We start from the raw sequence: 55,785 nt of genomic DNA, 5'->3' as shown, positions 1-55,785 counted from the left end.
ATGGCGATCTTGGCATTGCCGAAAGCTCGCGCCACCGCGTGGCCCTTGTCATTCTCTACCACGACCGCGCCGGCTTCTTCGGTGATCAGCGCCTGGTCTTCATAAAAGCCGCAGGCGGTCTGCGTAATGGGATCCAGCGGCCGGCCCAGCGCGGCCCAGGCCATGCCGTGCGTGGTATGCGCATGGCACGACGCCACCACGTGAGGGTTCGCGCCATGAATGGCGGAATGCAGCACAAAGCCGGCGCGATTGACGGCCCACCGCCCTTCAAGCACGGTACCCGCATGGTCGACCAGCAACATGTCGCTGGCGCGTACACGGCCGAAGTCCATGGCAAAGGGGTTCGTCCAGTACAGATTCGAATGCTCGGGGTCGCGCACGGTGACGTGTCCGGCGAAGCCGTATTCGTAGCCGAATTTGGCAAACACGCGGCAGACGGCGGCCAGGCGCTGGCGGCGGTGCCAGCGTTCAGCCTCGACCGATTCAAACTTGGGATATTTGGGGAAGTACAGGTTTTCCTGGCTGGGACGGTAAACCGTATCCGGCGTCTGGGACATGGGCGCTCCTGGTTATAGGTCAACGGTACGGCTGCGCGCCGGCCCATGCAAAGCGCGGACGCAGCCTGTATATCGTGCGGCGATTCTAGGCACTGGACTAACATGGCAGCCAATCACATAAACACTGCCGGCCATAAGACCGGTTTATGGAGTGCCCTTTCCCGCCATGCTCGCCCGCATCCAACTGCGCCACCTCGAGGCTTTCCATGCCGTCATGGTGTCCGGCTCGATCACCGGCGCCGCCAATCTGCTGCACGTGACCCAGCCCGCCGTCAGCGCCACCATCAAACACTTCGAGCAGCGCCTGGGTTTCACCCTGTTCACGCGACAGGGCGGCCGATTGATCCCCACACCAGAGGCCCGCGCCCTGTTGCCCGAGGTGCAGGATATTTTTGGCCGCGTGGCGGGTCTGGAACGCTTCAGTCAGGACCTCGCCGAAGGCCTGCAGGGCTCCTTGTCGATCGCCGCCAGCTCGCCGATAGCCAATGCCTGGCTGGCGCAGGCCGTGGCCCAATTCGCCAGGACGCGTCCCAACGTGCGCCTTACGTTGCAGTCGATGGATTCGAATCTGATCACCGAGCGGCTGATCAACGAACAGGTCGACCTGGGCCTGTCTTTCTCCGCCGGCGAACATGCCGCCATCCAGTCACTGCCCCTTCGGTCGGCCGAACTCAGTTGCATCCTGCCGCAGGACCACACTCTGGCCGCGCGCGAGCAGATCGCCGTCGACGATCTGCTGCCCTACCCGATCATCACCTATGTGCCCCAGGCACTGCTGCGCCACCACTTGAATGCTTTCCTGCAGCGCCCGCTCAATATCCAGATCGAGGTGGCAACCTCAATGACGGGCATCGTGCTGGCATTCCACGGCGCGGGCATCGCGCTGGTGGAATCGGGCCTGTTGGCGGCGCTGCCGGTGCCCGGACTGACCGCGCGACCGCTGGTCCCACAGATACAGGTTCGCAGTCACGTGCTCTGGAGCAACCTGCGCCCGCAGACGGCGCTGTGCCGCAGCTTCATCCAGCATCTGACCGACGCCTGACGCCCGGCCCCCCTAGCCGGCGAGGCGGGGGCCGGCGCCGGACATGTAGATCTTGGCGTAGGCCTCTTTGATGAACGCGCTGATCTGCTCTTGCCGGCGATTGATATGCTTTTCCAGCAACACGGCACATTGCTCGGCGTCGCGCCGCTTCAGCGCGTCGGCGATGGCATGGTGGTCGGCTGGCACGCCATGGCGCTTGTCGCCCATGTCGATGTCGATCCAGCGCACGAAGCGTGTACGGGCGTTGATATTCCCCAGCACCTGCTGCATGACGGCGTTGCCCGACATCGCCATGAGCTTCAGATGGAACGCCTCGTCCAGTTCGGCCAGCTCCTGTGTGGACAGGCCTGCCGAACCGGGGGTCGTGCGTTCCAGAAACCCCAGCAAGTCATCGATTTCGGCGTCGGTGGCCCGCGTGACGGCCAGGCGCGCCGCGCCAGTTTCCATGACCTTGCGCATCTCGTACAACGAGAATATTTCCTGCACATCGAGATCGCGGCAGAAGAACCCCTTGCCGGGCAAGGCAGTAAGCAGGCCTTCGGTGTTCAGGCGATTGAGCGCCTCGCGCAGGGGAGTACGACTGACGCCCAGGCGGCGTGACAGCTCGCCCTCGTTGAGCCGCTCGCCCGGCTTGAACTGATACGACACCGCCATGGCCTTGATCTGGTCATAGACGCGGTCGACGATACTGTCCGCTGTGAGTTCCACCCGACCTCCACAAAACCGGGGCACGGCGTGCCCCGGACGTTCCGCGCAGTATAGCGGCCCCCCTTATTCGGCGGCGATACCGGCGCGGTCGGCCACGTCCTTCCATTTGGCGATGTCGTCCTGGATCTGCCCGGCGAAATCTTGAGGCGTGCTGGCCACCGGGTCGACGCCCAGCCGAGCCAGCACGGCCTTGCCCTTGTCAGAGCCGGCGAACGCGGCCACGCCCGCCTGGATCTTGTCGACCACGGCCTGGGGCGTCCCGGCGGGCGCCACCACGCCATACCAGAAGGCTGCATCGAACCCCGGCACCCCGGCCTGCGCGAAAGTGGGCGTATCAGGCAGCAGGTCCGTCTTACGGGTCACTGCCAGGCCGTGCAGTTTGCCGCTCTTGATGTACTCGGCCGAAGCAACCGGATTGTCAAAGAACGCCTTGACCACTCCGCTCATCAAGTCTGTGTAGACCTGCGATGACCCCTTATAAGGCACGTGCATCATGTCGACTTGCTGCTCGAGCTTGAACAGTTCCGAAATCAGGTAGCCCAGGGTCGTCTGGCCGACCGACGCGTATTCGACCTTGCCCGGATGCTGCTTCAGGTAGTCCAGGAATGACTTCATGTCTTTCGCGGGGAAATCCGGTGTCAGCACCAGCACATAGCCCGTTCGCCCGATTTCGGACACCGGCACGAAGTCTTTCAGAGGGTGATACGGCGTGTCCTTCCTCAGGATATGCGACGTGACGTGCGTGCTGGACGTAGCCAGGCCCAGGGTATGACCGTCCGCAGTGGAGCCCGCCACCTGGTTCGCCCCCAGCGTGCCGCCGGCACCGGGCTTGTTTTCGACAATGACCGGCTGGCCCAGCGTCGTGCTGAGCGATTCAGCGATGGCGCGGCCCACCATATCCGTGCCACCGCCCGCGGGAAACGGCACCACCAGCTTGATGGGCCGCGCGGGCCAGTTCTCGGCAGCTTGGGCCATGCCGGTAAATGCGGTGGCACAGCACAGCGAGGCAGCGCACAGACGTTTGAAGCGCTTCAAGAATGCGGGCATGGGTGATCTCCGTAAGCTCTGGATGGCGCGGGCGCGCCTATTGGGTTGTCAGTTTTTCTTTTGGGCCACTGCCTTGGGGTACACCACGCTATCGCCGCGCGAGTACATCCATTCCATGTCCTCCTGCGACAGGTATTCCGGACGCGTTTTGTGCAGGCCGGACAGCGTCTCGACGATGATGTTGCGCTTGACCTCGGACACCAGCACATTGGTGCGGTGATAGCACTCGGACACGGTTCGCCCCAGCACCGTGAAGCCATGGCGGCGCATGATGATGCAGTTCGTGTTGGCGATGAAGGTCTTGATGGGTGCGACGTCTTCTTCCACGTTCAGATGTGCCGGCAAGTAATGCGCGGGCTTCTGCATCAAGTAGGAAAACGTCAACGAGGTGCTGCGTATTTCTTCAAAACCCGCCGCCAGGAAGGCGATGGTTTCGTCATGATGCAGGTGAATGACGCAGTTCACGTCGGGCCGCAACCGCAGGATCTCGCGATTCATCTGGTGTCCCACCGTCGTCGGGCGCTCGCCGTAAATGATGCGGCCATCCGGGATGTCGGTAATGACCAGGTCGTCCATGGTCATCTCTTCGAGCGAGACTGCCGACGGCTTGGCGTATGCCACGCCGTCGGGGTAATCGGGATGAGGCACCCGGATGACCATGCCGCCCAGCGAACTCTGCACGTAGCCGCGGGCGACCAGCATGCCTGCGTACTTCAGATAGGTTTGACCCACGGCCGGGTCGAACTGAACGGCAGGGTCGGGGGTGATTTCGTTGACGCGACTGGAAGACTCGGACATGGGGCCTCGCTGATTGGGATGCCGGGTACGCGAACCTCACGCCCCGACCAGGCGATTATGATCAAAATTCTGATCTGTATACAGATTAAAATACTATATACATCAATCGTTTGGATATATCCGGGTTTTCCCGGGCCGACATGTGCGAGGCGCGATCGCGGCAAGCGTGCGCCGGGCGCGAATGGTTAATCCGTAAAATAGGTGGTTTCTTTCCGGCCAGCGTGGCCCGCCCTTCTGTGTCCTCTCTTCCCGACCTCCGCCCCGGGCAGTCGATTGAACTGCTGAAAGAACTGCATATCCTCACGCGGGATGGCAAGCTCAATCAGGACAGCCGGCGCAAGCTCAAGCAGGTGTACCACCTGTTCCAGTTCATCGAACCGCTGCTGCAGCAGGTCAAGACGCAGCGTGGCGCAGTGACGCTGGTGGATCACGGCGCCGGAAAGTCGTACCTGGGATTCATTCTGTATGACCTGTACTTCAAGGCGCTGAAAGACGAATCGCACGTTTATGGCATCGAGACGCGTCCGGAACTCGTCGCGTCCTCGCAAGCCTTGGCGGCTCGGCTGGGCTTTGGCGGAATGTCATTCCTGAACCTGTCAGTGGCGGAATCCATCACTTCGAATCAGCTGCCCCCGCGGGTCGACGTGGTGACAGCCCTGCACGCTTGCAATACCGCCACCGACGACGCGTTGCGATTCGCCCTGGAAAAACAGGCCGCCCACATCGTCGTCGTGCCGTGCTGCCAGGCCGAGGTGGCTGCGGTGTTACGCCAGAACAAGTCGCGCGCGCTGGCCGACCCGCTAGCCGAGATCTGGCGTCACCCCTTGCACACGCGGGAATTCGGCAGCCAGATCACCAACGTACTGCGCTGCCTGCAATTGGAAGCCCATGGGTATCAGGTCACGGTGACTGAACTGGTCGGCTGGGAACATTCAATGAAAAATGAACTCATCATTGCCCAGTACAAAGACCTGCCCCGCCGCAAGCCGGCGCAGCGCCTGAACGAAATCCTGGACCGAATCGGACTGCAGGCGTTGCGAGACCGATTCTTCGTACCCGCGTCGTAGACACGCCGCTGCGCTTCCGGACGTCGCCCCCACACCTGCGGTCACACGCCCCGGGTAGCTCGTTGCAGACCGAACCAGCCACGGCCGTTCAATACGGACACTACGGTTCCGCGGCGGGCTGCCAACCACCGTGCAAAGGCGGGGCGATCACAACGGACGTGCAGACTCGCCGTCGCCGGACGTCAACGTCGCGCTCGACACAAGGCGGCTTGCAACTTGCGCCGATAGCGCAATGGCGTATCCGTGGTATTGACAGCCAGCTCGATGACCGATCGTGCCCCAGGGCAGTACAGCATGCGCCCCGGCGCCACATGCCGATCCACTCGCAGCACACGCCCGTGCGCCCCAACGAACGCCACATCGATGGGATAGCGCATGCCCCAAGTGTGAATCGCGACGCACGGCGACAGCCACAAGCCGGTCCGGGCGCAAGGCGGCGCCGGCCTGCAGAGCAGGCCCAGCATGCGCCCGCGCAAACCCTGCGCCAAGCGCAGGCGGAAGCGCCTGCGGGGCAAGGCCCTGGGAGGATGAGAGGTCATTGCAGAGCCTGCCACAACTGCACCGCAATCGGAAAAGCCAGCACGATGAAGGTGCACGGAAAGATGCAGCCTATCAGGGGAAGCAGCATTTTCACGGGCGCTTCCATGGCCAACTTTTCCGCACGCTGGTAGCGATCGGTACGGCATTGCGCAGCGTGGCCCCGGAGCACCGCCCCCAGACTCATGCCGAGGCTGTCCGCCTGATTGAGGGCCGCCGTCCAGCTGCGTATCGAGGGGATGCAGGCTCGTTCGGCCAGGGCCGTCAGCGCCTGCGCGCGCGGCATCCCCGCACGCATGTCAGACAAGGCATGCGCCAACTCTGACTGTAGCGGTCCGGGGGGGCCGTGTTGCTCTGCTTGCTGGAGCGCGCCCTGCAAACCCAGCCCCGATTCCACACACAAGGTCATCATGTCGAGTACGAACGGCAGATCGCGCGCGATGCGCAAGCGCCGGGCGCTGACGCGTTGCCGCAGCCATGCCGCAGGCCAGCCGGCCAGGAGGATCGCGCCTGCCATGCCCGCCAGGGTGGCTGCGGCAATCGAGCCGCCCAGGGCTGCGGCAGCCGCCACCCCTGCAAGCATGCCAACTGCCCCGGCGCCGGCCAGCACCGCGCAAGCATGCGACGCCGTGAAAGCCGGTGGCGTGCCGGCCTGCGCCAGCCATCGGGCCAGGTTGGCGCGCTGCCGCCACGCAAGCATATTCGCGCAGGCGGGCGCCATGGCGTCAAGCCATGGCCAGCAAATGCGCCACATCCATGGCATGCTCGACGGCAACGACAAGACGTGCGCACCGTTCAGAACGGGACGCACCGCCAGCCAGATTAGTGCAGCGCCCGCAGCGCCTGCCAACAGGATCGAAAAGGAAGAAAGCATGGCCGAATTCAGATATCAATGTCGACGATACGGCGGATGAGCAATACGCCCCCCGCCTCCAGCCCCGCCACCAGTACCAGGACGGCCCAGCCCACAGGGGTATGCCACAGCATTTCCATCGCCTGGGGCTCCAGGCGGTCCAGCACCCACATCAGCAACAAGGGCAAGGCTCCCACGATCCAGGCCTGCAGCCGGCCCTGTGCCGTCAAGGACCGGACCTTGCCCTGCAACTGCAGACGATCTCTCAGCGTGCTCGCAATACCATCAAGAGTTTCTGCAAGATTGCCCCCTGTATGCGAGGCGACGGCCATCGCGGCCACGACCAGGGACGACGCCTCGGTGGGCACCCGCTGCCCCAGATGATGCAAGGCCGCATCGAACGACACGCCGAGCCGCTGTTCTCGCAGCATCAGTCCGAATTCCTGGGCCAATGGCGCTTCGCTGTGATCGACGATGTGTCGCAATGCGGTGGACAGTCCCACTCCGGCACGCAGTGCCGCCGCCAACGCCAGAAGCGCTCCTGGCAACTGCTGCTCGAACTTGGCCAGCCGGCGCTGGCGCAAGCGGCCGATCAGTTGCCGTGGCGCCCGCGACGCCAGCACGCCGGCCACCGCCCCCAGCACAAGGCTGTCGCTGGCTACCCACGCGGCCAGGCCCGCCGAGGCGGCCAGCAATACCGAACCCAGCCATAGCTGGCCGGGGTCGATGAACAGGAATACCTCGCTGAGCTTGATGCCGGCATCCTGGGTGTATACCTTTCGGTATCGCTGCATTGCCGGGCCGAACCATGCCTGCATGCGCCATGCCAGCAGCGCCGCGCATGCCATCGACATGACGATCGCTAGCCAGATCATGCGCCCATCCCCGGCGACAACCCGGCTCCAGTCCCGCAGAACAGGCTCGCGTCGAACGCCACGCCAGCCTCTCGCCATTCGTCGGCGAAGCTGGGCTGCAGGCCGCAAGCCTGAAACCCCAGGCTAGCGTGAAAGCGGAACAGCTCCTGAACCTGGATTCGTCCGCTTTCAAGGCCTGTGATCTCGACGATCGAGGTCGCCACACGGCGCCCGTCCGACAGACGAGCCTGCTGCACAATGATGTCGATACTGGCACCAATGTGCTCTCGCACGACGCTCAAGGGCAAATCCATGCCTGCCATCAATACCATCGCTTCGAGCCGACCCAGCGCGTCGCGCGGGGAATTGGCGTGCAGCGTGGTGAGCGACCCTTCATGACCGGTATTCATTGCCGTGAGCATATCGAACGCTTCCGCGCCTCGGCATTCGCCCACGACGATGCGGTCGGGCCGCATGCGCAGCGCGTTGCGCACCAGGTCGCGGATATCGATGCGGCCGCGATTCTCGAGATTCGCTGGGCGCGCTTCCAGCGCGACCAGGTGGCCATGATCAAGGCGCAATTCGGCAGCGTCTTCAATGGTGACGATGCGCTCGCCCTCGGGAATGCCATTCGAAAGAATGTTGAGCAATGTGGTCTTGCCGGAGCCGGTGCCCCCGGACACGACGACATTCTTGCGGCTGCGCACGCAGAGATACAGGAATTCGGCCATGGCCGGTGCGATCGAGCCCGCCTGGATCAAATCGGCCATGCGTGGCCGCCGCAAGGGAAACTTGCGGATGGTCAGGCTGGCCCCCTTCAGGGCAACGGGGGGAATGACGGCATTCACGCGTGATCCGTCGGGCAAGCGAGCATCGACCATGGGCGCACTTTCATCAATGCGGCGTCCCACGGGGGCGACGATGCGCTCGATGACCCAACGCACGGACTGCTCACTGGTGAATACCGCATCATGGCGCTGCAGGCGGCCGCCGCATTCGACGTAGATTTCGTCGTGGCGGTTGACCATGATCTCGCTGATGGCCGGATCGGCCAGCAAGAGCTCCAGCGGCCCCAGGCCGACCGCCTCATCAAGCACATCTCGACACAGCGCGGCGCGATCCACGTGTGACGGTATGCCGGTGTCTTCGGCAGCGATGCCGTCGAGCAATTGCTGTGCTTCGTTGCGCAACAGGGTATCGCTCATGTTCGCCACGTCGCGCCGACGCAAGTCCAGCGCCTGCAGCAATGCGGCGTGCAGCCTGCGCCGATGAGGCAGCAAGGCCAGCGCCCCGGGGGCGCGTTCAACCCGCTCAGGATCAGGCTCGGCCGCGGCGGGTACGGTCTGTGAGTCGATCCTGGCGGGATCGGCGACCTGGTCATGGTCAAGCTCTGCGCCGACGAGCCGAATCCGCAGTCGGCAAGGCCCGATGACCACATCATCTTCCGGCGTCAACGGCCGATGCACTGCGATGCGGTGGCCATTGACAAACGTACCGCCGAGCGACCCCAGATCTTCGAGTTCGAGCACCTGCCCGTGCCGCACCAGTCGGGCGTGGGCCTTTGCAACTCGCCAGTTTGCAATACGCAACCCGCACTGCGTGCCTTTGCCGATCAGCAGTGGATCAGTGGCCACGACGGATTGTTGCTGCCCGTCCTCGAAGTTCATGTTGATGCGTAGTGTGTTCATTCGGCAGAGAAATGCAGGTTGGAACCGGCGGCCGGCCGCCATTGTGAGCCAGGCCCCATATAGGCTCCCCAGTCAGGGTCACCTGGCCCGGGAGCCGCTGTACCCAGCGGGGGCGCCTCGGGAAAGGCCTGCTTCAGCACATGACGACCACGCTGCACGCGCATGGCAAGTTCAGCGTGATCTTGTGATACGACGCGCGGCGTCACGAATATGGCCAATTCGGTTTCCTTGCGCTGATCGCGCTGCGACGAGAACAGCGGCCCCAGCAATGGGATGTGTTGCAGCAGCGGCAGGCCCGTGCGTTCCTCTGAACGCTCTCGCGAAAGAAAACCGCCTAGGACCAGGGTCTGACCAGAGCGCACGTTGAACTCGGTGGCGGCCCGGCGGGTACGCAAAGCAGGCCCGCCTGCCACGCTGAGCGAGGTATCGACGGAGCTGGCCTCGACCTCGATACGGGAACGGATGGCGCCATTGCGGTCGATGCGAGGGGTGATGTTCAACGACACCCCATACGGCTTGAACTCGGTAACAGTATTTCCTTGCGCATCGGTGGTGCTGTAGGGCACCTCTCCCCCAGCCAGGAATGAGGCTGTCGTTCCACTGCGTGCCAGCAGCTGAGGTTGAGCGAGCATCACCGCTTCACCGCTTTGCGCCATGGCGGCAATACGCGCCGAGATCAATGCGTTGACACCGAAATAACCGCCCGCCCCGAGCCCCTGCATCAGCAATGGCGCCGGCGCCGCGTCTGTCAGTTGCACTGCCGAGGCGGGCCGCCACACGCCCCCGGCGTGCAGCCCGCCTTGCGACGTGGCGTCCCATTGCAATCCGAACTCCCGCAATCGGACGCTGGGCAACTCTACGACCTGCACGTCCAGCAGCACCATGCTGTCCCAGCCTACTTGCCCCGTGAAATCCAGAATGCGTGGATATCGCTGCGCCAGCGCCGCAACCCGCGTCCGATCATCGTCGGCAAGATCGTCACCTTCGAGCACGATATTGCCCCCAACCACCGTGCTTCTTACATTGGGAATGTGCCGCAACAGCGCCTGAACCTCATCCTGCATCAGGGCCCAGCCTGCCGGCCTGACCTGTACTTCATACGAGGCGCCGACACCCGTTGGGGTCCAGATATGTACTGATGACGCGCCTTCCTGTCGCGCAAACAGCACCACTTCACGGCCGTCAACCGATACCGCGCTGATCACCTGCCCGTTGCCGACTGCCACGCGCGTTACTTTGGCATGGCGCAGCACCTGGGTCTGGCCCACCTCGAGTGTGAGCTGGGCCGGCTCGGCTAACGCGGCGCCGGGGATGAGTGACCACGCCGCCCACAGGCATCGCGCCCACCGGTGTAAGGGTCTCATGGTTCACCTCGGGCGTTGCGGGCAGGAATCTCCCGATCGTCCTGCGACTGGGGCGCGGCCTCGGCGTCGAGTCGATCGCCATACAGTACCGGCACCGCACGAGGCATAGCCGGCTGATGGGCATCGATGCCCATCAGCGCCGCCAGATCACCCGTCGCTGAGTCCGGCTGTGCCTCGCCGTCTCCGCGGTGCCGCAGGATCGCGGTCAAGGTCCCACTGTGCCGAGCTGCCACCAGCTTGACGGCGTCGCGGGCCGGGGCATCGAGCGTGATGGTGGAAGCGGCGTCGGCATTGTTGCCCATCGCAAGCACGCGCACGCCCTGCAAGAGCGGTGCGGTCAGGTGCTGACCGCGATGCACGAATGACACATACAGGTCGATGAGGTCCCCCGGCTGCAGCAGCCCGGATACGGCGTTGACCTCCCCCGCAGGAAGCGTGACGGCACGCCTGCCCGTCGCGACCAGGTCAGAGATCGGCGTTTCCGGCTGCTCCGCCGTCAGGTGCACATCAAGCAGCGCATCGCCCTGCTTGATGTCGTTGATCAGCATCGTGCCGATGACATGGTCTGCTGCACCGGGATCGAAGGTGCCATTGGGCACCCAGGGCACGGGGATGCCTCGTACCGCCAGATGGGCGGGCTGAAGGCGCGTGCCGGCTGGGAGATCGCTGGCCGCGACCAGACGGTCGACCGTCGCCACTTCCGCTTCGCGCTCGATCTCTCGAACCCGCGCCTGGATATGCTCACGCGCGGCCCACGCGGCCATCAAACCCGCGGCCAGCGCAAAGGCATAGACTCCATACGCGCGCACGCGCGGCAGGTATGCATATAACGCCTGTTTCATGGTGTGCTTTTCTCGTGTAGCTGCAACAGGAGGCCACTCCCGCCGTCAATGGCGGCGTAGGTGACGCCCAGCGTAGTGCCGCCTCGGTGCCACTGCCCGGTGTCGATGTCAGCGGCAAGGACCCGCCATCCATGCCGGAGCAAACCCTGCTCGGTAGACTTGCGGGCCTGCGCCAGCGGCATCGGCAGAGTCCAGATTTGCTGACGCGTGCGCAGATTGGCGTCAAGTTCGCTGAAGTCCATGCGCAACTGCGCCGGCGAAGGCAGCCAGTCCGGTGGCAGGGCCCCTCTTGCATGCCGGGCGCTCGCGGGATCGAGGGAGGTCACGGTACCGCGCGTCCGCCGGGGGCTCGCGGCCTCCAGAGTCACCAGCCAGAGATTCGTTTCGGCCTGGCCTGACAGCACGACCCAACCGGGGTAAATACCCAGGTCGGACAGCGCGGGATACCTGGCCGTCAGCGCCGCCACGGCGCGGTCTACCGGCAAAGGAATCTCGATCAGGCGTATGTCCACCGGCATGCCGAACAGACGCATGTTCTTGCCTAGCACGGCCTGCGTGCTCCCGGACGGCAAGTCCAGGGCTTCGGGCATGGTAGGCGCGGCCGCGAACGCCCCCGCGCTGATCAGCACCGCGGCGACTGCCAGCAGCGGCAGCCCGACCCGCCGTGCGCCTGGATATCGTGAAGAACGCTTCAGAGGATTCATGGCTCAGCGCCCTACGCGAAGGGGAGCCAGATCGGCCCAATTGGCAATCCAATCGGTCGACCACGCACCTCTTCCCCACGGAGCATCTACGGGCTGCATGCGACGATACAGCGCCCGCGCGGCCTGCTGCGATCGTTGGGCCGCGAGACGCCAACCGCTGTCGGACAGCGGCAGACGTTCCGCGGCGGCGGCGGCGCCATGCGCATGCCCGGCGCTGCGCATCAGAACGGTGTGACGCTGCACAGGCAAGCGCCAGGCGGGTTCATCGCGCCGCACGAAGGGGATCGCAGGCGGCGCATACACGCGCGCAAATCCGCGGTGCAAATGCGGATCGGCTTGCAGCCAATCGCGTGCCAGAGCAATGACCTGCGTGTTGCCTGCCTGCCTATGAGCGTCGGTGTGCGCGCTGATTTCGGTCGTGATCGCCGCAGCTGGCCATGGCGCCGTGTCAGGCTGGCCGCGCGCAGCGGCGAAGGCGGCGTGCCGGCCAAGTTGCGCAGCGTGCAGGCCACGCAACTGTGTGGTTCCTACCGCTGCCATGCCGTGCATCAGCACGCCCAACGCGGCCAAGGCGAGCAGCGCTTCCCACAGGGCCTGGCCGCGCATCGCATGACGCAAACGCCCACGGTTCATAACAGTGCCTCATATCTGGCCTGCCTTGGCACCGTACCCAGCCGCGCCTGCCAATAAGGGCGGAACAAGCCTGCCAGCTCGCCTGCCCCGCCAGTTGAAGGTAGCGCGAAATAGGTCTCGGCCGCGCTGTATACCGTGACAGCCTCGACGGCCCGAAGCGCGGAATAAGCGAAGCGTCCGGTGGGCGCACGCACCTGGCTGTTTGCCTCAGTGGTGCTCAGCGCATCAGCCCGTTGGCGAACCTGGATGGCGAACCGCAAAGGTTGACCGTCCAGTGTGTTGGCGAGCTCATGGTATGTCGGCAGTCCCTGGCTTGCCCATCGTTGCGCGCCTGCAATTGCATGCGAGTTGGCCATGGGGTTTGCGCGCCCAGAAAAGATGTCCCATGATGTGTGCTCGTGCACCCAGCGCCAGAAGTCTTGCTGCGAGAAGTCTGAAGGGGGCTTGTCGATGAATTCGTCTGAACTTACCGATGCATCGCCGCCCTGCCCCCAGCCCATTGCGTATTCCCGGTAGTAGCAGCCGATCCAGCGATTCGAACGCAGCGCGTGGTAGGAAAGCGTATCTTGGGCACCCCAACGCCCGTCCGCGCCCAGCCAGGTGCCGCCGCGCCGGCGAAGCTCATGGCGGCGCGTCGGGCAACGGCGTTGCACGATCCAGGCGCTGTGACGGGTCAGCGTTCGAGGCCGCAGAAAATCGTATCGGCTGGCGGCCAGTTCCACCATGCCTCGTAGATGAGTAGGACTATTGCCCTCGTGCCTAAGGACCGCCGCCGCCGCGACATCCGGCGTTTCGGCAAGTTGCAAGGGAGGCGACTGCTTGGCGGCTCGCTCGCCGTATGGCGGATAGAACTCCGGATAATTGGCATGCAACACTCGCAGCATGGTCTGCCCCCGGACGTCGGGCAGGTGTTCGACCGCCGACGCCGACGCCCTCTGCAGCACCTGATGCACGGCCTGGTCGTGCTGCTGGAAGGCGCTGGCCAGTTCGGGCAGTGCATCGCCCGTGGCCGTGGCGCGCGTGTATGCCAAGCCGAGTGATGGACCGAACAAGGCGCCGATCAGAGAAGCTGGCGGGTTGTCACGAGTGCGCTGGCCGGCCTGCGCTTGCCCGAACTGAGCCCAGGATGCCAGCGTGACCAGATGCGCCATGGCAACTTGATGGGCCACCTGAGCACGATTGATGTATGCCAGCAAGTTCAAGGTGCGCGCCTGCGCAAGCGCTCCGCTGTAGGCGGCCGCATCCGCAGCATGTGTGAGGCGCACGCGCGCCGCGGCCGTCTGACCCACGTTGTACAAAGCCACGAACGCCAACCCGCTTGCGGCGACCACCGCAAGCGCAATAGGCAACGCCTGCCCTGACTGCCGCCTGGCCGCGCATGACATGCCCCACGCAAGCCGTGTCATTTGGCGTTGCCCGTGAAGGACTTCAACGTGCGCGCCTTGGTCTGCGCGGCTGCCTTGCCCGCCGCGGACTGGGCGGCGCGAGATTCGGTGCTGCCATCTTCACCGGCCAGCTCCCGAGCCATTGCCGCCGTCTGGGAACGCACCACTTGACCGAACAGCTGGTATACCGCAATGGCGGCAACGGCAATCAATGCCACCACTATGATGTACTCGGTCATGCCTTGGCCGCGTTGGCGGATAGCGCTTCGGACCATATCAAGCCCCTTTTCAATGAACAGAGGCTGTAGTCTGTATTGGCCGCGAAACGGCGCCTATTCGCAAATACCGAGGTGGACGGAATGCGCACCCGCGAATGCGGCATCACGACGCCGGAAAATGACAACGGCCCCCGCAGGGGCCGCCGTGGCACTACTGATGTACGGTGGTGGCCGTGGCTTACCGTTCGGCAGCGGCGGTAATGGCACTGCCGGCGCGGGACATGTCTTTACCCATACCGGCCACCGTATTGCAGCCTTGCAGCACGACGCCGAAAATTATCAGCGCCGACAGCATGACTCTTCCACGCATGATTCATGCTCCCTTACTGTGCAGACGGGTTCAGGCAATGCGCACGCGCAGTTCGCCCAGGCCATCCACCCCGCCTACCAGGACATCACCTTGAACCACGGCCCCCACCCCCTCCGGCGTACCGGTGAAGATCAGGTCGCCGGCTTTCAGTTCGAAAAGGCCGGACAGGTAGGCGATGCTTTCGGGAATGTTCCAGATCATCTGGGAAATGTCGCTGGCTTGCTTGCGCTCGCCGTTGACCTCGAGCCAAATGGCACCTCGCTCGAGGGTACCCGTTGCGCTGCGGGGATGAATGGGGCCCAACGGACCGGAATGGTCGAATGCCTTGCCGACCTCCCAGGGACGCCCCTGTTTCTTCGCTTCGCCTTGCAAGTCGCGGCGGGTCATGTCCAGGCCCAGGGCGTAGCCCCAGACGCAATCGGCGGCCTGCTCGACGGGAATGTCTTTGCCTCCCTTGCCAAGCACGACAACCAATTCCATCTCGTAATGAAGATTGCTGGTCTTGGGCGGGTACGGGATGCTGCCCGTCTCACCGTCGGCCACAGGCACCAAGGCGTCGGCAGGCTTGGAAAAAAAGAAAGGATCTTCACGGCCCGTGAAGCCCATTTCTTTGGCGTGCTCGGCGTAGTTGCGCCCCACGCAATACACGCGACGCGCGGGAAAGAGCGCGCTGCTTCCGGCAACCGGCAGCCCCACGGGCGGTGACGGAGGAAACACGTAGTCCATGTTCATTGACCTTGTTGATCTCGCGCCGGCCGTGCCGGCGCAATCCCGGGCGCTGCCACGCGGCACCGCCCCCGTTGCTTTTCGGGCTTCAGGCCTGCGAATACCGCTCCGCACTGCGCACGATTTCTTCCTGGGCGGCTTGCACGCCTTTCCAGCCTTTGACCTTCACCCACTTGCCCTTTTCGAGATCTTTGTAATGCTCGAAAAAGTGCTGGATGCGCTGGACGTCTTCGGCCGGCAGGTCTTCGTATGACTTGATGTTGCGATAAGGCGGGTAGAGCTTGTCAACGGGGACCGCCAGAAGCTTGGCGTCGCCGCCTGCCTCGTCGTCCATTTCGAGCACGCCCAGGGCGCGGCAGCGCACGACTGCGCCGACCTGGATGGGGAACGGCGTGACAACCAGCACGTCGGCCGGGTCGCCGTCATCGGACAAAGTCTGCGGGATGTAGCCGTAATTGCACGGATAGTGCATCGCGGTAAGCATGAAGCGATCGACGAATACTGCGCCGGTTTCTTTGTCGACTTCGTACTTCACCGGGTCGGCGTTCATCGGGATTTCGATGATGACATTGAAGTCATCCGGCAGGTTCTTGCCGGATGACACGCGATCGAGGCTCATGATTCAACCTTGCTTGTTTGGGAAAGAGTGATGGCTGTCGTCGCCCTGCTCGGACTGCGATTCCGATGGCTCGGCCGGCCTGGGCGTTGGCGTGCTGTAGGTGGGCACCGGCACCTCGAAGGCGCTTACCGGGATAGGTGCACTGTCGAAGTAGTCGTCGATATCGGCACTGGATCGTGCCGGTATGGCGGCAACCGGTTCAGGCGCCCCGGAGACCGACTCTTCACGGCCGGCAACCCGGGCGTCAGGGTCCAGTACGTAATCGGCAGGAACGGCGTCCGGTATCGGATCGGAAGAATAGGCGGCAGGACTGCCCACCAGGCTGGCGTCGGGCGGGTAAGCGGAATACTCGCCTTCGGCATCGATGTGCAGCGGATCGGATGCGGTTTCGGCCGCCGGCAAGGCGTGATCTGCCGCAAGGACAGGAAGCGCCATGCTGGCCGCTGTAGCCAGGCGCCAGTGCCGCACGGCATCGGCCGGACGATCGAGACGATCGTAGAGGCTTCCCAGCAGGGCATGGGTATGGGAATCGTTGCGGAAACCCAGGCTGCGCTGAAGATAGCGTTCGGCCTGCCCCCACAGCTGTCCATTCAGGCACAACATGCCCAGGGCGGCCAACAGGGTCGCATCAGCGGGGCGCTTCTGCAGCCAGGCTTCGGCCTTGGCCAGGCGGCGCGGCACTTGTTCGGCATCGCAGCGCGCATAGGCGGCCACCAGCGATGGCGTGAAATGGACGGGCACCGCCGCTTCGAGTATGCGGGCGGCCTCGGCAGGCTCGCCAGCGGCCTCGAACGCAGTGGCTCCGGCCAGGGCAATCTCGGGCAGCACCCGCTCATCGCTCTTCAGGTCTTTCCAGACCGGGCGCCAAGCGTCGGTGCCCGAGGCGGCGGCCGCCCGCAGCCTCGCGGCGCCCGCGGTATCGATCAGCGTTTCGGCCTCGGCCTTGGACAAGGCGTTGCGGCGCAGCAAGCCGCGCGCCAGCGTGAAGACGCGTTCGTGATGGCCCAACCCGGCCTCGGCGCGCAACAGGAGTCGCATGGTGTGCAGGTGCCGCGCCCCCCCCTCTTGCAGGGGCGCCAGCACCGTGAGCGCATCTTGCGCCCTGCCCTGGTCCAGCAGTTGATCGGCCGAAACAGTGGCAATCGCTTCCTGCAGACCCGCATTACCGTTCGCATGCTCACGAGCCGCTTCGAGCAGACGGTCGCGGCGTTCGAATTCTCCGAGGCCGTGCGCAGCGCGTGCGGCGGACAATGCGGCAAGCACGCGTCGGCTCGGCACCCGTGTCTGTTCGAGCAATTTGGTCAGGTCTTTTTCTGCAAGGGCGAAACGGCCTTCCAGCAGCTCAGTCCAACCACGTTCGAGCAGTTCGTGGTCGCGAGCCTGGGCTCGCTTGCCGCGCCATGCGCGCATGCGATCGGGGATGGCGAGCAGCCAGGCCAACACCCGCAACCCGACATACAAGGCTACGAACAAGCCCAGAATGAGCAGCACGGCGAGCGTCAGCGACAGCTCGATGCGCCATGGCCACACGAGCACCATCACGTTGCCGGCATGGCTGCGCAAGACGACGGCAAGCGCAACGGCGACGACAGCCAGCAACAGGGTCCAGAACCAGGTACGCATGCGTCAGTCCTGTTTTACGGTATCGTCGAAGCCGGCAGCGCGCAGCGCCGCCACGCCTGCCAGGCTGTCGCCGAGATCCGGCAGGCGCACGGCAATGTCGGTCTGGGCCAAGTCTTCAGCCAAGCGCAGCGCGGCCTGAGTGTCGGGAGAGCGGCCATCGTAGTAGGTGCGAAGCGCCTGCACGACGTTATCGAGTTCATTTTTCCAGATTTCCGACTGGCGCATCAGCATGGCAAGCTGCGCGGTCATCAGGCGCTGTCGCAGCGCGGCGCGCGCCTGGCCCGCCTGTTCGGCGGACAACATCAATGCCTCGGGCTGGTCGACGCGCTGAATGCTGATCAGGTCGCCCAGCTCGTGCGCCAGAGCGCTGCCTGCGCGGCCAGGCCAGGACGCCACCTCGGCGCGCCAGACCTGCCACCACGGTGCGTCGGCCGGCAAGCTCGATTTCGGGTCAGGCGTGGCAGGCGGCGAGGCAGGCTGTTCACGCGTGGCGGGCTCGTCGGGCCGCTGCGCGGATGCGGCAGCGTCAGGCACCAGCATCGGAGCCTTGGACACCAGACCCGCCAACCGATCGATGCGCCCGGACTGGCTGGCAATATCGATCGTCGCGACGGCACGCAGGCGGTCGATATCGCCATTGATGCTCTGCTGCAAACTGGCAAAGCGCGGCCTGTCGGCCTGGGCCAGTCGTGACTGAGCCGTTTCAAGCGCCACTATTGCGTTATTGACGTTGCCGCCCAGCCGCAACTGCTGGTTGGCCAGCACCAGCAGGCGTTCGATATCGTTGGCCAGCAACTCGTCACTGGCGCCGCCGCTGAGCGTCTCCCAGGCCTGCTGCAGATCGTCGTAGCGGCTCTTGACCTCCTGGGCCTGGCTCTGCAGTTCGGCCACGCGCCCTGCCTGTGCCTGAGCCAGGGCCAGCGCTTCGCGAGACTCTTTACGGCTCTGGGCCACCGACTGGGACAGCGAGTCGAGCCGCGCTGCGACTTCGCGCCCCGCAGTCTGGAATTGCTGTCGCTGCAGCCACAAGGCCCAGCCCAATCCCACGGCAAGCAACACCACGATGACAAGTGCCACCGTCAGGACGCCGACCGCGCCGGCGGGCTTTTTCGACGTGGCCCGGGCTGCGCCCGCTGACGGCGAGGCGGGCGAGGAGGCGCCCGGGGCTGCCGCGTTGGCGGCCGGTTCGGTAGCTGGAGTCTGGTCTGTCATAGACGCGATTGTATTCGGTGAAGAAGCAAAACTTCGATTCAAGCCGCAACAAAAGCGGCGAGGATCGCTTCATCAAGCGGCAAGCAGATTTTTACCATCGGGGCCGGCGCGTCGCCACCCGCGTCTTGCTGCAGCCGCCGGGCCAACGCGGGGTGCGTAACGACATAGCGCGCCGACTGCCACCAAGCCTGCAGCCCCTGCTGCCGGATGTGGCCCTGCACGGCGGATATTCCTTCGCCGCTGGTCAACAGCCACGTGGGCTGGGTGCCGTGGCGCGCCCATTCATGCAGTTGCTGGGCGGCATGCGGGGGCCAGGCCGCCGGTTGGCGCCGGTAGACGGCATGCCGCTGGACATGGACGCCGGCGGCTTCGAGCTGCTCTCCCAGCCAGTCTCGCCCCTGAGTGCCGCGCACCAGCAGTACACGCCGAGGTAGCGGCCCGTGGCTGCGAAGCTGAGCCCACAAGGCTTCGGAGTCATGGCTGGGCGCGGTTGGAGGGGGGTGCAGGACTGTTGTATCCACGCCAAAGAAGGGAATCGCACGCAAGGCCTGTGCGCTGGCGGGCCCGACCGTGGCGGCGAGGGTGGCCGAGGGCCACCCGGACAGCCCAGCCACGGTTTCAAGTTGAGCCAGGTACAGACGCGCGGCATTTCCGCTGACGAACACCACCAGATCGTAGTGTTGCGGCAAGGGCAGGCCGCCAGCCTCTATGGGGAGCGGAAGGATTTCGAGCGCTGGCAGTTCCAACGCCTGCCAGCCGGCCTGGCGCAGTGAAACCGCCAACGCATCGTTGCGGCCGTCGGGCCGGGTCAGGATGGCGATGCGCGGCATGGGCACTTTCTCAGTGGCCCCCTCTTCCAGCCCGCTGGCCGGGCGGCTACGAGGAAGCGGGCGGATCTTGCAGTTCGGCCAGGATGGCGTCGGCACCATTGGCAAGCAGGTCTTGCGCAGCAGCCTGGCCTACCGCCAGTGCCTGCGACGCCGGACCCGAGCGCTGGCTACGGATGACACGGGATCCGTCGGGCGACGCTACCAGCGCGCGCAGGGTGATGGTGTCGGCGTCCAGCTGCGCATAGGCTGCGAGAGGCACCTGGCAGGACCCTCCCAATACCTCTGACACCGCCCGTTCGGCTACGGTGCAGGCGGTGGTTCCAGCACAGGCCAGCGGAGCCAACCACTGCTTCATGTCGTTGCGGTCGTTGCGGATCTCGATGCCCAGCGCTCCCTGGCCAGCAGCCGGCAGGCTGTCTTCAGGCTCGAGCAAGGAGCGAATGCGCTCGCCCATGCCCAGGCGCTGCAGGCCGGCGGCAGCGAGCACGATGGCGGCGTATTCGCCGCGGTCGAGCTTGCCAAGGCGGGTGTCGAGGTTGCCGCGCAGCGGCTTCACAGCAAGATGCGGATAACGCTGGCGTATCTGAGATTCACGGCGCAGGCTGGACGTACCCACGACGGCACCCGCCGGCAAGTCGGCCAGCGAGGCATATGAACCCGAAACGAACGCATCCCGCGGATCGGCGCGTTCGAGCACGGTGCACAGCTCGAAGGGGGCCTGCAGATCGACCGGGACATCTTTCAGGGAATGCACGGCCAGGTCGGCTCGCCCGTCAAGGAGCGCGGTTTCGAGCTCTTTGACGAACAAGCCCTTGCCGCCCACCTTGGATAAGGTGCGATCGAGGATCTGGTCGCCCCGCGTGGTGAGCGTCAGCAATTCGACGGAACACGCGGGGTACAAAGCGCGCAAGCGGTCGCGCACATGCTCGGCTTGCCATAGGGCAAGCCGGCTGGCGCGGGTGGCGATGACGAGACGTTGCGGAACAGACACGAACGACGTCAGGCCAGACTTGCAAAGATGATCGACGCGACGAGGCCGGCGATGGCCAGCACGGTCAGGCCTTGCAACAGGCTCAGGCCCGACTCGGGGTTATCGGATTTACGCAGACTCATGAGCGGACTCCTTCGAGGCATTCTTGCGGGCGGCAAGCCAGCGACCCAGGACGATGACCAACAGAGCGCCGATGACTTCCGCGGCGATTTTAACCGTAGTCGGTTGCTCGCCCCATTGATTCACCACCACCACATCGGTAATCAGCATTCCACCGGCAATCCAGCCCAGCAGGCCCGCGCCGAAGGTGACGACCAGGGGGTAGCGGTCGATGAGTTTGAGCACCAGGGTACTGCCCCAGATGATGATGGGCACGCTGACGACAAGGCCAAAGATGACGAGGCCAAGCTGATGACCTGCGTGCGCATTCTGGGCCGCGCCGGCGATAGCGATGACGTTGTCCAGGCTCATGACGAAGTCCGCCACGATGATGGTCTTGATGGCCGAGACGATGGAAGTGCCGCCGCTGATGTTGCCGTGGGCGTCGTCTTCGGGAATCAGCAACTTCACGCCGATCCAGACCAGCAGCAGGCCGCCGACGATCTTGAGGAAAGGGATGGACAGTAAAGTGAGAGCAAAGGCGATGAGTACGACACGCAGGATGATGGCGCCGGCCGTGCCCCACAAAATGCCCTGCATGCGCTGCTTAGGTGCCAGGTTACGGCAGGCAAGCGCGATGACCACCGCGTTATCGCCACCCAGCAGGATGTCGATGAGAATGATCTGAAACACTGCCGCCCAACTCAGCGTCTGAAAAAACTCGAGCACTTTAGACCCCCAGGGGATTATTGATCAAAATAGAATGCGGCGCCGGCCGCGCACCAGCGCGGGCGGAGCTTTTTGCCCCGACCAGAGTGCGAACCTATTATTGTAGTTCAGCTTTCAGAAAGGCTCTTTTGCCTGGCGAGGAAAATTTTTCCTATCGCAAGCACCAGGATCGCCCCCAGGGCTCCCGCGACCAGCGCCAATTGATGCTCGGTCACTCCCAGCACGGTGTCGATCCGCACCACCGAATCGTGCAAGGCGGGATCGCCCACCAGGAGTTCTCCGGCAATGAATCCCAGAAGCGCGGCCCCCACCCAGACGATCACGGGGAAACGTTCGATCACCTTGAGCAACAGGGTACTGCCGAAGATCACCAGGGGAATGCTGATCGCCAGCCCGACCACCAGCAGCGTGGTGTTGCCCATGGCGGCCGCAGCCACGGCAACGACGTTATCCAGGCTCATGACCAGATCGGCGATCATAATGGTACGTATGGCCGTCCACAGACTGCCCTGCTGACCGCCTGAACCCTCGTCATCGCCTTCAGGCAACAGCAGGGACACGCCGATATAAACCAGCAGCAGTGCCCCGATGAGTTTCAACCAGGGGAGCAAGAGCAATTTTGCAGCGACCAGAGTGAGGACGATGCGCATGATGATCGCGGCGGCCGAGCCGACGACGATGGCCTTTCTTTGTTGCGTGGGAGGAAGCGAGCGTGCGACGAGCGCAATGACGACGGCGTTGTCGCCAGACAGCAGGATGTTGACCCAGACGATTTGAAGAAGAGCTATCCAGAATGCAGCGGAGTTAAGTTCCATTACTCTCTTTCCTAGTGATCCCCTAGGTGTGAAATATGGACGCACAGGCCGCTGTTGGTCGCGCGAGCAAAGCGGACGGCCAGTGCCGGGTGCATTGCCCCGGCGGTTTGTTGTGGACGCAAGCGGATACCGCTGCCATTATATTTGACTACGGCGCAAACGAGGCCCGCACGAAAAAGCCCGCCGTAGCGGGCTTTTCCGGGCTGGGCCGAGTCGAAATTACAGCACGGACTTCAGCAGCTTGCCCATTTCGGATGGGTTGCGCGTCGTGCGGATGCCGCAGGCTTCCATGACTTCGAGCTTGGCATCGGCCGTGTCCGCACCACCAGAGATGAGCGCGCCAGCGTGGCCCATGCGCTTGCCCGGAGGCGCCGTGACACCGGCGATGAAGCCGACCACGGGCTTCTTCATGTTGTCTTTGGCCCACTCGGCGGCGTTGACTTCATCGGGGCCCCCGATCTCGCCGATCATGATGACGGCATCCGTATCGGGATCGTCGTTGAACAGCTTGAGCACGTCGACGTGCTTCAGACCATTGATGGGGTCGCCGCCGATGCCCACGGCACTGGACTGCCCCAGTCCGAGCTCGGTGACTTGAGCCACGGCCTCGTAGGTCAGGGTGCCCGAACGGCTGACGATACCGATGCGGCCCTTGCGGTGAATGTGCCCGGGCATGATACCGATCTTGATTTCATCGGGGGTGATCAGGCCGGGGCAGTTCGGGCCCAGCAACAGCGTCTTGCTGTTCTTGGCCTTCATGCGGTTCTTGACTTCCAGCATGTCGCGTACGGGGATGCCTTCGGTAATGCAGATCACCAGATCGAGCTCGGCTTCCACGGCTTCCCAGATGGCGGCGGCGGCACCCACCGGCGGAACGTAGATGACCGACACGGTCGCGCCGGTCTGGGCCTTGGCATCTTTGACGCTGCCGAAGATGGGCACACCCTCGAAGTCCTCGCCGGCCTTCTTGGGATGCACACCGGCCACGAAGGCGGCCTTGCCATTGGCATACTCACGGCACATACGGGTATGGAACTGGCCCGTCTTGCCGGTGATGCCCTGGGTGATGACTTTAGTGTCCTTGTTGATCAAAATCGACATTTGTGAATCCTTGGCAATTTATTTGACGGCGGCTACGACGCGGGTGGCCGCTTCGGCCATGGTGTCGGCGCTGATAATGGGCAGCCCCGATTCGGCCAGCATTTTCTTGCCCAGTTCTTCGTTGGTGCCCTTCATGCGGACAACCAGCGGCACGTTGAGATTGACGGCCTTGCACGCTGCGATCACGCCTTCGGCGATGACGTCGCAACGCATGATGCCACCGAAGATGTTGACCAGGATGGCCTTCACCCCCTTGTTGGCGAGCATGATCTTGAAAGCTTCGGTCACCTTTTCGGCAGTGGCGCCACCCCCGACGTCGAGGAAGTTGGCCGGCTCGCCGCCGAACAGCTTGATGGTGTCCATGGTGGCCATGGCCAGACCGGCACCATTCACCAGGCAGCCGATGTTGCCGTCGAGCTGGATATAGGCCAGGTCGAACTTGCTGGCTTCGATTTCAGCCGGATCTTCTTCATCGAGATCGCGGTAGGCCACAACTTCGGGGTGGCGGAACAGCGCGTTCGAGTCGAAGTTGAACTTGGCGTCCAGGGCGATGATGTTGCCCTTGCTGTCGCAGTTCAGGGGATTGATTTCGACCAGGGACGCGTCGGTATCCATGTAGCACTTGTACAGCTTCTGGAACACGTCGGCGGCCTGGTCGGCCGAGCCGCCCGTCAGGCCGATGGACTCGGCGACTTGTTTGGCTTGTGCCACCGACAGGCCGGTCAGAGGGTCGATGTACTCGGTGATGATCTTTTCAGGGGTGGAGTGTGCCACCTCTTCGATGTCCATGCCGCCTTCGCTCGAAGCGATGATGGCGACCTTCTGCGTGGCCCGGTCGGTGACCAGCGACACGTAGTATTCCTTTTTGATGTCGGCGCCTTCTTCGATGTACAGGCGGCGCACCTTCTGGCCCTGGGGGCCTGTCTGGTGGGTGACCAGCTGCATGCCCAGGATTTCGGAGGCCAGCTTGCGCACGTCTTCGATGGAGCGGGCCAGTTTCACGCCACCACCCTTGCCACGGCCACCTGCGTGAATCTGCGCTTTCACGACCCATACCGGTCCACCCAGCTTTTCAGCGGCAGCCACGGCCTCATCGACTGAAAATGCGGGGATCCCGCGCGGCACCGGCACGCCAAATTGCTTCAGCAGTTCCTTGCCTTGATACTCGTGGATTTTCATGTGTTACCTGTCAGGACGAATGAGAAAGAGAGGGGGTGTCGGAGATCGCGCCCGTCGCCGCTTCAGCGCTATCCCCGGTGTACCACTTGGGATAGTGCTCAAGGACCACTGCGCCGTCGGTGCGCAAGGCATGACAGCCATTCAACTGGAATGGACGCTCGTCCGGATTGCTGTTCTGGCGCCGGCGGTTGGCCATGGTCTGCACCGCCGCGGTGGGCAGCACCTGCGACAGCTCGGTCATGTGGGTACAGCCCGCCACCTGACCGAAGCGCTCTTTGACCTGGCGCCGAAACCCCTTGAGCAGGTTCATGCCTACGAGCGCTTGATAAGAGTGCTCGATGGCGGTGCAGTGCTGTTCGTAGGGAGCCGCGTCGTAGGCTGCCTGGGCCGCCACAATGGTGAACCCCGCATCGATGGTGATGCGCAGGTGCATGTGGTGGATCGGGCGGCCTGCCTTGAAAATTTCGCCGTTTTGCTTGGGAAAGTCGTAGGCCTTGAGGTCGATGAGTTCAGCTTCGAGGTCCCAGAGGCCGTCGTCGCGCTCGTACGACTGCACGCGTATCGTGCGCGTATGCAGGGGTTGGCGAGAAACGTTGGACGGTGGCAAAGGCATGGAGGGGGCCTGCGCTTCAGGGGTCTTGACGCAAAGCAGCAAATCCTGAGGAGTATAACGCAGCCCCCGAACCCCGTCCCCGCCGCACGCCCGTCAGACAGCGGCGCCCGCCCGCCGCGCACCTCCCGGCACGCCTCCCCGGTCGGTGGGGCGCCGGTCGGTGGGTCGCCGGTCGGGTGGCTGGGTCGGTGGCCCCGGTCGGCCGGGTCAGGGGGCTGTGGAGTTCGCCGAGTGCCGGCTTTTCCCGCTTGCCTGGCTGCCCTGTCGACCGGGCTGGCCGCTTCAGCGAATTCCGCTTATTGCACTACTTCGCTGAGTGAGTGTAGGTTGGCACGGACGGCCGTGACCGGCCGGCTCGGGCGGACCGGCTCGGGCGGACCGGCTCTGGCGGACCGGACCGGCTCGCGCGGACCGCCCCGGCATGGCCCATACGGTTGCCCGGACCTGAGGCATGCCTCAAGCCGCCCGCAGCGTCCTGGCGGCTTCGACCATGCTGGCCAACGCAGTCTCGGTTTCGGGCCAAGCCCGCGTTTTCAAGCCGCAATCGGGGTTGACCCACAAACGCTCGCGGGGCAGGCGTGCTGCGGCCTTGCGCATCAGGTCGACCATCCAGCCCACGTCGGGGACATTGGGTGTGTGAATGTCGTAAACCCCGGGACCGATGTCGTTCGGATACTTGAAGTCTTCGAAGGCCTTCAGCAGCTCCATATTCGAGCGTGAGGTCTCGATGGTGATGACATCGGCGTCCATGGCCGCAATGGATTCGATAATGTCGTTGAATTCCGAATAGCACATGTGAGTGTGTATTTGGGTATCGGTAGCCGCTCCCGCCGTGGCCAGGCGGAAGCAGTCCACCGCCCAATCCAGGTAGGCTTGCCAGTCTTCGCGACGCAGCGGCAGACCTTCCCGGATGGCGGGTTCGTCGATCTGGATGACCCGTATCCCCGCCTTCTCGAGATCGGCCACTTCGTCACGCAGCGCAAGCGCCACCTGACGGCAGGTTTGCTCGCGCGGCTGATCGTCGCGTACGAAGGACCACTGCAAAATAGTCACCGGACCGGTGAGCATCCCCTTGACCGGCTTGTCGGTCAATGACTGCGCATAGGAAGACCAGCCCACCGTCATGGGCGCTGGCCGAGCCACGTCGCCAAAAATGATGGGCGGCTTGACGCAGCGAGAGCCGTAACTCTGGACCCAGCCATTACGGGTGAAGGCGAAACCCGCCAACAGCTCGCCGAAGTATTCAACCATGTCGTTGCGTTCGGGCTCTCCATGCACCAGGACGTCCAGCCCTATTCTTTCCTGGAATCGAATAACGGTCTCGATCTCCTTTCGAATGGCCGCCTCGTACGCGGCGTCACTCACCGCGCCAGCCTTCCAATCGCGCCGCAGCGCCCGGATCTCTGCCGTCTGAGGGAAAGAGCCTATGGTGGTCGTGGGAAATGGCGGCAGGTTCAACCGCTGCTGCTGCTGCGCGATCCGCTCGGCGAAGGGGTGGCGATCGCGGCTGATTCGTCCCTCGTCGGCCATGCGACGGCCAACGGCCGGGTTGTGAATGCGGGTCGATCGGCGCCTGGCCTGCAATGCCGCTCGCTGTTGAGCCAGGGCTTGCTCGACCATCGGCGCCGCGCCGTCGGTCAGCGCGCGTCCCAGCAGCCCAAGCTCCTCGAGCTTCTGGGCCGCGAAGGACAGCCAGCTCTTCAATTCAGCGTCGAGATCGGATTCAGCATCGAGATCGACCGGGACGTGCAGCAGCGAACACGAGGGGGCCAGCCACAGTCGCTGGCCCAACCGGGCCCGAACCGGCGCCAATATCGCCAGCAGCGCGTCCAGATCGCTGCGCCAGATATTGCGACCATCAATCACCCCCGCGGACAGCACCTGTCCGTTCCGCAGGCTATCCGCGACAAGTTTCAATTGACCGGGATCCCGTACCGCGTCGATATGCAGGCCTGCCACAGGCAGGTCCAGCGCCGTGCTCATGTTGTCTTTCAGGCCGCCGAAATACGTGGCGACGAACAGCTTCACTGGCGCGGTTGCCAGGCGTTCGTAAACCGCACCGTAGGCGTCGCGCCAGTGCTGTGGCAGGTCGAGCACCAGGATAGGCTCGTCAACCTGTACCCATTCGACACCAAGTTCCGCCAGGCGCGCCAGCACCTGCTCGTATACGGGCAATAAGGCATCGAGCAGTTGTAGTTTGCCGGCGTCTGCCGGCCCGTGCGGATAGGCGTCTCCCTTGCCCAGCCACAGCCAGGTCAACGGGCCAGGAATGACAGGTTTGGCCTGATAACCGAATGCCTGCGCTTCACGAACTTGATCGAACAGCGCATCGCGTGCAATGCGGAATTCTTGATCTGGCACCAGTTCAGGCACGATGTAGTGGTAGTTGGTGTCGAACCATTTAGTCATCTCGCATGCTGCAGTGGGCGTGCCTGACGGCGCGCGGCCGCGGGCCATGCGAAACATCGTATCCAGCCCAACCGGCTGGGCGAGCGGCTGCCCGAAACGAGGGGGCACCGCGCCCAGCGTGGCCGTCCATTCGAGTATGTGGTCATACCAGGCAAAGTCTCCGACGGTTACATACTTCAGCCCCGCATCTGCCTGACGTCGCCAGTGGGCAGCACGCAATTCGCGACCGACGAGCTCCAGACTCTGCGCCGTCGCCCGTCCGGCCCAATACGCTTCCAGCGCGCGTTTCAGCTCCCGACGAGCCCCGACGCGCGGAAATCCCAAAATATGCGTAATATTCATATAACACCCCAGTATATTCAGTTCAATTCAACTAATGGGGTATTCTCACCCGACAATCAATTGCGTCAAAATCAATGTAGACATACATTAAATGAAAATAATTCATTCAATATGCGGACGCAGACTGCTCGCCGCGCAACCTGTCGTTGATGGCTCGTATGCTTGAGATTCGCCACCTGGAAACCTTGTCGGCCATCCGTGACGGAGGCAGCCTGCAAGAGGCGGCCGAAAGGCTGCATCTGACTCAATCGGCGTTGTCGCATCAGCTTCGCGATCTTGAAACTCGCCTGGGCACACCGCTGCTGAACCGCCGCACGCGGCCGGCCCGGCTTACCACCGCAGGCTTGCGGGTGTTGGCATTGGCCGACGAAGTGCTGCCTCGGCTGCGCAGCACCGAGCGTGAACTGCAGAAGCTGGCCGCGGGCCGCACTGGGCGCTTGCACATGGCCATCGAATGCCACTCGTGCTTTCAGTGGCTGATGCCCGCTCTGGACGCGTTTCGCGGGCAATGGCCCGAAGTAGCGCTTGATCTGTCGGCGGCATTTTCATTTGCGCCCCTGCCCGCCTTGGTTCGCGGGGACCTTGACCTGGTGATCACTTCAGATCCTCAACCATCGGAGGCGATCGAATACCTGCCGCTGTTCAAATACGAACTTGTACTGGCGGTCGCAGAATCACACCCGCTCGCGTCATTGCGCCACATTGAACCAGAGCACTTGGCCGACGAAACCCTGATCACGTATCCGGTAGACAGACAGAGGCTGGACATATTCACCGCGTTTCTCGATCCAGCGGGGGTCGAGCCTGCAGCGATGCGAAAGGCGGAGCTGACACCTATCATCGTGCAGTTGGTGGCGAGCAGGCGTGGGGTAGCCGCTTTGCCCAATTGGGCGTTGACGGAATATTTGCAGCACGGGTGGCTGCGCCTGAATCGCCTGGGCCACGGCGGAGTGTGGCGGACGCTATACGCAGCAGTGCGCATTGAAGATACCGACGCGCGTTATATCACTGACTTTCTGGCAATTGCGCGCGAAGTCTGCTTCAAGACACTGGAGGGCATACGGTCGGTAAAAACCTAGTCCCAGGCACTGTGGTGCAGTCTGCAACCGCAGTCACAATGAACAGACGCAGACCGCCGCTTCACGTTGGACCTGCGCTCAGTCGTCAGGATCAACGCCGAGCACTCGCCGGATGACCTCATGTGCGAACCCCCGCCCCGCCAGAAAGCGGGCTTGCCGCGCGTATTCCGAGCGGTCGACGGGCTTGCCAGCGTAGCGCTTGCGCCACACTTCGAGAGCGCGTTGATATTCCGTAGCACGCAGATCGTCGCGCAACTGCGCGACCTGATCTTCGGCCACGCCATGTTGGCGTAGTTCCTGGACGATGCGGGCGGTGCCCTGCCTGGCTGACCGCCGGTGCACCAGGCTTTGGGCAAAGCGCTCGGTGGACAGCCAACCCTCTTTTTCGAGAGCGTCAAGCACCCTCGTGAGTTCGTCTTCTTCGCCTGCGTACGGCTGGAGCTTTCGTGCCAACTCGTTGCGTGCGTATTCGCGTCGCGATAGGTAAGCCACCGCGCGAGCCTTCAGGCTGGGCCCCCGGGGCTTGGACGCAACGAGCGGGGCATCGTCGGCATCGGCTACTACCGGCTGGCTCAGGGTTTCGAAGCCGCCGTCATCGGATTCATGACGTCCTGGCCCGCGACGCGCGCCACGCGGCGAGCCTCCCGAGCCAGGCCTGCGCATCACGCCTGGGCGCTATCTTCGGTTTCGGCTTCGCTGGCCGGGAAGCTGGCAGCACGGCTGACAATGCCCTGGTGTTCGCGCACCTTGTTTTCGATTTCGATGGCGAGTTCTCGGTGCTCTTTCAGGTATTCGCGGACATTGTCCTTGCCTTGCCCGATACGGGTGCCGTTGTAGCTATACCATGCACCGGATTTGTCGACGACACCCGCCTGCACGCCCAAGTCGATGATTTCGCCTTCGCGCGAAATGCCAGCGCCGTACATGATGTCGAATTCGGCTTGCTTGAACGGTGGTGAAACCTTGTTCTTGACTACCTTCACCCGGGTTTCGTTGCCCACCACCTCTTCGCCCTTCTTGATGGACCCGATACGGCGGATATCGAGACGTACCGACGAATAGAACTTCAGCGCGTTGCCGCCCGTGGTCGTTTCGGGATTGCCGAACATTACACCGATCTTCATGCGGATCTGGTTGATGAAGATGACCATGCAGTTGGTGCGCTTGATGGTGGCGGTAAGCTTGCGCAATGCCTGGCTCATCAGGCGGGCCTGCAACCCTGGCAGGGAGTCGCCCATTTCGCCTTCGATTTCGGCCTTGGGAACCAACGCGGCGACCGAGTCGATGACGATGAGGTCGACGGAGCCCGAACGCACCAGAGCGTCGGTGATTTCAAGGGCCTGCTCGCCCGTGTCGGGCTGGGAAATGAGCAGGTCGGTCAGGTTCACGCCCAGCTTGTTGGCATATTGCACATCGAGCGCGTGCTCGGCGTCGACAAACGCGCAGGTACCGCCGATTTTCTGCATTTCGGCGATGACTTGCAGGGTGAGCGTGGTCTTGCCCGATGATTCAGGCCCGTAGATTTCGATGACCCGGCCCCGTGGCAAACCGCCGACGCCCAGTGCGATATCTAATCCCAGCGAGCCCGTGGACACGACCTGGATGTCGTGCTCGACCTCATTGTCGCCGTAGCGCATGATCGAGCCTTTGCCGAACTGCTTTTCAATCTGCGACAGCGCGGCGGCCAGCGCCTTGGCCTTTTCCGATGCGGCTGCTTTGCTGGATTTGTCGTTCATGTGGTGTCCCGTGGGTAGAAAGTGTGCAACGCTGCGCAATTCGCCAGCAGCGGCGATTATTGCATCGGATTATACTGTACATATACACAGTGCGCCACTTTTGTACACGGTTTCCCGGGTGGGCAATGCGTACGCGCTGTGCCAGAATGCCTGCATCCGGCGTCCTGCCGGGCTTGCCGCTTTCATACCGCATGCGCATCCTCATCGCCGAAGACGACAGCATCCTGGCCGACGGGCTTTCCCGCTCGTTGCGTCACAATGGCTATGCGGTCGATGCCGTCCAGGACGGAATTGCGGCCGACTCGGCCCTGGCAGCACAGGCTTTCGACCTGCTCATTCTAGACCTCGGACTGCCTCAACTTGCGGGCCTGGAAGTCCTGCGGCGGCTGCGGGCGCGAAACTCGCTGCTGCCGGTTTTGATTCTCACCGCAGCCGACAGCGTCGAGCAGCGTGTCAAGGGCCTGGACCTCGGCGCCGACGACTACATGGCAAAGCCGTTTGCCCTATCCGAACTCGAAGCGCGGGTACGCGCCCTGACACGGCGAGGCGCCGGAGGCGGCGCCACGCTGCTCAGGCACGGCCGCCTTGTCTTCGACCAGACCGGCCGCGTCGCGCTTGTTGATGATCAAACGCTCGACCTCTCCGCTCGCGAAGTCAGCCTGCTCGAAATTCTGCTGACGCGCAGCGGCCGCATGGTCAGCAAGACGCAGCTCGTCGACCATCTGTGCGAATGGGGTGAAGAAGTGAGCACCAACGCCATCGAGGTCTACGTGCATCGCCTGCGCAAGAAGCTCGAACCCAGCGGCGTGAAGATCATTACGGTACGCGGGCTGGGCTATTGCCTTGAACGGGACCAGGGTGCGGGCTACCTCTCCCACTGAACCCGCAGCGCACGAAAAGCTGAACCAGGAGGCGCTGGACGCGATGCGCGGCGGGGCCAAGGGCCCCAGCTTCGCGCCGCCGCAGCGCTCGCTGCTGGGCGAGATCCTCGACTGGATGCTCGCACCATTGTTCCTGCTCTGGCCCATGAGCGTCGCCATCACCTACGTGGTCGCCCAGAACATTGCAAACGTGCCTTACGACCGGGCACTGGCCAACAACCTGCATGTGCTGTCGCGACACGTGCACGCACAGGACGGTCGCGCGGTCCTGCACATGAGCGAATCGGTACGCGATGTGCTGCGGCCGGATGAAACCGACAGTGTGTTCTGGCTGGCCTTGGGCAGCCAGGGCGAGCTCCTGGGCGGAGACCGCGCCCTGCCCTTGCCGTCCGAACTCGGACAGCCACAACCTGGCACGATTCTCTATGCCGACGACACGCTGCGTGGTTTCGGACTGCGGCTCGCGTATACCTGGGTCGACCTGCATATCCCCGGTACCCGCCCGGTGCTCCTGGTGGTTGCCGAGACGATGGAACGCCGCACCGAATTGGCCAATGACATCATCAAGGGCGTCATCATCCCGCAATTCATCGTGCTGCCCGTTGCGGTCTTGCTAGTGTGGTTTGGACTGTCGCGCGGTGTCGCGCCGCTGAACGCGCTGCAGCAGCGTCTGCGAGCCCGGCGTCCCGACGACCTTTCTCCCATCGACGAGCGCGCTGCGCCCTCCGAGATTGCGCCGTTGGTCGGTGCCATGAATGACCTGCTCGACCGCCTGTCCGCCAACGTACAGGCGCAGCGGCGCTTCGTGGCCGATGCGGCGCACCAGTTGAAGACGCCTCTTGCGGGGCTGCGCACTCAGGCGGAGCTTGCCTTGCGCGACGCCAGTCCCGACGAAATGCAGTCCAGTCTGCGCCAGCTCGTCATGGGGTCCGAACGCGCCACCCGACTGGTCAACCAACTGCTGTTGCTCGCCCGTGCCGAGAACCCTCACTCCGCCGACCTTGCCCGTCTCGACCTGAACGCCCTTGGATACGAGCAGACGATGCTATGGGTGCCCCAGGCCCTGGCGTTGAATACCGATCTCGGTTTCGAGGCGGCCGACCAGCCGGTGTACATCGCGGGCAATGGCATTTTGCTTGCCGAACTTCTGAATAACCTGGTGGACAATGCGGTGCGCTACACGCCCCCCGGCGGCCACATAACGGTACGGGTCAAATCCACCACTGACTGCGCCACCCTTGAGGTCGAGGATTCGGGCCCCGGGATAGCGCCCGAAGAACGCGAACGCGTGTTCGACCGCTTCTACCGCGTGCTGGGTACGCAGGCCGAAGGCAGCGGCCTGGGACTTGCCATCGTTCGAGAGATCGCTCAAAAGCATGATGCGAGCGTTCAGATCCTCGAAGGCACTGCCCATTCGCAACTGCCCGGAACCTGCATTCGGGTGCACTTTCCGTTGTTTGGACGCACCCAAGGTACGCAGGATGCTACCTAGGGGATACCCTTCCCTGCAGTATGGTGCCTCTGGACGGAATAATTTTTTGTTTCAATTTTAAGATTCAAGTAAGCATCACGTCAGAACCTCGTCAGCCAGCCTTCTTACCTTGCAGGTAGCGCTGGACCGGCCTGTCCGGCAAAAGCCCGCACGGTGGATAACCACCGGCCCAGAAACGAGGAGACAACATGAGCACAGCATCGGTGGCCGAGCGCGGCCCATCCGCAAGTCCCCGCCCCATGACCAAGGAGGAAAGGCGCGTCATTTTCGCGTCTTCACTCGGCACGGTCTTCGAGTGGTACGACTTTTATCTGTATGGCTCGCTCGCGGCCGTCATCGCGACGCACTTCTTTTCTGGGGTGAATCCCACCGCGGCATTCATCTTCGCATTGCTGGCGTTTGCGGCAGGCTTCGCGGTGCGCCCGTTCGGGGCATTGGTGTTCGGTCGACTGGGCGATCTCGTCGGCCGCAAGTACACGTTCCTTGTCACCATCGTGATCATGGGCATCTCGACATTTCTGGTCGGTGTACTGCCCAGCTATGCGAGCATCGGTATCGCTGCTCCGGCCATCCTGATCGTCTTGCGGCTGTTGCAGGGCCTGGCACTGGGTGGTGAATACGGCGGCGCTGCCACTTACGTCGAGAACACGCCCCCCAGGGCCGTCGCGGTGCATACACCGCCTGGATCCAGACCACGGCCACTCTGGGCTTGTTCCTGTCCCTGCTGGTCATCATGGGCGTGCGCGGCATAATGAGCGAAGAAGCGTTTCGCGAGTGGGGCTGGCGTATTCCGTTCCTGATCTCCGTGGTGCTGCTCGGCATTTCGGTATGGATTCGGCTTCAGCTCAACGAGTCACCCACCTTCAAGCGCATGAAAGAAGAAGGCCGTGGTTCGAAGGCGCCGCTGACTGAATCCTTCGCACAATGGAAGAATCTGAAGGTCGTGATCATTGCGCTGCTTGGTCTGACTGCCGGCCAGGCTGTCGTGTGGTACACCGGCCAGTTCTACGCCCTCTTCTTCCTGACCAAGACGCTGCAGGTGGACGCGAACACCGCGAACATCATGATTGCACTGGCACTGCTGATCGGCACGCCTTTCTTCCTGCTCTTTGGCTCGCTGTCTGACCGCATCGGGCGCAAGCCTATCATCATGGCAGGCTGCCTGATCGCGGCGCTGACCTACTTCCCGTTGTTCCAGGGCCTGACGCACTTTGCCAACCCGGCGCTGGAAAAGGCACAGGCAACGGCTCCGGTGACAGTCATCGCCGACCCGGCAACGTGTTCGTTCCAGTTCAATCCGGTGGGCACCTCTTCGTTCACCAGCTCGTGTGACGTGGTCAAGTCGTTCCTCGCTGCGAACTCGGTGAACTACGCCAACGAAGCGGCTCCCGCCGGCTCATTGGCCAAAGTCAGGATAGGCAACGACGAATTCGTTTCGTTCGAAGGCACGGGCATGCCCGCAGACGAATTCAAGGCCAAGTCGGCTGAACTCAAGACGTCGCTGACCGCTGCGATTCGTGATCACGGCTATCCTGCCAAAGCCGACCCGGCGCAGATCAACAAATTCATGGTCGTGCTGCTGCTGACCATTCTGGTGATCTATGTCACCATGGTGTACGGACCGATCGCCGCCATGTTGGTCGAAATGTTCCCGACGCGTATCCGCTACACCTCGATGAGTTTGCCGTACCACATCGGCAACGGCTGGTTCGGCGGGTTCCTGCCGCCCGTTGCCTTCGCAATCGTCGCGGCAACCGGTAACATCTACGACGGCTTGTGGTATCCCATCATCATCGCGGTCATGACGCTGGTCATCGGTTGCCTGTTCGTACGGGAAACCAAGGACGTCGATATCAACGCTTGATGACAGTTGTTCCCCCGCCAGGCAGGACTGCTGCGCCTGTCTGGCTCTTCAAAGCTCCTTCGGGAGCTTTTTTTTGCTTGCTTTGGTCGTAGCGCCAGCCAGAGTCGCGGCGACATTCAGGCCTCTGTCAGACCCTTGAGATTAGACTTCAGGCTCAGATCACGGCCTTGCACTGCATTCCCGAGCTTTTGATCCCCTGTTCGGAAATCGTAGGGCCAGTTCTCTGACGCCGATGCCGCGCCCCCCGCGAGCCTTATGGCGCGGCATTGTGCGACCTTCCAAGGCCCGGCTTTCCAAAGCCGGGCCATTTTTTATGTGCGCATCGCATGCCAGAGCACGTGCTGGCGATACCCGCTTGGTCATGCGCTGACGCGGGTGTATCCGCCTGGCCGGAACCGGCCGGCCGATGCCGGTTATTGATAGAACCAAGCGCCCACGTATTCGGTCTGGCCAGTTTCATTGGCACATTGCCAGCGCAAGGGTCAAGCGCAGCATTGCCGCCCGCATGAGAGCCCGCAGCTGCATCAATATGCGGCAGGGTCCATGCAGACACCGAATCGAAAAGAAAATGGAGTCCGGCCGCATTGTGAGCCGATAGGCGGCAAGCGCCGGATAGCCTCGCGGCGCTCGACCCGCTACAAGCAGCAGTGCCGCGGGTGATGTACGGGCCGCTCGGAGAGCGAGCCTCTTTGATGCAAGCGCAGCCCGCAGCGGCCATTAACCGGGCGGGCGCGCGATAGTGTCAGCGGCGGCGCCCCAAACCTACCACCAGCACGCCCACCACAATGGCGGCAACGCCCGCCCACGTGGGAACCGAAACGGACTTCTCGGTTTCCGCTGTCGCCTTGACCGACCCAACCTGCAGTACGGTCTCCTCGCTGGTGTAGTTGAACCCTTTGTACACCAGTGCCGCCGCCCCCAACGCGATAAGCACGATTCCTACGATAGTCGCCGGTTTCATCGATGTATCCTTTTTATGGTTGACGTGGGCCGGAAGATACCCGAACCCCTTCCAACTGTCAGTGACAGAACGTGTCGTGTCAATGGGGGAACGACGGTAGGCGTGCGCGCGCCTGCACTCGTATAGAATCAACCCTTTTGCCCGACGCCATGTGGTTCAAGAATCTCAAGATTTACCGTCTCTCTTCGCCGTGGACTCTCACAGGCGAACAGCTTGAAGAAAGCCTGGCCCGGCATGCCTATCAGGCTGGCAACAACCTCGAAATGCAAAGCCTGGGCTGGATATCGCCTCGGGAAAACGCCTCGCTGTCGCACACCGTGAACCAGCAGATACTGCTGAGCCTGCGCGCCGAAAAGAAGCTGCTGCCTGCCACCGTGGTCAACCAGGTGACCCGCGCACGCGCGCAGGAAATCGAAGAGCAGCAAGGCTACAAGCCGGGCCGCAAGCAGATGAAAGAGATCAAGGAACGAGTCACCGACGAGCTCCTGCCCAAGGCTTTCAGCATTTACCGGGACACTCGGGTCTGGATCGATCCTGTGAACCATTGGTTGGTCATCGACGCGGCGGCATCGGCCAAGGCCGACGAAGTCATTGGCCTGCTGGTGAAAACCATCGACCCGCTGCCGCTTGAAAACCTTTATGTGGCCCAGTCGCCCGCAGCTGCAATGACAGGCTGGCTGGCGGCCGACGAGGCCCCCGACAACTTCAGCATCGACCAGGACACCGAACTGCGTGCCTCGGGAGAAAGCCGGGCGGCAATCCGCTATGTGAAGCACACCATCGATGTGGATGATGTGCGCCGCCATATTCAGTCGGGCAAGCAATGCACCCGTCTTGCCATGACCTGGGCGGACCGCGTGTCGTTCGTGCTCACGGAGTCCCTCGACATCAAACGCGTTGCGCCCCTCGACGTGCTTAAAGAAGGCACCGATAACGTCATGCAGAACGATGATGAGAAATTCGATTCCGACATGGCACTGATGACGGGCGAACTGGCTAAGTTGCTGGCAGACCTGACGCAGGCCCTGGGCGGCGAAAAGCGTATCTGACGCGTCATGGCAGCACGCCTGCCGGCTGATGCCAGCAGGCTCCCCGCGATATCAGTCCAGGCCGTGGAAGGCCGAGTCGTCAGGTCCTACATGCGACGGGTGTTTCCACGTAACGTCGCGCATCGAATGCTGAACCAGGCCTTCGACACCCAGCAAAACGGCAAAGATAGCCATCCGGATCGGAATCCCGTTGTCAGTCTGGCGAAAGATGGCCAGGCGCGGGTCATCGTTGAGGTCGACACTGAGGTCATTTGCACCCGGTCGGCTGTCGCGTGGCAGCGGATGCATCACGATCGTGTCCGGGCCGCAATATGTGTCGATGGTGGCGCGGCTGATCTGGAAATCGGGCGTATAGCCTTCGCTTTCGTCATTGGCGAACCGCTCTTTCTGCACGCGGGTGGCATAAATGACATCCGCGCCCGGAAGACCGTCGGACAGCGAGCTGTGCTGCTCAATGACATTCCCATTGCGGCTCGCCTGCTCGATGATATATGCAGGCATCTCGAGGCCGGGCGGCGAAATCAGGGTGAACTTGATTCCTTTGTACAGCGCCAGCAGTTTGATCAGCGAATGCACGGTGCGGCCGTATTTCAGGTCGCCGACCATGGCAATGTGGGCACCGTCTAGCAATTTACCCAGGCGCGAGAACTCGGTCAGGATCGTATACAGGTCCAGCAAGGCCTGACTGGGGTGTTCACCCGGCCCATCGCCACCGTTCACCACAGGAATATTCGTCGCACGCGCAAATTCTGCAACAGAGCCTTGGTCGGGGTGGCGTATCACCATGGCGTCGACGTATCCGCTCATGACCCGGCTGGTGTCGTAGATGGACTCGCCCTTCGCCATAGACGAAAAGGTGAAGCCTGTGGTGTCACACACCGATCCGCCCAACCGGCAGAAGGCGGCGCCGAAACTCACACGGGTGCGCGTGCTCGCCTCGAAGAACAGGTTGCCGAGGACGGCGCCCTCAAGCACGCGAGATACCTTCTGGCGTCGTGCGATGGGCTGCATCAGGTCGGCCACCCGAAACAGATCTTCCACCGACTCGCGCGAAAATTGATCCACAGAAAGCAATTGGTGCTTGCCTTCGACCGAGATGCGGTCGCGCAGGGGGCCGCCCTGTACGCTTTGCGTATATTTTTCGAGGAGCGCACCATTCTGGACGATTTCGCTCACGAAGCGTTCGACGACTTCGGGCATCGCGCGAAACTCCTGCGAGCCTTCGGGCAAAAGCCAGGTATCGAGTGCGCGCCGCTTGACGCCGATTCGCGTCGCGAAGACGTCACGCGTAAGGTTCAGGCGGCGCATCGCGTCGCGAAGAAAGGCTTGCTGGGAGATGGACATGGCGGCCCCAAAATAATATACGCAATGCGCATATTACTGCCGCTGTTTTACTGCCTGCAAGCGTTTTCAGCGCATGCTGACGTAGGCGACCGACGTGGCACTCAAAGACGCGCCGTCGGCGCCCAGGCCCAGTACGGCGGACGCCCAGCAGGCGGCAGCGAAGGCCAGCAGACCTGAAGCATAGGCAACCGCGCCGATCCAATTCGCCGCAGTCACCCGGCGACTGCAGGCGCGCCCTGCTGAACGCGACGCCTGGGCCATCCCCCAGCAGAGCATGGCAGACCCCGAAGCCAGTACGCCGGCGAGGAACAGTGCCAGAGGCAGGCTCAGATCGGGCGGTGCCACATCCGGGCCCAACAAGCCCAGCACAAATCCGACTTCGGCCAACGCGCCCACGGCGTTCAGGCACCCCAGCCAGCGGGCAGCCGCGCCCAGCACAGCGTAGCTCACGCCGGGCAATGGCTCAGTTTTGTCAGGCGTCAGCTCAATGGCCGGCATACCGGGGTGGCGCTCTGTATGGACGCTTGGGCAGCCTGTACTTCAGCCTCGTCCCAAGGAGCGTCGCCCAGTACCAGAACTGTGACCTGCGATGTGGTGGCCCCGTCGGCCTGCGCACGAATGATTTCGAGGATTTTGGCCGGTTCGGATCTCTTGTACACGCGGATTTCGTTCGGGGCTCCCTGCTGCCCCAAATTATGGTGCGACTGATAGACCACCCCGTACGGATGTCGGCGCTGCTCATGGCAAACACGCACGAATTCCCCGGCACGGCGGTATGCCGCTTCGAAATCGGTCTTTACCGGAAAAGTTGCCGTGGCTCCGGGGGGATCTCCGGACAGCAGCCCCTTGCTCGCGCAGCCGCTCAGGGCGATGGCGAGGGTCAGTCCTGCCAGACTCAAGATGCGCATGTTGTTCCTGCCGTATTGGTGCAATGTCGGCATTATGCATCACACGCGCCAGGAACCCGGCGGCCCTTTCGGGTCCGGGGCCGCAATGGGTACGCGCGCGCTACTGTGCCGCCTTCTGGATGTTCTCGCCCCCGCGTTCGATATCTTTGCCGGCGCCGGCAATGGTGTTACAGCCGGAAGAAACGGCCGCCACCGCCAGCAGTGCGGCGAGCAGAATTTTATTCTTCATGGTTTTCTCCTCGGTAAAGACGCTTTCGGCGTGATTGGGCACACAAGTCGCTTCGCAGCGACCCTGCCCGACAATCATGCGCGGTTTCAGAGCAATTCTCCAGCGCCCAGCGCGCCCGCCCGTCAGTGGCCGTCTGGCAACACCATGCCCTCGCATTGGTATAGCATGGGGTATGCAAAAGAACCCTTCGACGCAGCCCACCGACGATGCCGGCTGGGGCTGGCAACAAGCCCATGCGCATGGCCAGGCGGCGCTCGCGCTATTCATTGACGATCTGCATCGCGTGCTTCAGGCTCATGCCGCCCAACAGAGGGTGACCGTCACTCCACTCGCTGCCGCACAGGAGCAGGTCGATTCGCTGCTGGCCAATTATGTGGCCTCGGGCAAGGCACCTGAAATCTTTGATGGGCAATCGGTTACGTTGAAAGAAGGCGTTGACCGTGAGGGGGTGACACACGTGGTCCCCATTTTCTCGCCGCATCTGAAAAAGTCCCTGGTTGGGATGCTGGGCAGGCCCGGCGCCGCGACGTCATAGCTCAGGACGGTATCGATGCGTCGCTGCCGCGCTTGGCGGCGGGCCGCATCGGGCCGCTCCAGGGCTGGGTTTCGAGGGACAGCCGCGTTTCCTGGAATCCGCCCAGACCGTCTCTCAAAAGCCCGCTTTGCAGGGCCTGGCCGACCGCACGCCGGCATAAGGTTTCAAAATCATCGGCCAGCGACTGAAAGGCGCCATCAGGGATGCGCAGCCTCAGGCTGGCGTCAGGCCGTGCCGTGTCGGCATGGCCGATATGCACATGCGCGGGATACCCGTGCGGACACCATACACCGACGTAGTAGCTTCCCTGCGGCCCGATATCGGCGATATAGCCGGGATGGTCATATTTGGCAGTGCCCATGCACGTCTCCTGGAAAGCCGGCGGCCGGCTGAGTCATGGTAGCTCATGACCGGGCTTCCCGGAAGTCGATGGACGCAGGCGCAACCGCATCAAATGCGCGGGCGCGCAAAAACAAAAGCCCGGCGCATGCGCCGGGCTTCTGAAAACTGGTTGCGGGGGCAGGATTTGAACCTACGACCTTCGGGTTATGAGCCCGACGAGCTGCCAGACTGCTCCACCCCGCGTCTGATGAATGGAATCATAGCATACTTCGCGAGGCCTTGCAGCAGGCGAAGCCGCCAAACACGCCAGCGAGGCATGGCTTCAATGCATAACAGGGTCGCGTTGGATTCCGCCACGATGTGCAGCAGGCCCCCCTCTTCGCACCGGTGCGATTCGCCGGCCTGCATGGCCACCCGGACCGTACGCGGCCAGGGATGCTCGGGGCCCGCCAGTGCTGCATTGCGCATCAGTCGCCCTTCGGCACAGACGAATACGGCACCGCGCGTTCCCCAGACGCTCAGCGATGCTCCGGCCGGAAGCGTAAACCGGCGGCTGGTGAATAACGGTGGATTCATGACAGGCTCCGATGGGGCGTTGGCGACGTCTACAGATTAGGCGCGACGGCCTTTCCCAACCAGACACAATCATTGCCTTTCTGTACCGCAACAGACCGACGGCAGGCTATCTGTTATGGTTCAGATACCCGGGAACTGTGCCTTATTGCCTCACCTCTCCAGGTGCAAGATATCCGTATGGAAGCGCAACCCCTGTACCAGCGTCTGGCAGATCACTACCGGCGCGCCATCCAGAGCGGCGTATTGGCGCCGGCTGAACGCATCCCATCGATCCGCACGCTGGTGCGCACGCATCGGGTGAGCCTTTCCACTGCGCTGCAGGCCTGTCGGCAGCTTGAAGATGATGGCTGGGTAGAGGCCCGTCCGCGTTCCGGCTACTTTGTAAGGTTGCGACATCGCGGCGCTACCCTGCCCGCCTTGGAACCGGATCCGCGCCAACCGCTCGATCCCGCGGGCTACGTCGGCATTCACGACCGCGTGTCAGACTTTATCGCGCAGTGCGATCGTCATGCGACCCATACCGATTTTGCGCTCGCTGCCGCCTCGCCCGACCACTATCCGGCCGACGCCCTGAAGCAAGCGATGATCCGCGCCCTGCGAAATCACTCCGGCATGCTTGTCAGGCGGGTTCCGCCACGGGGGCATGCCGAGCTTCGCAGTGTGCTGGCGCGCAAGTCTCTTGAATTGGGCATGAATCTGTCCCCTGAGGAAATTCTGGTCACCCACGGCTGCATCGAGGCCGTGAACCTGGCTTTACGTGCCGTGGCTCGACCAGGCGACACCATTGCCGTGGAATCGCCGGTATATTTCGGCTTGCTTCAGATCCTGGAAAGCCTGGGCTTGCAGGCCCTCGAAATTCCCACCAGCCCGCAATATGGCCTGTCGGTCGACGCGTTGGAACTTGCGATGCAAACGCATCCGCACCTGCGCGCGGTGGTCGTGGTGCCGAATTTCCAGAATCCATTGGGCTGCGTCATGCCCGACACCGAAAAAGCCCGTCTCGCTGCGCTGTGCGAACGCAATCAGGTCGCATTGATCGAAGACGACACTTACGGTCTTCTCGCCGATGATGGCAAGCCGCGCGCAGCACTTAAATCATGGGATCGCACTGGCAACATCATCTATTGTGCGTCGACGCACAAGACCTTGGCGCCTGGCATGCGTGTGGGCTGGATGACGGGCGGCCGCTGGGGCGCGCGCATCGCAATGCTCAAATTTGCCCAGAGCCGCCCCAACGAAGGGATCGCCCAGATTGCCATGGCGGAATACATGGCGTCCAAGGCCTACGACCGCCATCTGACCTGGCTGCGCCAACAACTGAAACGCCAGCGCACGCGAATGGCCGAAGCCATCGATCAATATTTTCCATCCGGCACGCGTCTGAACTTGCCTGCCGGAGGCATGCTTCTCTGGGTAGAGTTGCCAGATCAACGCAGCGGCATGCGGGTATTCGAACAGGCGTTGTCCCAGGGTATACGCATAGCGCCCGGCAACATGTTTTCGAACTCTGAGCGTTACAACTCCTTCGTGCGGCTCAGTTGCGGCTCTGCGTACACGCCGCAGACGGATCAGGCCATGCGCACCCTGGGAAGCATCGTCAGCGGGGTCAACCGCTGACGCGTTCTGTCATGTTTTGACCGGTTTAACCAAGCGCTTGTCACAAAAGGATATTTTTCGTCTGTACCCAAGCTATCCCAAGACTTGTCCACAGAAGCTGTGAGTAAGACAAGCTTGAGGACCGGCGTCTATTTGAGTGCAGCGAGCACGCTGTCACGCACGCTCTCGAAACCGGCCACATATTGGGGGTTTTCGGAACGGGCCAGTAGGCTGGAGTAGTTTTGCTCCAGTTGCGCTTCAATTGCCTCGCGCAGCCCCGGCGTGCCTTTGGCGAGATGCAGCATCGACGCCAGCACTGCATTGAGCGCGTCGATACGCCCGCCCTGGTGCGAAATGGTGTGGACGATAACGGCAATTTGTTCCTGTGTTTCCATACAGCCTCGCAAGATTCGCTACTGGCGAGCATGCTAGCATGCGCACCTGCTTGGCAACGCCCGCACCGGCAGGCTAGCATTCGGACGACGCTGCCGGCCGGGATGCGTGCTGCGCCGTCGCTTGTCGCCCCCAGCCAAAGCGTGCAGCTGCAAAACGCCGTCATGTCTAACACTCTCGACGCTATCGACCGTCAGCTACTCAGCCTGCTGCAAGGCAATGCTCGCCTGCCGGTAGCCATACTTGCCCGTAAACTCGATCTGGCGCGCAGCACCGTGGTCGGGCGTTTAGCGCGCCTGGAACGTGACGGCGTCATCGCAGGCTACGGCGTGCGCCTGGGTCAGCGCCTCGAAGAGGCAGCCGTTCGCGCGTATTGCTTTATCAGCGTGCAGCCTAAGACGCCCGCGGCGGTCATTCGTGAACTGGCGAAGATTCCTGAAGTGGAAGAAGTATCGTCCGTAAGCGGCCAATTCGATTACCTGATCTTTCTGCGTTGTGACACCCACGAGCATCTGGACGATCTGCTCGACCACATCGGCTTGCTCGATGGCGTGAACCAGACGCAGACGTCAATCGTACTCAGTCGCAAGCTGGACCGCCGCAACACCCTCGCCCCTGCCTGACGGCCGGCCGGGGCCCTGGGTGACTTGCGTAACAGGCTCCAGGTGCTTTGTAATAATGCCGACACCACATACGAGACCCGAATGCTTCGCCTTTCCCTTTTTGCCGTGGCGCTCGTCCAGCTGGCTGCCTGCGCCAGCGTCAGCGACACCGTCGCCACAGGCGACCGCACCTATCGAGTCACCTACAACGCCGGCGCAAAGTGGCAGACTTGGGTCGAAGTGAAGAATATCGCGCGGCAGCAGGCTGAAGCGCATTGCTCAGCTATGGGGCTGCGCATGACGCAGCCTCGGGTAACTTCGAATCACGCCACGGGCTTGCTGCCCAAAGAGGCTACTGTGGACTTTAGCTGCACAGAAAAACCGAGTACCCAGACCTCCCGCACGCCGGCAGCGTAAACCGCAGGGCTTTCAGAGGCTGCGGCCTGCGGCGCCAGGGGGTTGCGCCGCAGGCGTACTGTCGTCAAGGCGTGCGTTGCGTCACGCCCACCCGTTACAGATCGAGCTTGACGATCTTGGCGCCTTCAAGCGACACCCCCGCCATAAGCCCGGCATTGGTCATTACGAAGCCGACAATCGGCTGCCTCACCGTGTTGGAATCGATCCGGCCGTTGGCACCGATATTTGCGACTGCGACCGAGGCGTCTGCACCAACGGTCCAACCGTTGCTGTTACGAAACTTCTGCAACGCTTCGTCCGTCATGAAAAGCAGGACCATCGCTTTAGACTGCGCGCCAGCCTGAAAGCCGATCGACCCGGCAGTGGTGCTGAAGTAGCCGGCATTCGCGCCACCCACGCGCAGCACGCCCTTACCATGTTCTGCTCCTACGACAAAGCTGGCACTCAACACAGATGGGAAGACCAGCACGCCCTTGGCGCGTTGAACCAGGGCCCTTGAATCCGGCGAGGTTTCGTAAAGGCGGGTCAGCGTCGCATCGGCACCGCTATTGATCTCGTCGCGCTGTTCAGTCGCGCTGGCAGATGCCTTGGGCGACGTTACCGTGCAACCTGAAAAAGCCAGGCTCGCCGCGGCAACCATCATGGCTGCCATTGCCGTACGGCGCAGAGTGGGTACGGTGTATCGCATGGGTATCTCCTGTTGTTATCGACGGTGTACTCACTGTACCCCCGCGCAATGCAACAAACCGTTCTAACGCGCAAGACAACCCTGCGAATTGCAACAAGGCAATTCCACCCTTGAATCTGGCGGCTCAAGGGCCACTGCCAGCCATATAGCCGGAGGCGACAAGCGAATGTCATACCTTCAGGCCATGGTGGCCCCTCTCACAGTGGCGTCTTGGTCTGCCCCAAATCCGAGTTGGCATGGACGCTCAGATATTGCCATTCGATTTCTTGATCCTGTGATTCGATTGATTTTTATCGTGCACTGCCCGCCTGAACGTCCCGAAACGGTCATGCACGGTGCTAATATCGCGCCTGATTTAGCGATCACTCTCGCCACCACGGCGTATCGCCGGAGCTCTACTCATGGCCGAATCCGCACTCTTCATTCAATCGCTGGAAAAAGGCCTGGGCGTTCTGCAGGCCTTCCGCAACAGCGAAACGCTAAACCTGCGCGAAATTGCACAGGCTTGCGGCATCACGAGCGGGTCTGCTCAACGTGTCGCCCACACCCTGGAACGATGCGGTTACCTGAAAAAAGATCCGCACAGCAAACGCTATCGAGTCACCGTGAAAGCGGTGGGGCTGGGTTACAGCTATCTGGCCCGCGAGCCGTTGTTCCAGCATGCCCACGCAATCCTGCATCAGCTGAATCAAGAGTGCGGCGAGATCGTGAACTTGGCGGTACCCGAAGAAGGCGGCAGCATGGTTTTCGTCATGCGCGTGCCCAGTTCAAAGCATATCCCCGTGTACATGCCCGTCGGCACTCACATACCGATGCATGCCTCGTCGTCTGGACGCGCGGTACTGGCCCACCTGCCGCGCGGCGAGGTGGAGCAGCTCTTGGCCGCAGGTTCATTGCAGAAATACACCACTCACACGATTACCGACACCTGCGTGTTGCTGGATCTTGTCGAAGAGGCCCGAGAAAACGGATACGCCTACGCGGACGAAGAGTTTTTTCAAGGCGACGTCAACGTGGCTGCGGCGGTATTGAACCAGGAAGGCAAACCGATGGCGGCAATCAACATCTCGGTGCCCAAGCCGCGCTGGTCGCTCGAACGCGCCCGAGAAACCCTGGGTCCATTGGTAATTCGCGCGGCTCGAGCCATCAGCAAGAACACTGCTTGACGCGCCTCAAATGAATCGCACCGAATCCAGCTCTCAGGGCAGCAAGATGGCGCAGCTTCATTTATCTTAACTTCTGTGTGAAGCACCTACTCTCTCCAGGTACTACGCACACATCTTGGTAATGCTTTTAACCCCGCCCGGCTCGCCGCGTGGGGTTTTTTTTATGGGTCACTGCTGCTGTCGCGCAAGGCGCAGGAAAGGCGGCTTTGACAAGTGTGCCCCGCCGTCCACGTACGCCTTATCCAAACCTGCCGCCGACTGCCCTGCCATACACGCTTTCATGCGACTGGCTCAACCCGCGTGGCGCTGTTTCGCCGAAACGGTACGCGCAGCGCGATCGATTGTGTCTGCGACCGCTCGTGGCTGAGTCAGGAAGGGAACGTGACTGGCGTCGACTTCGGTCACCTCTGCGCCAATCCGTTGGGCGGTATGGCGCAACAGTTTTGGATCGATGGCCTTGTCTTGTCTGGCCACAACAGCCCAACTGGGTTTGTGTTTCCAGGCTGCGTAGGTCACGGGCGTTTCAAATATCGCCATATTGATTGGCACCTGGGAGTCCCGCAGAAACGCCGCGTCCGCATCGTCAGTATCCGCTGCGAAGCCCAGCTTGAACTTCTCAAGATTTACGAACCCGAAGCCGTCGGACTGGGTCTCTATGATGAACTCCGGCGGCGGCGGAATCTCTTTGAATTGTGCGCCGGTGGATTCGCCCACATCAGGGGCAAGCGCCGACACGTACACCAGGCCGGCGACCTTCTCATGCGAGCCTGCTTCGGTAATCACGGTTCCGCCATATGAATGCCCCACCAGAATGGCCGGCCCGCTTTGTCGATCAAGAATGCGTTTCGTCGCCGCGACGTCGTCAGCCAGTGAAGTAAGCGGATTCTGTACGACTGACACCCGGTACCCCTTGCCCGTCAGTGCTTCGTATACCCCACGCCACCCGGAACCGTCAGCGAAAGCGCCATGCACGAGCACCACGTTGCGCACGGCCTGACTGTCGGGAATACCTTCGGCTGATTGGGCGGCCGGGTTCAATATAAGCCCTGCGACGACGGCGACGCCGGCGACCAAACTTCTGCGGTTCATGTAAAGCTCCAAGTTAGTTCGCGATAACTCTTATCACGATAATCGAATCCTAACCGCGGGCAAATAAAAAGTACAGCAGTAACTTATATCGCGACAATATATGCGAACTCATGGTACGCTGCGGTCTTGGAGATTCGCTATGCCAATTCCGAAAAACAGCGCGCCAGTCGGGCTCGACGACCAACTGTGCTATGCCGTGTATTCCACAGGTATCGCCATCCAGCGTATCTACAAGCCATTGCTGGACCAGCTGGGTCTGACATATCCGCAGTACCTGGTGCTCAATATTCTTTGGCGTCAGGACAGCCAAACAGTCGGCGACATCGCACAGCAACTCGCGCTTGAATCCAGCACGGTCACCCCCTTGCTGAAGCGGCTCGAGGTCACGGGTCTGGTCAAACGCACGCGCAATCCCAGCAACGAGCGGCAGGTGGTGGTCAGCCTGACCGAGCAAGGTCGCCAACTGCAGAACTCCGCAGGATGCCTGGGCGAAGCGCTGGCAGCCGCGTCGGGCCAGTCTGGCGCAGATCTCGCCCAACTGAATCGACAAATTCGGCAGCTGCGAGATGCAATATACGGCCATCTGCACGACTGGAAGGCGCCGGCCTGACCTTCTCCGGTCGCGGCGGGCGGCCTGCTTTCGGCGCTTAGTAAAACCCCATCATCCGCACTAGTATCCTGGCATCTTCCCAATATTTCGAGCCAAGAGCATGCTACAGGGCTGCTCAACTCGTCCGTACGGACACCGGCTTATTTATGGATATGGAAATCTGGCAACTCGGTGCGCAAGCTGCCCGAGCAGGTTTGGATTTACTGGATTGCCCGTTTTACCGAGCGGCCAACATGCCTGGCCACACAGGGGAATCGATACGGGAATGGCATGCGAAAGTACAGGCGTGGGAAGCCGGCTGGCGCGCCGTCATGGAAAGCTGGAACACCGCGGATCGTCCTGACTCCCAGGATTCGGGCAGCCAACGGGGTGAATCTGTCTGAAGCCAATCAAGGGGCTGCTCCCCTACAGCGCAGCATGCGCCCGCTCGATCGCTGCCCCAGCCGTAATGCAGGTCGCTCCGCTGGCCATGCTGGTTTCGCAGCTGGACTGCTCAACACAAATTCAGCGTGACGGGCAACGCTGGCCGATGATGGACAGGCCACGCTATCGCGCGGTGCACCGGACCCGACGGCCACGTGCCAGTGGATGAATGCGCCCCAAGTGGAGATGACTACGGCTGGTCGTGCCCCGGACGGCGTCGGCCGGCTGGCAGCAGCTCTACGCCGAGATCCGGCACTCCCCGAAGTCGCAGGCCTGCCAGATCGGTCAACGACTGGTAGTACCTCAGGAACTCGCCGCGATCGGCGTCATTGATGCCCATGGCCATCAAAGATCGCCACAACCGAGCAAGGTCCGACTGCGCGGCCCAGCGGGCCGACATGACATAGCGCGACACCTCCCAATCCAGCAGCACGACCTCCACAGTTGGCTCCGTGCGTACGAAGACTTCTTTCGGGTATAGATGGCCGTGCTTGCGGCCCGCCAGATGCAAAGGCGCGAGAACCCCGGCCAAAGTCTGCAGTATGGCGCGACGCACGGTACAGTTCCAACGCCCGTCGTTCAAGCCGTGTTCGAGACTGACGAATTGCTCGAGCGCCCGCGTGACGAGGACCGCTTCCCATCCCTCGCGCCCCTGCCGCATATCGAAAAATACCAAGGGAGCTGTTGGCACTCCCAACTTGGCGCAACGGCGAAGGTTGAGCCACTCTCGGTGCAGAGTCGGACGGCCACTGGGGTAGCGCACACTGCGATACAGATGATTGGTCTGGCGCTTTACGAAGTAAACATTCCCGGAGGATGCATCCGTCACACACTGCACCCCGCTGAATCCTACGTCGCTCGTTAGGTGGCTCCGCCCACTCGCCCTGCACTTCCCACCAGGAGCGCCCCAGGGCCATGGGAATTGTCGATTCAGCTGTCACAGTTCTCCCCGACCGACGAATCATGTCGGCGCGGGCGCAGTACATTGACTTGCGCCGTCAATTATTGTTTCAGTTAAATGACAATTATTAGACAAACTGGCTCGGCCGCCAAGCATTCGTCTGTCACCTGGCCTTTGACATCGCCAGAGTGCACTCAGGCGTTGCACGCATACGACTGCGGGCCGTCATTGCTCTCGTATCTGCTCTACCCAAGGCCACGATCGCGATGGGTGGCCAACCAGGAAGCCGGCCACTAGGTACGGTCGGGGCCTTGCTGGAAAACGCGCGTGCTATAGGGGTCTGCGGCAAGAAGCAGTGAGCGCGTAGCTCAGGACCGAGGATCAAATCGTTACAACGCCGCTGCGGCATGAGGCGGAAGCCGCAATAAACTTGCGCCACGTTCACTTTGGGAAGTCAGCATGAAATTCGCATGCGCCGCGTTGCTTACACTCAGACTTTTGGCAGGCTGTGCGGTCTACACACCCGATGGCGCGGTCATCGTGGATCCGCATGGCGGCGGCGGAGCTTTCTGCCCGCCCGGCCAGGCCAAGAAAGGCAACTGCTGATCCAAGCATTCGGTCGAGCTGACTAACGCTAGCGCACCGCCGCCTCGCGAGCCTACCGGCGAGGTGCGGCATGTCGGAGTGCCTATCCCGGAGACGACGGCCGCTTTCCATCTGCGGGAATACCTGGAGAATGGTGTATTCGCGGACGCCATCTCGCCGGAGTGGGCATGTTGGGCTGCCTCGGGAACAGCACACAACGCATTGAGTCCGGTGAAGCTCCTCCCGCGTCATGAACACGACGCCTACAGGTCGCGACATCCACAGTTCACGGCGCGCCCCGTGGCCCCGATGACACCCATCAGCGGGCTTCTCGCGGGCTCGCCGATCATGCTGGCACGTCCAGTGAACTGATCAGTCGAAGACTGGCAGCGTGCCACCAGCAGGTCTGCACACTGACCTGCCTCCCAGCTGCCGGGCACAGGCTGTTCGGCGCGGCTGCTAGGCGGCGGTGCAGACTACGCGCTGCCTGAACCCGTGCACGCTGGAATAGACTCCGCTAGCGGATGACTTGATCCACGGGATAACCCAAGGTTCCAGCGTAGTCGAGCAGCGCCTTCACTTTCGCAGGATCCGCATTTTTCTCGCGTGACAGCACCCACAAATAGTCGCGGTCAGGCGTGCCCACCAGCGAGTACTCGTAGTCGCCCTCGAGCTTCAAGATCCAATAGTCACCCCAGACCCAGGGTATCCACGAAGTCCATGCCGGCGCGAAGCGGACCTCGAGTTTCGCAGGGTCGGGCGGCTCTACAGATGTATTGAGCCGGCCTTCGGCTTGCGCACGCTTGGAGCCGCCTCCGGATGTCTTGCACTGGTTGGTCACGCCCAGTGTGCCGTCTGCCTTCAGTACATAGTCGGCCTGGACATCGGCGACACAGTCTTCCTGGAAACGATTCGGCAGGCGTGTTTGCTCGTACCAAGTGCCAGCGTATTTCTTCAGGTCGACGTCGGACTGAGTAGGCAGCGTCTGAGGCGTAGTGCTGCATCCCGTCACCAGGATGACAAGCGATAGCGCGGCGATCGTCTTCATGTCGTAGGGTCCCCCGTCAAGTAGACGACGGCTGATAGAGATTCGGAGCAAGGGTTAGCCGAGGCATAAACTGCACCGGCGGGACGTCGCCCAGTGATTCATGTGGGCGGTATTCGTTGTAATCGATTAGCCATTGTTCGGTGATGGCCTGCACCTGCTGCAGATTAGCGAACAGATGAGCGTCGAGCACCTCAGTGCGATACGTCTTGTTGAAGCGCTCGATGAACGCATTCTGATTCGGTTTTCCGGGCTGGATATAACGCACGGCGATGCCTCTGGCAGCAGCCCATTCGGTGAACGCCAGCGAGACCATCTCCGGCCCGTTGTCCAGCCGTATGGCCTCAGGAGCCCCATAGCAATTGATCAGGCGGTTGAGCACACGGATCAGGCGTGCCGACGGGATGGATGTGCCTACCTCGATGGCCAGGCACTCCCGGTTGGCCTCGTCGATCACGTTCAACGTCCGGAAGCGTCGGCCACAGTACAAGGCATCATGCATGAAATCTAATGCCCAGCAGCGATTTGGCTCCAGGAAATGGTCCAGCGGCTGACGGGGCCGGTCAGTCAGCCGTTTCTTGCAGCGTCGAGGCAAATTCAATCCCATCTCGCAGTACACCCGGTGAACCCGCTTTTTGTTCCAGCAATGGCCATCGAGCCGCAGCCGTGTGAAGCACTTCCAGAATCCCCAACGCCCATGCCGGGTCACGATGGCATTGAGCGCATCAATGACCTCGGCATCGCGCTGCTCTGCCGGAGTTGGCCTCTTGTAGTACGCCGCCCGCGACAGGCCAGCAATCTGACAGGCACGTGTGATCGAGAGCTTCGATTCCACCAACTGCTCGACGACCCCGCGCCTGGCTGACGGCGTCAGGATTTTCGGTTCAGCACATCCTTGATCGCTGAGTTCTCCAGGGCCAGATCCGCGTACATGCGTTTGAGCTTGGCGTTCTCCGCTTCAAGCTCACGCAGGCGCTGCAACTCGGACACCTGCACGCCCGAGTATTTGCTCTTCCACTGGTAGTACGTGGCGCTGCTGATGCCGTGCTTGCGGCACAACTCGACGACCGGGATGCCGGCTTCGCCTTCTTTGAGCACCGCAACGATCTGGCTTTCGGTAAATCTGCTTTTCTTCAAGGGAGTCTCCGATGGAAAGGAGGCTCCGAAATTCTACTGGCTGACGTCTACTCTGAGGGGGATCCTACGATGTCGGTACCCCGTATTGGATAACCCTCAGGATAACCTGCCGCCGGCCATTATCCGCCGCGGTTCCAAACCTGGATGCGGCCCCTTACACATCCTTACTCGCTCTTTGCGGGTTGATTCAACGGTTCATGCGGTGCAAGACCTGTTCGGCTCATCATGATTGCGCTCAGAGCATCCCCGGCCGCGCGACGGAACATCTCACGCCTCAGCCTACGGCTCTGCACCCACAGCAAGCCGCATGTCAGTGGACAGCACAACGCGGCAATCAGCAGCAGCTCGTCCAGCTCCAGATACTCGAATGTGTCCAGAAACTGAGTCACGTGCTCGTGCGCGTCCAGACCTGCGAACAGTCGATACAGCAGCCACAGCGTGCCGGTGGCGACGAAAGCGCCCTCGCCCCATGATCGCCAACCTTGGCGTAACCTGGCAAAAATGGCCATGCGTAAACTCCGATCCAATGGGCTGCCCAAGGCGGTTCGCCATGGCCCGCGCATGTTACCGGAACCATAGGTGCGTACACGGCGGAAATGAGGCATGAATAGGCCCGACACTCCCGCAGCGTGCACGCGGGAGGGCTCGATCAAGCACCGTCTTGCAAGTGGGTTCATGCAGGCACGCAGCCTGAACCTCGCTCGCCGAATACAGCTTCCTATTCGTACCTTGGGCGGATGTGACTGACATTCATCTGCGGATCGCGGCTGGGCGTGCCAGCGGGCTGGCCGGGGTGCGTTGCGTGCTCGCGTCGAGGGCACGGGCACGGTTCAGCATGCGATCGTGTCGAGGCAGCGGCCTGGCGCCGTGTTTGGACGCATCCGCCACGCCGGCTGCTGCGCGGTACGCGTTCGTATGGGTGGGACGGTTGGGTTTGGCGGGCGTGGACTGGCGCGCCAAAGACAAAACCCCAGCACGTATGGGTGCTGGGGTTTTGCGGGATAAGAGCCTGACGATGACCTACTTTCACAGACGAATGTCCACTATCATCGGCGCGAAGGCGTTTCACTGTCCTGTTCGGGATGGGAAGGAGTGGGACCACCTTGCTATGGTCGTCAAGCGTAAACGGTTGGGCGGGCAGACGGTGGGTCTGCGCACCCCAATTTGGAAGAAGCACATCGAGCTGTCAGGGGGGCAGCCCTGAGCAGCGATTGTGAAGGTTATTTCTTTGAACGGCACTTGTCGCTACGCGCTCATACCAGGTCTACAAAACCTGCAGAGTTATAGGATCAAGCCGCACGGGCAATTAGTATCGGTTAGCTCAACGCATTACTGCGCTTCCACACCCGACCTATCAACGTTCTGGTCTCGAACGACCCTTCAGGGGGATCAAGTCCCCGGGATACCTAATCTTCAGACGAGTTTCCCGCTTAGATGCCTTCAGCGGTTATCTCTTCCGTACTTAGCTACCCGGCAATGCCATTGGCATGACAACCGGTACACCAGAGGTACGTCCACTCCGGTCCTCTCGTACTAGGAGCAGGCTCCGTCAAGTATCCAACGCCCACGGCAGATAGGGACCAAACTGTCTCACGACGTTTTAAACCCAGCTCACGTACCTCTTTAAATGGCGAACAGCCATACCCTTGGGACCGGCTACAGCCCCAGGATGAGATGAGCCGACATCGAGGTGCCAAACACCGCCGTCGATATGAACTCTTGGGCGGTATCAGCCTGTTATCCCCAGAGTACCTTTTATCCGTTGAGCGATGGCCCTTCCATTCAGAACCACCGGATCACTATGTCCTGCTTTCGCACCTGTTCGACTTGTCAGTCTCACAGTCAAGCACGCTTATGCCATTGCACTATCAGCACGATTTCCGACCGTACCTAGCGTACCTTCGAACTCCTCCGTTACGCTTTGGGAGGAGACCGCCCCAGTCAAACTGCCTACCATGCACTGTCCCCGATCCGGATAACGGACCAAGGTTAGAACCGCAAACAAACCAGGGTGGTATTTCAAGGTCGGCTCCACCGAATCTGGCGACTCGGTTTCTGCGCCTCCCACCTATCCTACACAGGCCGGTTCACAGTCCAATGCAAAGCTACAGTAAAGGTTCATGGGGTCTTTCCGTCTAGCCGCGGGTAGATTGCATCATCACAAACACTTCAACTTCGCTGAGTCTCAGGAGGAGACAGTGTGGCCATCGTTACGCCATTCGTGCAGGTCGGAACTTACCCGACAAGGAATTTCGCTACCTTAGGACCGTTATAGTTACGGCCGCCGTTTACCGGGGCTTCGATCAAGAGCTTGCACCCCATCACTTAACCTTCCGGCACCGGGCAGGCGTCACACCCTATACGTCGACTTTCGTCTTGGCAGAGTGCTGTGTTTTTAATAAACAGTCGCAGCCACCGATTCTCTGCGGCCCCTTCAAGCTCCGCGCGCAAGCGCTTCACCCTAATGGGGCATACCTTCTCCCGAAGTTACGGTATCAATTTGCCGAGTTCCTTCTCCTGAGTTCTCTCAAGCGCCTTGGAATATTCATCCCGTCCACCTGTGTCGGTTTGCGGTACGGTCTCGTACAGCTGAAGCTTAGAGGCTTTTCTTGGAACCACTTCCAATCACTTCGGTCCACATGGGACCTCGTGCCACACCCTTGAATTACGCGCCCGGATTTGCCTAAAGCGCCTTCTCCAATGCAGCAACAGGGACTTCCAACACCCTGATGACCTTCCGCGATCCGTCCCCCCATCGCACTGTACGACGGTGCGGGAATATTAACCCGCTTCCCATCAGCTACGCATCTCTGCCTCGCCTTAGGGGCCGACTCACCCTGCGCCGATGAACGTTGCGCAGGAAACCTTGGACTTACGGCGAGGGGGCTTTTCACCCCCTTTATCGCTACTCATGTCAGCATTCGCACTTCTGATACCTCCAGCAGCCTTTACAAGCCACCTTCGCAGGCTTACAGAACGCTCTCCTACCGCGTGTACAAAGTACACACCCGCAGCTTCGGTTTATCGCTTGAGCCCCGTTACATCTTCCGCGCAGGACGACTCGATCAGTGAGCTATTACGCTTTCTTTAAAGGGTGGCTGCTTCTAAGCCAACCTCCTGACTGTCTATGCCTTCCCACTTCGTTTCCCACTTAGCGATAATTCGGGACCTTAGCTGGCGGTCTGGGTTGTTTCCCTCTTGAGTCCGGACGTTAGCACCCGGTGCTCTGTCTCCCAAGCTGGACTTGCGGGTATTCGGAGTTTGCCATGGTTTGGTAAGTCGCCATGACCCCCTAGCCATAACAGTGCTCTACCCCCCGCAGTCATACTTGAGGCACTACCTAAATAGTTTTCGGAGAGAACCAGCTATTTCCAGATTTGTTTAGCCTTTCACCCCTATCCACAGCTCATCCCCTAGTTTTTCAACACTAGTGGGTTCGGTCCTCCAGCACGTGTTACCGTGCCTTCAACCTGGCCATGGGTAGATCATCTGGTTTCGGGTCTACACCCAGCGACTAAAATCGCCCTATTCGGACTCGCTTTCGCTGCGCCTTCCCTATTCGGTTAAGCTCGCCACTGAATGTAAGTCGCTGACCCATTATACAAAAGGTACGCCGTCACCCCATAAAGAGGCTCCGACTGTTTGTATGCATACGGTTTCAGGATCTATTTCACTCCCCTTCCGGGGTTCTTTTCGCCTTTCCCTCACGGTACTGGTTCACTATCGGTCGATCACGAGTATTTAGCCTTGGAGGATGGTCCCCCCATCTTCAGACAGGATTTCACGTGTCCCGCCCTACTTCTCTTACGCCTAGTTCCACAAACCAGATTTCGTCTACAGGGCTATCACCTGCTACGGCCGGACTTTCCATTCCGTTCGACTACCTGATCTGCTAAATCGTAAAGGCTCTTCCGATTTCGCTCGCCACTACTTTCGGAATCTCGGTTGATGTCTTTTCCTCGAGTTACTGAGATGTTTCAGTTCACCCGGTTCGCCTCCACTGGCCTATGTATTCAGCCAGGGATACTGCATCGCTGCAGTGGGTTTCCCCATTCGGACATCTGCGGATCAAAGCTTGTTTGCCAGCTCCCCGCAGCTTTTCGCAGGCTACCACGTCCTTCTTCGCCTGTGATCGCCAAGGCATCCACCATATGCACTTAGTCGCTTGATCCTATAACACTG

At 61.9% G+C, this 55,785-nt stretch carries 55 protein-coding genes, 1 tRNA gene, 2 rRNA genes and 1 pseudogene (1 of these 59 running past the window's edge); 14 read left to right on the top strand and 45 right to left on the bottom strand.

Going from position 1 to position 55,785, the window contains the following annotated elements; translation table 11 throughout:
* Window positions 1–557, bottom strand: partial view of a class II aldolase/adducin family protein gene (locus ACV17W_RS00310; RefSeq protein ID WP_462594472.1) — the 5' portion only. 250 nt of this gene lie to the left of the window's left edge; the window shows 557 of its 807 coding nt (coding positions 1–557); it begins with the start codon at window positions 555–557; the stop codon falls past the left edge of the window.
* 166 nt (window positions 558–723) lie between these two features.
* On the opposite strand from ACV17W_RS00310, the gene ACV17W_RS00305 reads away from it, so the two are divergent.
* Window positions 724–1,599, top strand: a complete 876-nt coding sequence (locus tag ACV17W_RS00305) for a LysR family transcriptional regulator (RefSeq protein WP_462594471.1) — start codon at window positions 724–726, stop codon at window positions 1,597–1,599.
* Window positions 1,600–1,611: 12 nt separating this feature from the next.
* On the opposite strand, the gene ACV17W_RS00300 is transcribed toward ACV17W_RS00305, so the two are convergent.
* From ACV17W_RS00300 to ACV17W_RS00290, 3 genes are all read right to left on the bottom strand, one after another.
* Window positions 1,612–2,307 (bottom strand): GntR family transcriptional regulator, encoded by a 696-nt coding sequence (locus tag ACV17W_RS00300; protein ID WP_462594470.1) that lies wholly within the window; start codon window positions 2,305–2,307, stop codon window positions 1,612–1,614.
* A gap of 63 nt (window positions 2,308–2,370) precedes the next feature.
* On the bottom strand, window positions 2,371–3,354 hold the full coding sequence (locus tag ACV17W_RS00295; RefSeq protein ID WP_462594469.1) for a Bug family tripartite tricarboxylate transporter substrate binding protein: 984 nt from the start codon (window positions 3,352–3,354) through the stop codon (window positions 2,371–2,373).
* Between the two features lie 48 nt (window positions 3,355–3,402).
* The gene (locus ACV17W_RS00290) at window positions 3,403–4,152 is read right to left on the bottom strand and encodes a class II aldolase/adducin family protein (RefSeq protein ID WP_462594468.1); all 750 of its coding nucleotides are present in this window, start codon (window positions 4,150–4,152) and stop codon (window positions 3,403–3,405) included.
* Window positions 4,153–4,388: 236 nt separating this feature from the next.
* On the opposite strand from ACV17W_RS00290, the gene ACV17W_RS00285 reads away from it, so the two are divergent.
* Entirely contained in the window at window positions 4,389–5,219 is an 831-nt protein-coding gene (locus ACV17W_RS00285) for a class I SAM-dependent methyltransferase (RefSeq protein ID WP_462594467.1), read from the top strand.
* Between the two features lie 182 nt (window positions 5,220–5,401).
* On the opposite strand, the gene ACV17W_RS00280 is transcribed toward ACV17W_RS00285, so the two are convergent.
* The 23 genes from ACV17W_RS00280 to metE form a co-directional block, all read right to left on the bottom strand.
* On the bottom strand, window positions 5,402–5,758 hold the full coding sequence (locus ACV17W_RS00280) for a DUF192 domain-containing protein (RefSeq protein WP_462594466.1): 357 nt from the start codon (window positions 5,756–5,758) through the stop codon (window positions 5,402–5,404).
* Window positions 5,755–6,630, bottom strand: a complete 876-nt coding sequence (locus tag ACV17W_RS00275; RefSeq protein ID WP_462594465.1) for a type II secretion system F family protein — start codon at window positions 6,628–6,630, stop codon at window positions 5,755–5,757. The genes ACV17W_RS00280 and ACV17W_RS00275 overlap by 4 nt, the downstream gene beginning before the upstream one ends.
* Window positions 6,631–6,638: 8 nt before the next feature.
* A complete protein-coding gene (locus ACV17W_RS00270) occupies window positions 6,639–7,484 on the bottom strand; it encodes a type II secretion system F family protein (RefSeq protein WP_462594464.1) in 846 nt (281 codons plus the stop codon).
* Window positions 7,481–9,151 (bottom strand): ATPase, T2SS/T4P/T4SS family, encoded by a 1,671-nt coding sequence (locus tag ACV17W_RS00265; RefSeq protein ID WP_462594463.1) that lies wholly within the window; start codon window positions 9,149–9,151, stop codon window positions 7,481–7,483. The genes ACV17W_RS00270 and ACV17W_RS00265 overlap by 4 nt, the downstream gene beginning before the upstream one ends.
* Entirely contained in the window at window positions 9,148–10,515 is a 1,368-nt protein-coding gene (locus tag ACV17W_RS00260) for a type II and III secretion system protein family protein (protein ID WP_462594462.1), read from the bottom strand. Before ACV17W_RS00260 ends, ACV17W_RS00265 begins: the two co-directional genes overlap by 4 nt.
* Entirely contained in the window at window positions 10,512–11,357 is an 846-nt protein-coding gene (gene cpaB, locus ACV17W_RS00255; RefSeq protein ID WP_462594461.1) for a Flp pilus assembly protein CpaB, read from the bottom strand. The genes ACV17W_RS00260 and cpaB overlap by 4 nt, the downstream gene beginning before the upstream one ends.
* Window positions 11,354–12,061 (bottom strand): hypothetical protein, encoded by a 708-nt coding sequence (locus ACV17W_RS00250; RefSeq protein ID WP_462594460.1) that lies wholly within the window; start codon window positions 12,059–12,061, stop codon window positions 11,354–11,356. Before ACV17W_RS00250 ends, cpaB begins: the two co-directional genes overlap by 4 nt.
* Window positions 12,062–12,064: 3 nt before the next feature.
* Window positions 12,065–12,694 carry a hypothetical protein gene (locus ACV17W_RS00245; protein WP_462594459.1) on the bottom strand — a complete coding sequence of 210 codons (630 nt, stop codon included), beginning with the start codon at window positions 12,692–12,694 and terminating at the stop codon, window positions 12,065–12,067.
* Entirely contained in the window at window positions 12,691–14,100 is a 1,410-nt protein-coding gene (locus tag ACV17W_RS00240) for a hypothetical protein (protein WP_462594458.1), read from the bottom strand. The genes ACV17W_RS00245 and ACV17W_RS00240 overlap by 4 nt, the downstream gene beginning before the upstream one ends.
* Entirely contained in the window at window positions 14,097–14,354 is a 258-nt protein-coding gene (locus ACV17W_RS00235) for a hypothetical protein (protein WP_462594457.1), read from the bottom strand. Before ACV17W_RS00235 ends, ACV17W_RS00240 begins: the two co-directional genes overlap by 4 nt.
* A gap of 181 nt (window positions 14,355–14,535) precedes the next feature.
* Entirely contained in the window at window positions 14,536–14,652 is a 117-nt protein-coding gene (locus tag ACV17W_RS00230) for an entericidin A/B family lipoprotein (protein ID WP_462596412.1), read from the bottom strand.
* A gap of 45 nt (window positions 14,653–14,697) precedes the next feature.
* Window positions 14,698–15,393 (bottom strand): fumarylacetoacetate hydrolase family protein, encoded by a 696-nt coding sequence (locus tag ACV17W_RS00225; RefSeq protein ID WP_462594456.1) that lies wholly within the window; start codon window positions 15,391–15,393, stop codon window positions 14,698–14,700.
* An 88-nt stretch (window positions 15,394–15,481) separates the two neighbouring features.
* Window positions 15,482–16,012, bottom strand: a complete 531-nt coding sequence (gene ppa, locus ACV17W_RS00220; protein WP_462594455.1) for an inorganic diphosphatase — start codon at window positions 16,010–16,012, stop codon at window positions 15,482–15,484.
* A gap of 3 nt (window positions 16,013–16,015) precedes the next feature.
* Entirely contained in the window at window positions 16,016–17,635 is a 1,620-nt protein-coding gene (locus tag ACV17W_RS00215) for a heme biosynthesis HemY N-terminal domain-containing protein (protein ID WP_462594454.1), read from the bottom strand.
* 3 nt (window positions 17,636–17,638) lie between these two features.
* The gene (locus ACV17W_RS00210; RefSeq protein WP_462594452.1) at window positions 17,639–18,847 is read right to left on the bottom strand and encodes a uroporphyrinogen-III C-methyltransferase; all 1,209 of its coding nucleotides are present in this window, start codon (window positions 18,845–18,847) and stop codon (window positions 17,639–17,641) included.
* A 38-nt stretch (window positions 18,848–18,885) separates the two neighbouring features.
* Complete coding sequence (locus ACV17W_RS00205; protein ID WP_462594451.1) at window positions 18,886–19,677, bottom strand: uroporphyrinogen-III synthase; 792 nt, start codon at window positions 19,675–19,677, stop codon at window positions 18,886–18,888.
* 46 nt (window positions 19,678–19,723) lie between these two features.
* The gene (gene hemC, locus ACV17W_RS00200; RefSeq protein ID WP_462594450.1) at window positions 19,724–20,668 is read right to left on the bottom strand and encodes a hydroxymethylbilane synthase; all 945 of its coding nucleotides are present in this window, start codon (window positions 20,666–20,668) and stop codon (window positions 19,724–19,726) included.
* Window positions 20,669–20,776: 108 nt separating this feature from the next.
* Complete coding sequence (locus ACV17W_RS00195; RefSeq protein WP_462594449.1) at window positions 20,777–21,496, bottom strand: TerC family protein; 720 nt, start codon at window positions 21,494–21,496, stop codon at window positions 20,777–20,779.
* A gap of 107 nt (window positions 21,497–21,603) precedes the next feature.
* Window positions 21,604–22,311, bottom strand: coding sequence for a TerC family protein (locus ACV17W_RS00190; protein WP_462594448.1), 708 nt, complete (start codon window positions 22,309–22,311; stop codon window positions 21,604–21,606).
* A 219-nt stretch (window positions 22,312–22,530) separates the two neighbouring features.
* A complete protein-coding gene (gene sucD / locus ACV17W_RS00185) occupies window positions 22,531–23,412 on the bottom strand; it encodes a succinate--CoA ligase subunit alpha (protein ID WP_462594447.1) in 882 nt (293 codons plus the stop codon).
* Window positions 23,413–23,430: 18 nt separating this feature from the next.
* A complete protein-coding gene (gene sucC, locus ACV17W_RS00180) occupies window positions 23,431–24,591 on the bottom strand; it encodes an ADP-forming succinate--CoA ligase subunit beta (protein WP_462594446.1) in 1,161 nt (386 codons plus the stop codon).
* 10 nt (window positions 24,592–24,601) lie between these two features.
* The gene (locus ACV17W_RS00175) at window positions 24,602–25,204 is read right to left on the bottom strand and encodes a DUF2889 domain-containing protein (RefSeq protein ID WP_462594445.1); all 603 of its coding nucleotides are present in this window, start codon (window positions 25,202–25,204) and stop codon (window positions 24,602–24,604) included.
* A gap of 456 nt (window positions 25,205–25,660) precedes the next feature.
* The gene (metE, locus tag ACV17W_RS00170) at window positions 25,661–27,955 is read right to left on the bottom strand and encodes a 5-methyltetrahydropteroyltriglutamate--homocysteine S-methyltransferase (RefSeq protein ID WP_462594444.1); all 2,295 of its coding nucleotides are present in this window, start codon (window positions 27,953–27,955) and stop codon (window positions 25,661–25,663) included.
* Between the two features lie 158 nt (window positions 27,956–28,113).
* Here metE and ACV17W_RS00165 point away from each other — a divergent pair, with 158 nt between their 5' ends.
* Window positions 28,114–29,034 carry a LysR family transcriptional regulator gene (locus ACV17W_RS00165; RefSeq protein ID WP_462594442.1) on the top strand — a complete coding sequence of 307 codons (921 nt, stop codon included), beginning with the start codon at window positions 28,114–28,116 and terminating at the stop codon, window positions 29,032–29,034.
* 78 nt (window positions 29,035–29,112) lie between these two features.
* Here the strand turns inward: ACV17W_RS00165 and recX are convergent, their stop codons facing one another.
* Together recX and recA are read right to left on the bottom strand one after the other, a co-directional pair.
* The gene (gene recX / locus ACV17W_RS00160) at window positions 29,113–29,697 is read right to left on the bottom strand and encodes a recombination regulator RecX (protein ID WP_462596411.1); all 585 of its coding nucleotides are present in this window, start codon (window positions 29,695–29,697) and stop codon (window positions 29,113–29,115) included.
* Window positions 29,697–30,770, bottom strand: coding sequence for a recombinase RecA (gene recA / locus ACV17W_RS00155; RefSeq protein WP_462594441.1), 1,074 nt, complete (start codon window positions 30,768–30,770; stop codon window positions 29,697–29,699). Before recA ends, recX begins: the two co-directional genes overlap by 1 nt.
* Before the next feature lie 191 nt (window positions 30,771–30,961).
* Between recA and ACV17W_RS00150 the strand changes: the two genes are divergently transcribed.
* The 3 genes and pseudogenes from ACV17W_RS00150 to ACV17W_RS00140 all read left to right on the top strand — a co-directional run bounded on the left by ACV17W_RS00150 (window position 30,962) and on the right by ACV17W_RS00140 (window position 35,007).
* Window positions 30,962–31,651: a response regulator gene (locus tag ACV17W_RS00150; protein ID WP_462596410.1), complete on the top strand. Its 690-nt coding sequence runs from the start codon at window positions 30,962–30,964 to the stop codon at window positions 31,649–31,651.
* A gap of 115 nt (window positions 31,652–31,766) precedes the next feature.
* Window positions 31,767–33,143, top strand: a complete 1,377-nt coding sequence (locus ACV17W_RS00145; protein ID WP_462596409.1) for a sensor histidine kinase N-terminal domain-containing protein — start codon at window positions 31,767–31,769, stop codon at window positions 33,141–33,143.
* 239 nt (window positions 33,144–33,382) lie between these two features.
* Window positions 33,383–35,007 (top strand): annotated as a pseudogene (locus tag ACV17W_RS00140) (MFS transporter).
* A 742-nt stretch (window positions 35,008–35,749) separates the two neighbouring features.
* On the opposite strand, the gene ACV17W_RS00135 reads toward ACV17W_RS00140, so the two are convergent.
* Window positions 35,750–35,968, bottom strand: coding sequence for a hypothetical protein (locus ACV17W_RS00135; RefSeq protein WP_462594439.1), 219 nt, complete (start codon window positions 35,966–35,968; stop codon window positions 35,750–35,752).
* A 149-nt stretch (window positions 35,969–36,117) separates the two neighbouring features.
* Here ACV17W_RS00135 and ACV17W_RS00130 point away from each other — a divergent pair, with 149 nt between their 5' ends.
* The gene (locus ACV17W_RS00130; RefSeq protein ID WP_462596408.1) at window positions 36,118–37,017 is read left to right on the top strand and encodes a recombination-associated protein RdgC; all 900 of its coding nucleotides are present in this window, start codon (window positions 36,118–36,120) and stop codon (window positions 37,015–37,017) included.
* 51 nt (window positions 37,018–37,068) lie between these two features.
* On the opposite strand, the gene ACV17W_RS00125 is transcribed toward ACV17W_RS00130, so the two are convergent.
* The 4 genes from ACV17W_RS00125 to ACV17W_RS00110 all read right to left on the bottom strand — a co-directional run bounded on the left by ACV17W_RS00125 (window position 37,069) and on the right by ACV17W_RS00110 (window position 39,498).
* Window positions 37,069–38,361: an aspartate carbamoyltransferase gene (locus ACV17W_RS00125; protein WP_462594438.1), complete on the bottom strand. Its 1,293-nt coding sequence runs from the start codon at window positions 38,359–38,361 to the stop codon at window positions 37,069–37,071.
* Between the two features lie 66 nt (window positions 38,362–38,427).
* Window positions 38,428–38,811: a hypothetical protein gene (locus ACV17W_RS00120; RefSeq protein ID WP_462594437.1), complete on the bottom strand. Its 384-nt coding sequence runs from the start codon at window positions 38,809–38,811 to the stop codon at window positions 38,428–38,430.
* 29 nt (window positions 38,812–38,840) lie between these two features.
* The gene (locus tag ACV17W_RS00115; protein ID WP_462594436.1) at window positions 38,841–39,269 is read right to left on the bottom strand and encodes a BPTD_2524 family lipoprotein; all 429 of its coding nucleotides are present in this window, start codon (window positions 39,267–39,269) and stop codon (window positions 38,841–38,843) included.
* Window positions 39,270–39,369: 100 nt separating this feature from the next.
* Window positions 39,370–39,498, bottom strand: coding sequence for an entericidin A/B family lipoprotein (locus ACV17W_RS00110; RefSeq protein ID WP_462594435.1), 129 nt, complete (start codon window positions 39,496–39,498; stop codon window positions 39,370–39,372).
* A gap of 172 nt (window positions 39,499–39,670) precedes the next feature.
* Here ACV17W_RS00110 and ACV17W_RS00105 point away from each other — a divergent pair, with 172 nt between their 5' ends.
* Window positions 39,671–40,033, top strand: a complete 363-nt coding sequence (locus ACV17W_RS00105; RefSeq protein WP_462594434.1) for a hypothetical protein — start codon at window positions 39,671–39,673, stop codon at window positions 40,031–40,033.
* A 1-nt stretch (window position 40,034) separates the two neighbouring features.
* Here the strand turns inward: ACV17W_RS00105 and ACV17W_RS00100 are convergent, their stop codons facing one another.
* Both ACV17W_RS00100 and ACV17W_RS00095 read right to left on the bottom strand, forming a co-directional pair.
* Window positions 40,035–40,394: a hypothetical protein gene (locus ACV17W_RS00100; protein WP_462594433.1), complete on the bottom strand. Its 360-nt coding sequence runs from the start codon at window positions 40,392–40,394 to the stop codon at window positions 40,035–40,037.
* A 147-nt stretch (window positions 40,395–40,541) separates the two neighbouring features.
* A tRNA-Met gene (locus ACV17W_RS00095) sits at window positions 40,542–40,618 on the bottom strand.
* Between the two features lie 510 nt (window positions 40,619–41,128).
* Between ACV17W_RS00095 and ACV17W_RS00090 the strand changes: the two genes are divergently transcribed.
* Window positions 41,129–42,568 carry an aminotransferase-like domain-containing protein gene (locus ACV17W_RS00090; RefSeq protein WP_462594432.1) on the top strand — a complete coding sequence of 480 codons (1,440 nt, stop codon included), beginning with the start codon at window positions 41,129–41,131 and terminating at the stop codon, window positions 42,566–42,568.
* Window positions 42,569–42,696: 128 nt separating this feature from the next.
* Here the strand turns inward: ACV17W_RS00090 and ACV17W_RS00085 are convergent, their stop codons facing one another.
* Window positions 42,697–42,942, bottom strand: coding sequence for a hypothetical protein (locus tag ACV17W_RS00085; protein ID WP_462594431.1), 246 nt, complete (start codon window positions 42,940–42,942; stop codon window positions 42,697–42,699).
* 162 nt (window positions 42,943–43,104) lie between these two features.
* Between ACV17W_RS00085 and ACV17W_RS00080 the strand changes: the two genes are divergently transcribed.
* Together ACV17W_RS00080 and ACV17W_RS00075 are read left to right on the top strand one after the other, a co-directional pair.
* On the top strand, window positions 43,105–43,563 hold the full coding sequence (locus ACV17W_RS00080; RefSeq protein ID WP_462594430.1) for an Lrp/AsnC family transcriptional regulator: 459 nt from the start codon (window positions 43,105–43,107) through the stop codon (window positions 43,561–43,563).
* 81 nt (window positions 43,564–43,644) lie between these two features.
* Entirely contained in the window at window positions 43,645–43,959 is a 315-nt protein-coding gene (locus tag ACV17W_RS00075) for a hypothetical protein (RefSeq protein WP_462594428.1), read from the top strand.
* Between the two features lie 94 nt (window positions 43,960–44,053).
* On the opposite strand, the gene ACV17W_RS00070 is transcribed toward ACV17W_RS00075, so the two are convergent.
* The gene (locus ACV17W_RS00070; protein ID WP_462594427.1) at window positions 44,054–44,647 is read right to left on the bottom strand and encodes a BPSL1445 family SYLF domain-containing lipoprotein; all 594 of its coding nucleotides are present in this window, start codon (window positions 44,645–44,647) and stop codon (window positions 44,054–44,056) included.
* A gap of 401 nt (window positions 44,648–45,048) precedes the next feature.
* On the opposite strand from ACV17W_RS00070, the gene ACV17W_RS00065 reads away from it, so the two are divergent.
* The gene (locus tag ACV17W_RS00065) at window positions 45,049–45,813 is read left to right on the top strand and encodes an IclR family transcriptional regulator (protein WP_462594425.1); all 765 of its coding nucleotides are present in this window, start codon (window positions 45,049–45,051) and stop codon (window positions 45,811–45,813) included.
* Between the two features lie 291 nt (window positions 45,814–46,104).
* Here ACV17W_RS00065 and ACV17W_RS00060 read toward each other — a convergent pair whose 3' ends face one another.
* Window positions 46,105–46,902 carry an alpha/beta fold hydrolase gene (locus ACV17W_RS00060; RefSeq protein ID WP_462594424.1) on the bottom strand — a complete coding sequence of 266 codons (798 nt, stop codon included), beginning with the start codon at window positions 46,900–46,902 and terminating at the stop codon, window positions 46,105–46,107.
* A gap of 139 nt (window positions 46,903–47,041) precedes the next feature.
* Here ACV17W_RS00060 and ACV17W_RS00055 point away from each other — a divergent pair, with 139 nt between their 5' ends.
* Both ACV17W_RS00055 and ACV17W_RS00050 read left to right on the top strand, forming a co-directional pair.
* Entirely contained in the window at window positions 47,042–47,512 is a 471-nt protein-coding gene (locus tag ACV17W_RS00055; protein WP_462594423.1) for a MarR family winged helix-turn-helix transcriptional regulator, read from the top strand.
* A gap of 146 nt (window positions 47,513–47,658) precedes the next feature.
* The gene (locus ACV17W_RS00050; RefSeq protein WP_462594422.1) at window positions 47,659–47,895 is read left to right on the top strand and encodes a CrpP-related protein; all 237 of its coding nucleotides are present in this window, start codon (window positions 47,659–47,661) and stop codon (window positions 47,893–47,895) included.
* Window positions 47,896–48,125: 230 nt separating this feature from the next.
* On the opposite strand, the gene ACV17W_RS00045 is transcribed toward ACV17W_RS00050, so the two are convergent.
* The 6 genes from ACV17W_RS00045 to ACV17W_RS00020 all read right to left on the bottom strand — a co-directional run bounded on the left by ACV17W_RS00045 (window position 48,126) and on the right by ACV17W_RS00020 (window position 55,774).
* Window positions 48,126–48,869 (bottom strand): lipopolysaccharide kinase InaA family protein, encoded by a 744-nt coding sequence (locus ACV17W_RS00045; protein WP_462596407.1) that lies wholly within the window; start codon window positions 48,867–48,869, stop codon window positions 48,126–48,128.
* Between the two features lie 1,069 nt (window positions 48,870–49,938).
* On the bottom strand, window positions 49,939–50,469 hold the full coding sequence (locus tag ACV17W_RS00040; RefSeq protein WP_462594421.1) for a lipocalin family protein: 531 nt from the start codon (window positions 50,467–50,469) through the stop codon (window positions 49,939–49,941).
* A 16-nt stretch (window positions 50,470–50,485) separates the two neighbouring features.
* A protein-coding gene (locus tag ACV17W_RS00035) for an IS3 family transposase (RefSeq protein WP_462592677.1) occupies window positions 50,486–51,603 on the bottom strand; the annotation gives its coding sequence in 2 pieces (ribosomal slippage) (window positions 50,486–51,342 and window positions 51,342–51,603; 1,119 coding nt in all).
* A 164-nt stretch (window positions 51,604–51,767) separates the two neighbouring features.
* Window positions 51,768–52,112, bottom strand: coding sequence for a hypothetical protein (locus ACV17W_RS00030; protein ID WP_462594420.1), 345 nt, complete (start codon window positions 52,110–52,112; stop codon window positions 51,768–51,770).
* A gap of 498 nt (window positions 52,113–52,610) precedes the next feature.
* A 5S ribosomal RNA gene (gene rrf / locus ACV17W_RS00025) occupies window positions 52,611–52,723 on the bottom strand.
* A gap of 165 nt (window positions 52,724–52,888) precedes the next feature.
* A 23S ribosomal RNA gene (locus ACV17W_RS00020) occupies window positions 52,889–55,774 on the bottom strand.
* Window positions 55,775–55,785: the final 11 nt, after the last annotated feature.

This window comes from Bordetella sp. MIP270_01_BMS, from assembly GCF_054958705.1.
The sequence above is the reverse complement of the archived record's forward strand: the minus strand, read 5'-3'. Positions and strand labels throughout refer to the sequence as shown.

Coding starts and splice junctions, on each gene's coding strand:
- ACV17W_RS00305 (WP_462594471.1), top strand. CDS start 724: ATGCTCGCCCGCATCCAACTGCGCCACCTCGAGGCTTTCCATGCCGTC.
- ACV17W_RS00295 (WP_462594469.1), bottom strand. CDS start 3,354: ATGCCCGCATTCTTGAAGCGCTTCAAACGTCTGTGCGCTGCCTCGCTG.
- ACV17W_RS00290 (WP_462594468.1), bottom strand. CDS start 4,152: ATGTCCGAGTCTTCCAGTCGCGTCAACGAAATCACCCCCGACCCTGCC.
- ACV17W_RS00280 (WP_462594466.1), bottom strand. CDS start 5,758: ATGACCTCTCATCCTCCCAGGGCCTTGCCCCGCAGGCGCTTCCGCCTG.
- ACV17W_RS00275 (WP_462594465.1), bottom strand. CDS start 6,630: ATGCTTTCTTCCTTTTCGATCCTGTTGGCAGGCGCTGCGGGCGCTGCA.
- ACV17W_RS00270 (WP_462594464.1), bottom strand. CDS start 7,484: ATGATCTGGCTAGCGATCGTCATGTCGATGGCATGCGCGGCGCTGCTG.
- ACV17W_RS00265 (WP_462594463.1), bottom strand. CDS start 9,151: ATGAACACACTACGCATCAACATGAACTTCGAGGACGGGCAGCAACAA.
- ACV17W_RS00260 (WP_462594462.1), bottom strand. CDS start 10,515: ATGAGACCCTTACACCGGTGGGCGCGATGCCTGTGGGCGGCGTGGTCA.
- cpaB (WP_462594461.1), bottom strand. CDS start 11,357: ATGAAACAGGCGTTATATGCATACCTGCCGCGCGTGCGCGCGTATGGA.
- ACV17W_RS00250 (WP_462594460.1), bottom strand. CDS start 12,061: ATGAATCCTCTGAAGCGTTCTTCACGATATCCAGGCGCACGGCGGGTC.
- ACV17W_RS00245 (WP_462594459.1), bottom strand. CDS start 12,694: ATGAACCGTGGGCGTTTGCGTCATGCGATGCGCGGCCAGGCCCTGTGG.
- ACV17W_RS00240 (WP_462594458.1), bottom strand. CDS start 14,100: ATGACACGGCTTGCGTGGGGCATGTCATGCGCGGCCAGGCGGCAGTCA.
- ACV17W_RS00235 (WP_462594457.1), bottom strand. CDS start 14,354: ATGGTCCGAAGCGCTATCCGCCAACGCGGCCAAGGCATGACCGAGTAC.
- ACV17W_RS00230 (WP_462596412.1), bottom strand. CDS start 14,652: ATGCTGTCGGCGCTGATAATTTTCGGCGTCGTGCTGCAAGGCTGCAAT.
- ACV17W_RS00225 (WP_462594456.1), bottom strand. CDS start 15,393: ATGGACTACGTGTTTCCTCCGTCACCGCCCGTGGGGCTGCCGGTTGCC.
- ppa (WP_462594455.1), bottom strand. CDS start 16,012: ATGAGCCTCGATCGCGTGTCATCCGGCAAGAACCTGCCGGATGACTTC.
- ACV17W_RS00215 (WP_462594454.1), bottom strand. CDS start 17,635: ATGCGTACCTGGTTCTGGACCCTGTTGCTGGCTGTCGTCGCCGTTGCG.
- ACV17W_RS00210 (WP_462594452.1), bottom strand. CDS start 18,847: ATGACAGACCAGACTCCAGCTACCGAACCGGCCGCCAACGCGGCAGCC.
- ACV17W_RS00205 (WP_462594451.1), bottom strand. CDS start 19,677: ATGCCGCGCATCGCCATCCTGACCCGGCCCGACGGCCGCAACGATGCG.
- ACV17W_RS00190 (WP_462594448.1), bottom strand. CDS start 22,311: ATGGAACTTAACTCCGCTGCATTCTGGATAGCTCTTCTTCAAATCGTC.
- sucD (WP_462594447.1), bottom strand. CDS start 23,412: ATGTCGATTTTGATCAACAAGGACACTAAAGTCATCACCCAGGGCATC.
- sucC (WP_462594446.1), bottom strand. CDS start 24,591: ATGAAAATCCACGAGTATCAAGGCAAGGAACTGCTGAAGCAATTTGGC.
- ACV17W_RS00175 (WP_462594445.1), bottom strand. CDS start 25,204: ATGCCTTTGCCACCGTCCAACGTTTCTCGCCAACCCCTGCATACGCGC.
- metE (WP_462594444.1), bottom strand. CDS start 27,955: ATGAATATTACGCATATTTTGGGATTTCCGCGCGTCGGGGCTCGTCGG.
- ACV17W_RS00165 (WP_462594442.1), top strand. CDS start 28,114: ATGCTTGAGATTCGCCACCTGGAAACCTTGTCGGCCATCCGTGACGGA.
- recX (WP_462596411.1), bottom strand. CDS start 29,697: ATGCGCAGGCCTGGCTCGGGAGGCTCGCCGCGTGGCGCGCGTCGCGGG.
- recA (WP_462594441.1), bottom strand. CDS start 30,770: ATGAACGACAAATCCAGCAAAGCAGCCGCATCGGAAAAGGCCAAGGCG.
- ACV17W_RS00150 (WP_462596410.1), top strand. CDS start 30,962: ATGCGCATCCTCATCGCCGAAGACGACAGCATCCTGGCCGACGGGCTT.
- ACV17W_RS00145 (WP_462596409.1), top strand. CDS start 31,767: ATGCTCGCACCATTGTTCCTGCTCTGGCCCATGAGCGTCGCCATCACC.
- ACV17W_RS00135 (WP_462594439.1), bottom strand. CDS start 35,968: ATGAAACCGGCGACTATCGTAGGAATCGTGCTTATCGCGTTGGGGGCG.
- ACV17W_RS00130 (WP_462596408.1), top strand. CDS start 36,118: ATGTGGTTCAAGAATCTCAAGATTTACCGTCTCTCTTCGCCGTGGACT.
- ACV17W_RS00125 (WP_462594438.1), bottom strand. CDS start 38,361: ATGTCCATCTCCCAGCAAGCCTTTCTTCGCGACGCGATGCGCCGCCTG.
- ACV17W_RS00115 (WP_462594436.1), bottom strand. CDS start 39,269: ATGCGCATCTTGAGTCTGGCAGGACTGACCCTCGCCATCGCCCTGAGC.
- ACV17W_RS00110 (WP_462594435.1), bottom strand. CDS start 39,498: ATGAAGAATAAAATTCTGCTCGCCGCACTGCTGGCGGTGGCGGCCGTT.
- ACV17W_RS00105 (WP_462594434.1), top strand. CDS start 39,671: ATGCAAAAGAACCCTTCGACGCAGCCCACCGACGATGCCGGCTGGGGC.
- ACV17W_RS00100 (WP_462594433.1), bottom strand. CDS start 40,394: ATGGGCACTGCCAAATATGACCATCCCGGCTATATCGCCGATATCGGG.
- ACV17W_RS00090 (WP_462594432.1), top strand. CDS start 41,129: ATGGAAGCGCAACCCCTGTACCAGCGTCTGGCAGATCACTACCGGCGC.
- ACV17W_RS00085 (WP_462594431.1), bottom strand. CDS start 42,942: ATGGAAACACAGGAACAAATTGCCGTTATCGTCCACACCATTTCGCAC.
- ACV17W_RS00080 (WP_462594430.1), top strand. CDS start 43,105: ATGTCTAACACTCTCGACGCTATCGACCGTCAGCTACTCAGCCTGCTG.
- ACV17W_RS00075 (WP_462594428.1), top strand. CDS start 43,645: ATGCTTCGCCTTTCCCTTTTTGCCGTGGCGCTCGTCCAGCTGGCTGCC.
- ACV17W_RS00070 (WP_462594427.1), bottom strand. CDS start 44,647: ATGCGATACACCGTACCCACTCTGCGCCGTACGGCAATGGCAGCCATG.
- ACV17W_RS00065 (WP_462594425.1), top strand. CDS start 45,049: ATGGCCGAATCCGCACTCTTCATTCAATCGCTGGAAAAAGGCCTGGGC.
- ACV17W_RS00060 (WP_462594424.1), bottom strand. CDS start 46,902: ATGAACCGCAGAAGTTTGGTCGCCGGCGTCGCCGTCGTCGCAGGGCTT.
- ACV17W_RS00055 (WP_462594423.1), top strand. CDS start 47,042: ATGCCAATTCCGAAAAACAGCGCGCCAGTCGGGCTCGACGACCAACTG.
- ACV17W_RS00050 (WP_462594422.1), top strand. CDS start 47,659: ATGGATATGGAAATCTGGCAACTCGGTGCGCAAGCTGCCCGAGCAGGT.
- ACV17W_RS00040 (WP_462594421.1), bottom strand. CDS start 50,469: ATGAAGACGATCGCCGCGCTATCGCTTGTCATCCTGGTGACGGGATGC.
- ACV17W_RS00030 (WP_462594420.1), bottom strand. CDS start 52,112: ATGGCCATTTTTGCCAGGTTACGCCAAGGTTGGCGATCATGGGGCGAG.